At 67.1% G+C, this 57,671-nt stretch carries 50 protein-coding genes (2 of these 50 only partly in view); 25 read left to right on the plus strand and 25 right to left on the minus strand.

Going from position 1 to position 57,671, the window contains the following annotated elements; genetic code table 11:
* The 4 genes from rsmG to ACFWU2_RS01175 form a co-directional block, all read left to right on the plus strand.
* Nucleotides 1-193, plus strand: the 3' portion of a protein-coding gene (gene rsmG, locus ACFWU2_RS01160; RefSeq protein WP_378599025.1) for a 16S rRNA (guanine(527)-N(7))-methyltransferase RsmG. The gene continues 488 nt to the left of window position 1, outside the view; 193 of the gene's 681 nt are visible here — the last part of the coding sequence; the start codon falls outside the window, past its left edge; its stop codon occupies nucleotides 191-193.
* 692 nt (nucleotides 194-885) lie between these two features.
* Nucleotides 886-1,857 carry a ParA family protein gene (locus ACFWU2_RS01165; protein ID WP_378599028.1) on the plus strand — a complete coding sequence of 324 codons (972 nt, stop codon included), beginning with the start codon at nucleotides 886-888 and terminating at the stop codon, nucleotides 1,855-1,857.
* A complete protein-coding gene (locus ACFWU2_RS01170) occupies nucleotides 1,854-3,050 on the plus strand; it encodes a ParB/RepB/Spo0J family partition protein (RefSeq protein WP_378599031.1) in 1,197 nt (398 codons plus the stop codon). Before ACFWU2_RS01165 ends, ACFWU2_RS01170 begins: the two co-directional genes overlap by 4 nt.
* Nucleotides 3,051-3,109: 59 nt before the next feature.
* A complete protein-coding gene (locus ACFWU2_RS01175) occupies nucleotides 3,110-3,814 on the plus strand; it encodes a GNAT family N-acetyltransferase (RefSeq protein ID WP_378599034.1) in 705 nt (234 codons plus the stop codon).
* Nucleotides 3,815-3,888: 74 nt separating this feature from the next.
* Here the strand turns inward: ACFWU2_RS01175 and ACFWU2_RS01180 are convergent, their stop codons facing one another.
* The 4 genes from ACFWU2_RS01180 to ACFWU2_RS01195 all read right to left on the minus strand — a co-directional run bounded on the left by ACFWU2_RS01180 (nucleotide 3,889) and on the right by ACFWU2_RS01195 (nucleotide 7,911).
* Entirely contained in the window at nucleotides 3,889-5,067 is a 1,179-nt protein-coding gene (locus ACFWU2_RS01180) for an N-acetylmuramoyl-L-alanine amidase (RefSeq protein WP_378599037.1), read from the minus strand.
* A gap of 131 nt (nucleotides 5,068-5,198) precedes the next feature.
* The gene (gene trxA / locus ACFWU2_RS01185) at nucleotides 5,199-5,534 is read right to left on the minus strand and encodes a thioredoxin (RefSeq protein WP_169620910.1); all 336 of its coding nucleotides are present in this window, start codon (nucleotides 5,532-5,534) and stop codon (nucleotides 5,199-5,201) included.
* A gap of 44 nt (nucleotides 5,535-5,578) precedes the next feature.
* A complete protein-coding gene (gene trxB / locus ACFWU2_RS01190; protein WP_378599040.1) occupies nucleotides 5,579-6,547 on the minus strand; it encodes a thioredoxin-disulfide reductase in 969 nt (322 codons plus the stop codon).
* A 164-nt stretch (nucleotides 6,548-6,711) separates the two neighbouring features.
* Nucleotides 6,712-7,911, minus strand: coding sequence for an NADH:flavin oxidoreductase (locus ACFWU2_RS01195; protein ID WP_378599043.1), 1,200 nt, complete (start codon nucleotides 7,909-7,911; stop codon nucleotides 6,712-6,714).
* 93 nt (nucleotides 7,912-8,004) lie between these two features.
* On the opposite strand from ACFWU2_RS01195, the gene ACFWU2_RS01200 reads away from it, so the two are divergent.
* Nucleotides 8,005-8,559 carry a TetR family transcriptional regulator gene (locus tag ACFWU2_RS01200; RefSeq protein ID WP_378599046.1) on the plus strand — a complete coding sequence of 185 codons (555 nt, stop codon included), beginning with the start codon at nucleotides 8,005-8,007 and terminating at the stop codon, nucleotides 8,557-8,559.
* Between the two features lie 18 nt (nucleotides 8,560-8,577).
* On the opposite strand, the gene ACFWU2_RS01205 is transcribed toward ACFWU2_RS01200, so the two are convergent.
* The 5 genes from ACFWU2_RS01205 to ACFWU2_RS01225 form a co-directional block, all read right to left on the minus strand.
* The gene (locus ACFWU2_RS01205) at nucleotides 8,578-9,246 is read right to left on the minus strand and encodes a hypothetical protein (protein ID WP_378599049.1); all 669 of its coding nucleotides are present in this window, start codon (nucleotides 9,244-9,246) and stop codon (nucleotides 8,578-8,580) included.
* Nucleotides 9,247-9,313: 67 nt separating this feature from the next.
* Nucleotides 9,314-9,847 (minus strand): RNA polymerase sigma factor SigM, encoded by a 534-nt coding sequence (gene sigM, locus ACFWU2_RS01210; RefSeq protein WP_378600186.1) that lies wholly within the window; start codon nucleotides 9,845-9,847, stop codon nucleotides 9,314-9,316.
* 133 nt (nucleotides 9,848-9,980) lie between these two features.
* On the minus strand, nucleotides 9,981-13,787 hold the full coding sequence (gene murJ, locus ACFWU2_RS01215; RefSeq protein WP_378599052.1) for a murein biosynthesis integral membrane protein MurJ: 3,807 nt from the start codon (nucleotides 13,785-13,787) through the stop codon (nucleotides 9,981-9,983).
* The gene (locus tag ACFWU2_RS01220; protein ID WP_378599055.1) at nucleotides 13,784-16,204 is read right to left on the minus strand and encodes a glycoprotein; all 2,421 of its coding nucleotides are present in this window, start codon (nucleotides 16,202-16,204) and stop codon (nucleotides 13,784-13,786) included. Before ACFWU2_RS01220 ends, murJ begins: the two co-directional genes overlap by 4 nt.
* A complete protein-coding gene (locus tag ACFWU2_RS01225; RefSeq protein ID WP_378599058.1) occupies nucleotides 16,201-16,806 on the minus strand; it encodes an NUDIX hydrolase in 606 nt (201 codons plus the stop codon). The genes ACFWU2_RS01220 and ACFWU2_RS01225 overlap by 4 nt, the downstream gene beginning before the upstream one ends.
* Before the next feature lie 75 nt (nucleotides 16,807-16,881).
* Here ACFWU2_RS01225 and ACFWU2_RS01230 point away from each other — a divergent pair, with 75 nt between their 5' ends.
* The 6 genes from ACFWU2_RS01230 to ACFWU2_RS01255 all read left to right on the plus strand — a co-directional run bounded on the left by ACFWU2_RS01230 (nucleotide 16,882) and on the right by ACFWU2_RS01255 (nucleotide 25,704).
* Nucleotides 16,882-18,336, plus strand: a complete 1,455-nt coding sequence (locus tag ACFWU2_RS01230) for a CCA tRNA nucleotidyltransferase (protein ID WP_378599061.1) — start codon at nucleotides 16,882-16,884, stop codon at nucleotides 18,334-18,336.
* Between the two features lie 181 nt (nucleotides 18,337-18,517).
* Nucleotides 18,518-22,588 (plus strand): molybdopterin-dependent oxidoreductase, encoded by a 4,071-nt coding sequence (locus ACFWU2_RS01235; protein ID WP_378599064.1) that lies wholly within the window; start codon nucleotides 18,518-18,520, stop codon nucleotides 22,586-22,588.
* Nucleotides 22,589-22,653: 65 nt separating this feature from the next.
* Nucleotides 22,654-23,058 carry a molybdopterin-binding protein gene (locus ACFWU2_RS01240; protein WP_378599067.1) on the plus strand — a complete coding sequence of 135 codons (405 nt, stop codon included), beginning with the start codon at nucleotides 22,654-22,656 and terminating at the stop codon, nucleotides 23,056-23,058.
* A gap of 26 nt (nucleotides 23,059-23,084) precedes the next feature.
* Nucleotides 23,085-23,834 carry a molybdate ABC transporter substrate-binding protein gene (gene modA, locus ACFWU2_RS01245; RefSeq protein WP_378599070.1) on the plus strand — a complete coding sequence of 250 codons (750 nt, stop codon included), beginning with the start codon at nucleotides 23,085-23,087 and terminating at the stop codon, nucleotides 23,832-23,834.
* Nucleotides 23,831-24,628, plus strand: a complete 798-nt coding sequence (locus tag ACFWU2_RS01250; RefSeq protein ID WP_378599073.1) for an ABC transporter permease — start codon at nucleotides 23,831-23,833, stop codon at nucleotides 24,626-24,628. Before modA ends, ACFWU2_RS01250 begins: the two co-directional genes overlap by 4 nt.
* Nucleotides 24,625-25,704, plus strand: a complete 1,080-nt coding sequence (locus ACFWU2_RS01255; protein WP_378599076.1) for a sulfate/molybdate ABC transporter ATP-binding protein — start codon at nucleotides 24,625-24,627, stop codon at nucleotides 25,702-25,704. The genes ACFWU2_RS01250 and ACFWU2_RS01255 overlap by 4 nt, the downstream gene beginning before the upstream one ends.
* Here the strand turns inward: ACFWU2_RS01255 and ACFWU2_RS01260 are convergent, their stop codons facing one another.
* A complete protein-coding gene (locus ACFWU2_RS01260; protein WP_378599079.1) occupies nucleotides 25,705-26,985 on the minus strand; it encodes an MFS transporter in 1,281 nt (426 codons plus the stop codon).
* Between the two features lie 143 nt (nucleotides 26,986-27,128).
* Here ACFWU2_RS01260 and ACFWU2_RS01265 point away from each other — a divergent pair, with 143 nt between their 5' ends.
* Together ACFWU2_RS01265 and ACFWU2_RS01270 are read left to right on the plus strand one after the other, a co-directional pair.
* Nucleotides 27,129-27,797, plus strand: coding sequence for a TetR/AcrR family transcriptional regulator (locus tag ACFWU2_RS01265; protein ID WP_378600191.1), 669 nt, complete (start codon nucleotides 27,129-27,131; stop codon nucleotides 27,795-27,797).
* A gap of 13 nt (nucleotides 27,798-27,810) precedes the next feature.
* On the plus strand, nucleotides 27,811-28,428 hold the full coding sequence (locus ACFWU2_RS01270) for a YqgE/AlgH family protein (RefSeq protein WP_378599082.1): 618 nt from the start codon (nucleotides 27,811-27,813) through the stop codon (nucleotides 28,426-28,428).
* An 11-nt stretch (nucleotides 28,429-28,439) separates the two neighbouring features.
* Here the strand turns inward: ACFWU2_RS01270 and ACFWU2_RS01275 are convergent, their stop codons facing one another.
* Together ACFWU2_RS01275 and ACFWU2_RS01280 are read right to left on the minus strand one after the other, a co-directional pair.
* A complete protein-coding gene (locus ACFWU2_RS01275) occupies nucleotides 28,440-29,444 on the minus strand; it encodes a DUF1648 domain-containing protein (RefSeq protein ID WP_378600196.1) in 1,005 nt (334 codons plus the stop codon).
* 82 nt (nucleotides 29,445-29,526) lie between these two features.
* Nucleotides 29,527-29,931 (minus strand): SdpI family protein, encoded by a 405-nt coding sequence (locus ACFWU2_RS01280; RefSeq protein ID WP_378599085.1) that lies wholly within the window; start codon nucleotides 29,929-29,931, stop codon nucleotides 29,527-29,529.
* 104 nt (nucleotides 29,932-30,035) lie between these two features.
* Between ACFWU2_RS01280 and leuS the strand changes: the two genes are divergently transcribed.
* Nucleotides 30,036-32,918 (plus strand): leucine--tRNA ligase, encoded by a 2,883-nt coding sequence (gene leuS / locus ACFWU2_RS01285; protein ID WP_378599088.1) that lies wholly within the window; start codon nucleotides 30,036-30,038, stop codon nucleotides 32,916-32,918.
* A gap of 68 nt (nucleotides 32,919-32,986) precedes the next feature.
* On the opposite strand, the gene ACFWU2_RS01290 is transcribed toward leuS, so the two are convergent.
* The 3 genes from ACFWU2_RS01290 to ACFWU2_RS01300 form a co-directional block, all read right to left on the minus strand.
* Nucleotides 32,987-33,661 (minus strand): IF2 family translation initiation factor, encoded by a 675-nt coding sequence (locus ACFWU2_RS01290; RefSeq protein WP_378599093.1) that lies wholly within the window; start codon nucleotides 33,659-33,661, stop codon nucleotides 32,987-32,989.
* Nucleotides 33,662-33,752: 91 nt separating this feature from the next.
* Entirely contained in the window at nucleotides 33,753-34,316 is a 564-nt protein-coding gene (locus ACFWU2_RS01295) for a CsbD family protein (protein ID WP_378599095.1), read from the minus strand.
* Nucleotides 34,317-34,416: 100 nt separating this feature from the next.
* Nucleotides 34,417-35,241: an alpha/beta hydrolase gene (locus ACFWU2_RS01300; protein WP_378599098.1), complete on the minus strand. Its 825-nt coding sequence runs from the start codon at nucleotides 35,239-35,241 to the stop codon at nucleotides 34,417-34,419.
* A 152-nt stretch (nucleotides 35,242-35,393) separates the two neighbouring features.
* Here ACFWU2_RS01300 and ACFWU2_RS01305 point away from each other — a divergent pair, with 152 nt between their 5' ends.
* Genes ACFWU2_RS01305 through ACFWU2_RS01315 form a run of 3 tightly spaced genes read left to right on the plus strand, consistent with a single transcriptional unit; the run spans nucleotide 35,394 to nucleotide 37,867 of the window.
* The gene (locus tag ACFWU2_RS01305; protein ID WP_378599101.1) at nucleotides 35,394-35,777 is read left to right on the plus strand and encodes a nuclear transport factor 2 family protein; all 384 of its coding nucleotides are present in this window, start codon (nucleotides 35,394-35,396) and stop codon (nucleotides 35,775-35,777) included.
* Nucleotides 35,777-36,757 carry an alpha/beta fold hydrolase gene (locus ACFWU2_RS01310; RefSeq protein WP_378599104.1) on the plus strand — a complete coding sequence of 327 codons (981 nt, stop codon included), beginning with the start codon at nucleotides 35,777-35,779 and terminating at the stop codon, nucleotides 36,755-36,757. The genes ACFWU2_RS01305 and ACFWU2_RS01310 overlap by 1 nt, the downstream gene beginning before the upstream one ends.
* A gap of 36 nt (nucleotides 36,758-36,793) precedes the next feature.
* Nucleotides 36,794-37,867, plus strand: coding sequence for a DUF6777 domain-containing protein (locus ACFWU2_RS01315; protein WP_378599107.1), 1,074 nt, complete (start codon nucleotides 36,794-36,796; stop codon nucleotides 37,865-37,867).
* 11 nt (nucleotides 37,868-37,878) lie between these two features.
* Here the strand turns inward: ACFWU2_RS01315 and ACFWU2_RS01320 are convergent, their stop codons facing one another.
* Both ACFWU2_RS01320 and ACFWU2_RS01325 read right to left on the minus strand, forming a co-directional pair.
* A complete protein-coding gene (locus ACFWU2_RS01320; protein ID WP_378599110.1) occupies nucleotides 37,879-38,550 on the minus strand; it encodes an SDR family oxidoreductase in 672 nt (223 codons plus the stop codon).
* Nucleotides 38,551-38,606: 56 nt separating this feature from the next.
* Nucleotides 38,607-39,257 carry a vancomycin high temperature exclusion protein gene (locus ACFWU2_RS01325; protein ID WP_378599113.1) on the minus strand — a complete coding sequence of 217 codons (651 nt, stop codon included), beginning with the start codon at nucleotides 39,255-39,257 and terminating at the stop codon, nucleotides 38,607-38,609.
* Between the two features lie 39 nt (nucleotides 39,258-39,296).
* On the opposite strand from ACFWU2_RS01325, the gene ACFWU2_RS01330 reads away from it, so the two are divergent.
* Complete coding sequence (locus ACFWU2_RS01330; RefSeq protein WP_378599116.1) at nucleotides 39,297-40,307, plus strand: PHP domain-containing protein; 1,011 nt, start codon at nucleotides 39,297-39,299, stop codon at nucleotides 40,305-40,307.
* A gap of 7 nt (nucleotides 40,308-40,314) precedes the next feature.
* Entirely contained in the window at nucleotides 40,315-41,748 is a 1,434-nt protein-coding gene (locus ACFWU2_RS01335; RefSeq protein ID WP_378599119.1) for a flavin-containing monooxygenase, read from the plus strand.
* A gap of 16 nt (nucleotides 41,749-41,764) precedes the next feature.
* On the opposite strand, the gene ACFWU2_RS01340 is transcribed toward ACFWU2_RS01335, so the two are convergent.
* Nucleotides 41,765-42,790 (minus strand): pirin family protein, encoded by a 1,026-nt coding sequence (locus ACFWU2_RS01340; RefSeq protein ID WP_378599122.1) that lies wholly within the window; start codon nucleotides 42,788-42,790, stop codon nucleotides 41,765-41,767.
* On the minus strand, nucleotides 42,787-43,725 hold the full coding sequence (locus ACFWU2_RS01345; RefSeq protein ID WP_378599125.1) for a spermidine synthase: 939 nt from the start codon (nucleotides 43,723-43,725) through the stop codon (nucleotides 42,787-42,789). The genes ACFWU2_RS01340 and ACFWU2_RS01345 overlap by 4 nt, the downstream gene beginning before the upstream one ends.
* Nucleotides 43,726-43,811: 86 nt before the next feature.
* On the opposite strand from ACFWU2_RS01345, the gene ACFWU2_RS01350 reads away from it, so the two are divergent.
* A complete protein-coding gene (locus tag ACFWU2_RS01350) occupies nucleotides 43,812-45,149 on the plus strand; it encodes a glycogen debranching protein (protein WP_378599128.1) in 1,338 nt (445 codons plus the stop codon).
* A gap of 17 nt (nucleotides 45,150-45,166) precedes the next feature.
* On the opposite strand, the gene ACFWU2_RS01355 is transcribed toward ACFWU2_RS01350, so the two are convergent.
* The 4 genes from ACFWU2_RS01355 to ACFWU2_RS01370 form a co-directional block, all read right to left on the minus strand.
* On the minus strand, nucleotides 45,167-47,257 hold the full coding sequence (locus ACFWU2_RS01355) for a PhoX family protein (RefSeq protein ID WP_378599131.1): 2,091 nt from the start codon (nucleotides 47,255-47,257) through the stop codon (nucleotides 45,167-45,169).
* Between the two features lie 100 nt (nucleotides 47,258-47,357).
* Entirely contained in the window at nucleotides 47,358-48,542 is a 1,185-nt protein-coding gene (locus ACFWU2_RS01360) for an alpha/beta fold hydrolase (protein ID WP_378599134.1), read from the minus strand.
* 62 nt (nucleotides 48,543-48,604) lie between these two features.
* Nucleotides 48,605-49,384: an LLM class F420-dependent oxidoreductase gene (locus ACFWU2_RS01365; RefSeq protein ID WP_378599137.1), complete on the minus strand. Its 780-nt coding sequence runs from the start codon at nucleotides 49,382-49,384 to the stop codon at nucleotides 48,605-48,607.
* A gap of 49 nt (nucleotides 49,385-49,433) precedes the next feature.
* Entirely contained in the window at nucleotides 49,434-50,078 is a 645-nt protein-coding gene (locus ACFWU2_RS01370; protein ID WP_378599141.1) for a TetR/AcrR family transcriptional regulator, read from the minus strand.
* 140 nt (nucleotides 50,079-50,218) lie between these two features.
* Here ACFWU2_RS01370 and ACFWU2_RS01375 point away from each other — a divergent pair, with 140 nt between their 5' ends.
* Nucleotides 50,219-51,388, plus strand: coding sequence for an acyl-CoA dehydrogenase family protein (locus ACFWU2_RS01375; protein WP_378599143.1), 1,170 nt, complete (start codon nucleotides 50,219-50,221; stop codon nucleotides 51,386-51,388).
* 10 nt (nucleotides 51,389-51,398) lie between these two features.
* Complete coding sequence (locus tag ACFWU2_RS01380) at nucleotides 51,399-52,535, plus strand: acyl-CoA dehydrogenase family protein (protein WP_378599146.1); 1,137 nt, start codon at nucleotides 51,399-51,401, stop codon at nucleotides 52,533-52,535.
* A gap of 44 nt (nucleotides 52,536-52,579) precedes the next feature.
* On the opposite strand, the gene ACFWU2_RS01385 is transcribed toward ACFWU2_RS01380, so the two are convergent.
* Together ACFWU2_RS01385 and ACFWU2_RS01390 are read right to left on the minus strand one after the other, a co-directional pair.
* On the minus strand, nucleotides 52,580-53,104 hold the full coding sequence (locus tag ACFWU2_RS01385) for a TIGR04338 family metallohydrolase (RefSeq protein WP_378599149.1): 525 nt from the start codon (nucleotides 53,102-53,104) through the stop codon (nucleotides 52,580-52,582).
* Nucleotides 53,101-53,910: a DUF2786 domain-containing protein gene (locus ACFWU2_RS01390; RefSeq protein ID WP_378599152.1), complete on the minus strand. Its 810-nt coding sequence runs from the start codon at nucleotides 53,908-53,910 to the stop codon at nucleotides 53,101-53,103. The genes ACFWU2_RS01385 and ACFWU2_RS01390 overlap by 4 nt, the downstream gene beginning before the upstream one ends.
* An 85-nt stretch (nucleotides 53,911-53,995) precedes the next feature.
* Here ACFWU2_RS01390 and ACFWU2_RS01395 point away from each other — a divergent pair, with 85 nt between their 5' ends.
* The 3 genes from ACFWU2_RS01395 to ACFWU2_RS01405 form a co-directional block, all read left to right on the plus strand.
* Nucleotides 53,996-55,450, plus strand: coding sequence for an alanine/glycine:cation symporter family protein (locus tag ACFWU2_RS01395; protein ID WP_378599155.1), 1,455 nt, complete (start codon nucleotides 53,996-53,998; stop codon nucleotides 55,448-55,450).
* A 46-nt stretch (nucleotides 55,451-55,496) separates the two neighbouring features.
* Nucleotides 55,497-56,570 carry an ABC transporter ATP-binding protein gene (locus ACFWU2_RS01400; RefSeq protein WP_378599158.1) on the plus strand — a complete coding sequence of 358 codons (1,074 nt, stop codon included), beginning with the start codon at nucleotides 55,497-55,499 and terminating at the stop codon, nucleotides 56,568-56,570.
* A 155-nt stretch (nucleotides 56,571-56,725) separates the two neighbouring features.
* A protein-coding gene (locus tag ACFWU2_RS01405; protein ID WP_378599160.1) for an ABC transporter substrate-binding protein crosses the window boundary here: on the plus strand, nucleotides 56,726-57,671 show its 5' portion. Its footprint extends 329 nt past the window's final position; 946 of the gene's 1,275 nt are visible here — the first part of the coding sequence; it begins with the start codon at nucleotides 56,726-56,728; its stop codon lies beyond the right edge, outside the window.

The following is a 57,671-nucleotide window of genomic DNA, read 5'->3' on the forward strand; positions in this document are numbered from 1 at the left end:
GGGCGGCCGCATGCTCGCGTTGAAAGGTTCCTCGGCGCACGAGGAGATCGAACGAGATCGAGACGAGCTTGCCCGTCTCGGTGCCGGCAATCTCGAGGTGCTCGAGTGCGGCCGCGATGCGCTTCCGGTTCCGACACTCGTGGTGAAGGCGGAGCGCATGCCACGTCCGTCTCGGCGGCGAAAGAACAAGTAACTGTTCCACGTGAAACGAACCCCTCACTTCCCTCGCGGAGGTGAGGGGTTCGTTTGTTCCGGGCCGGCGTCGGACATCTCGAGTATCGATCGCCCGGGACGGCTCTCGAGCTCGAGGCGTTCTCTCGAGTACCCAATGGCGTCCAGGAGAGCCTCGGATGGTGTCAGGGGCTGATTTTCTTCCCGTGTGAGCGGGTACCGGTGGCCCAACCCTATTTCGTCACTGTGACGCCAGATGTGTGCCTAAATCAGGAAAGGGTGATATCGGCAAGAAAAATACTGTGTCACAACATCTTACGATGGAGAGATTTGGAATCTGTTGTGCATCAATATGATCGAAGTTCCCACGACGAGCAGTTGTCCGTACGGGATCGGCACGGACGACACCTGTCGCAGTTTCACGTGAAACATTCCCCACTCCCCTCGGCCCGCAATGTTCCACGTGAAACAAAGGAGCGTTGTTTCACGTGGAACGTCCTGCGGTGTGATCGCGTGGCAGCCACATAGAATGCGGGTGGAATACTGAACCGACCGAGGAAGTGGACGTGAGTCGACGCGTCGAAGCCACGACCAATTCTTCGGACATGCCTCGCCTCCTCGTTGCTCGACCAGGCCGCGTCCCGTGCGCCGTGTCCCCGGAGCGAAGAGGAGTAGCGTGCGGACCGTGCGGATCAAACGTTTAAGGAGCGTTCTATGACGGGTGGATCTGAATCCGCTGTTTCACGTGAAACCGAGGCGATGAACGACGAGTTCTCACCCGTCCCCTTCGATGGGTTTTCCGCGATCGATACGCCGATCGGTGCTGCGGCACATCGCGCGAGTCAGGTGCTTCACCCGAGCGAGGCAATCGCCCTCCCGAAGCCGCACGAACGCCGCGTGCTCACCATCGCGAATCAGAAGGGCGGGGTCGGTAAAACCACGACCGCGGTCAACCTCGCCGCCGCGCTCGCGGTCCAGGGTCTGACGGTGCTCGTCGTCGACCTCGACCCTCAAGGCAACGCGAGTACCGCACTGGGAGTACCCCATCACTCCGGCGTTCCGTCGAGTTACGAAATCCTTCTGGGTGAGGTCCGCGCCGTCGACGCCGTCCAGCAGAGTCCCCACAGCGAGCGCCTCTTCTGCATCCCGGCGACCATCGATTTGGCAGGCGCCGAGATCGAACTCGTGTCGATGGTGGCTCGCGAAAACCGACTCCGGAACGCGCTCACGAAGGACGCGCTCGGGCCGCGCGAGTACGACTACGTCATCATCGACTGCCCGCCGTCACTGGGCCTGCTGACAGTGAACGCTCTTGTCGCAGCCAAGGAAGTGCTCATTCCGATCCAGTGTGAGTACTACGCCCTCGAAGGTGTCGGGCAGTTGCTGCGCAATATCGAACTCGTGCAGTCGCACCTCAACCCCGACCTCCACGTCTCGACCGTATTGCTCACGATGTACGACGGCCGCACCAAGCTTGCCGATCAGGTCGCCTCCGAGGTGCGAGCACACTTCGGGTCCGCGGTGCTGCGGTCCGTCATCCCCCGGAGCGTGAAGGTTTCCGAAGCTCCCGGCTACGGGATGACAGTTCTCGACTACGATCCGGGATCGCGCGGCGCGATGAGTTACCTCGATGCGGGGCGCGAGTTGGCGGCACGCGGGATACAGAAGAAGCAGGGGAACGAATGAGTGCGACACGTAAGGGCGGGCTCGGACGAGGCTTGGCCGCTCTCATCCCGACCGGTCCTCCGGTGACTGCGCCGGCCACGACCGCGCCTACCTCGACGACCACCACCTCGACGACCACCGAATCGGCGTCGGCACCGGCGGCTCCCGCATCGACCGTGAAGCCGGCCCCCGGTCGACGTGCCGGTGCGTCACCGGGAATGTCCTCGTCGCCGTCCGGGCTCGGATCCGCCGCGGCGGACCTCATCATCGGCGACGGAAAGCCTGCCTCTCCCGAATCCACGGCGCCGGACACGCAAGGCGACGACGGTGCGCCCGCCGAGGTCGATCACGACCTACTCCCCTCGCCCGCCGGGGCGGTGTACCTCGAGATCCCGATCGACCGGATCGCCCCGAACCCGAAGCAGCCTCGTCAGGTCTTCGACGAAGAGGCACTGACCGAACTCGTCCACTCGATCCGGGAGTTCGGCTTGATGCAGCCGATCGTGGTGCGGCGAGCGGACGATGATCGCTTCGAGATCATCATGGGCGAGCGGCGGTGGCGGGCCACCCAGGAAGCGGGGCTCGACACGATCGCCGCCATCGTCCGGGACACCGATGATCACGCGATGCTGCGAGATGCTCTCCTCGAGAACATTCACCGTGTGCAACTCAACCCCCTCGAAGAAGCAGCCGCGTATCAGCAGTTGCTCGAGGAGTTCGAGGTCACCCACGAGGAACTGGCGACACGCCTCGGACGCTCGCGCCCGGTCATCACGAACATGATCCGGTTGCTCAAGCTGCCCATTCCTGTCCAGCGGCGGGTCGCTGCGGGCGTGCTGAGCGCAGGCCACGCGCGCGCCTTGCTCGCGCTCGAAGCCGGCGCCGACGCACAGGAAGCACTCGCGATGCGGATCGTCGCCGAAGGGATGTCGGTACGGGCGACCGAGGAAGCGGTCATGCTGGCCAACCGCAGTGGTGCTCCCACACCGTCGCCCTCCTCGAAGCGGAAGCCCATCCAGATGCCGGGGCTGCAGGACGTCGCCGAGCGTCTGTCCAACTCGTTCGACACCCGCGTGACCGTGAGCCTGGGGAAGCGCAAAGGCAAGATCGTGGTCGAATTCGGGTCGGTGGACGATCTCGAACGTATTGTGACCATGATGCAGACCCAACGTGAGGTCGACGCGGATCCGACCGATCGGGCCCGCCAGTCTTGACTCCCCGACGGGGTCGGACAACAGTCTGTGAGAGAAAGACGTGGAGGCGAAGGTATCCCGTGTCGACGCGAGTCACACCGCTGTCCTTGAGTGCGATCGAGCAGTTGCCCACGCACCCGAGGCGGTGTGTGTTCTGGGAAATGGATCCGGCGCCCGCCGGTGATGCCCGCAACTTCTGCGACCCCGAGTTCGAAAAAGAAGCGTGGCTGTCCATGGTCATGCTCGAGTGGGGGTCGTGCGCACAGGTCGCCACGTTCGGGGACACCGACGACAAGGTGGCCGGGGTGGCGTTCTATGCGCCCCCCAACATGGTTCCCAGGGCGCGACTCTTCCCGACCTCGCCGGTCAGTGCCGACGCGATTCTGCTCACCACCATGCGCATCGAGCCCCACGCGTCCGACCTGGATGTGGGCGCCGATCTCATCCGCGCCGTCGTGACCGATCTGGTCCGCCGCAACGTCCGGGCCCTCGAAGCGTTCGGTGTGCGTCCGCAGGAGGACGACAGGCCGTCGGCGGGAGACGTGCCCAGCACCACCTCCGCGCGGGAATGCTCCCCTGCCGAATGCATGATCGGCGCCGACTTTCTCGAGGACATGGGCTTCGAGGTGATCGCCCCACATCCTCGCTTCCCCCGGTTGCGGCTCGAACTCGACCGTGACCACGGATGGAAGGAAGAGGTGGAAGCGGCTCTCGAGCGCCTGATCGAAGCGGCCTCACTGACGGTGGAGGATGTCACCGGGCGCACCGCGGTGGGCGTGCAGTAAAGGTGCCCGCGGCGCTCCGGTGCCGAGTCCCCGCAGCGAGTCAGCGGGTCCGGTGAGTCAGCGGGTCCGGTGAGTCAGCGAGTTTCGGTGATGGAGAGTTCCTCGGCCAGCAGTTCGGCGAACGTATAGGTGCCGGTGGGCTGATCGTCCTGCCCGAGCAGATACAGACGCTTCACTGCGACGAGGATTGCCTCGGCGATCACGTCGCGGGTGCGCGGATCGGCGAGCAGTGATGCGTCGTGCTCGTTGGTGAGGTAGCCGAGATCGATCTGCACGGTGGGCATGTTCGTCAGGCGCAGCAGGTCCCAGGTACGCCCGTGGCTGCGGCAGTCCTGCAGTGAGGTTCGTGCGACGATCTCGCGCTGGATGAACCCGGTCAGTACCTGACCGATCATGGATTCGGAGCCGTGCGAATTGCCGTAGTGGAAGCTTGCGATACCACTCGCGTGCGGGTTCGAACTCGAATCGCAGCGCAGCGAGATCATGAGATCGGCACCGAACGCGTTGGAGGTGCCGGCGCGTTCGACGTCGGTCGGATCCGCGTGGTACGGGCGCGAGAGGAACGTCTCCATACCGGTCGCCGCCATGCGGCCCTCGAGGCGGCGCGCAAGATCCCACAAAATGTCGGCCTCCGAAATCGGGCCGTGCACGCTGGGCACGATGATGCCGTGGTGGGTGCCGCCCAGACCGGGATCGATGACGATCCGCTTACCGCTCAGCTGGGGGCCCGACCGTCGTACGATCTCCTCTTCGCTGATGGCGTGAGGCGATCCACCCGACACCCGGGTGCCGAGCAACTCGAGTGCCCGCAAGGTTTCGGGACCACAGATTCCGTCCGCGGCGAGACCGATCTCGCGCTGGAACGAACTGAGTCCTTCGTGAGTCTTCTGGCCGAAGTAGCCGTCTACCCGGTCCACGTAGAACCCCAGATCCTGCAACCGGGTCTGCAGCGCAGCCACGTCGTCGCCGTACAACGGCGCCGACAACTGGTACATCAAGGTTCGGGCGCCGAGTCGATACGACGCCTCCTTGAGGGAGCGGTACGTGGCCGGGCCGACGATCCCGTCGACGAGCAGACCGCGCTGCTGCTGGAAGGCGCGCACGGCGCCGTCGAGTTCGCGGTCGAAGACGACGTCGGACCCCATCCAGCCGTCGGAGGAGTCGGGACGGGCGTGCAGGAAACCCAGACCGGCCAGAGTGCTCCGAATCTCGGCGACTGCCGGGCCGTGGTCGCCGTGACGAAGAGGGCGCATGCGTTGGGCCTTTCCGTGCTGACCGGATTGCGCCCGGCACGGGGCAGGGCAGCATCGAACGGAATTATCTCAGATGCGCCGGGGGCCGGGGCCCAGGGCGGCGCATCCGAGAATCGATCCTCGGGACCGTACTACAGGACGTCCGCGAGGTCCCGAAGCAACGCCGCCTTACCCTTCGCGCCCACGATCGTCTTCACAGGCTTGCCGCCGGAGAACAGGATCATGGTGGGGATGGACATGACCTGGTAGTCGCGGGCCGCCGACGGGTTCGCGTCGATGTCGAGCTTGGCGATCGTCAGCTTGTCGCCGTGCTCGCCCGCGATCTCCTCGAGCACCGGAGCAACCATCTTGCACGGACCGCACCACGTGGCCCAGAAATCGACGAGCACGGGCTTGTCGGCCTGCAGCACATCCTCGACGAACGAGGAATCGGTGATGGTGACGGTGTTGGTGTCCTTGACGGCCACGGCTATCTCCTGGTGTCGCGTGTTATCGGGGGGTGGGGGGACGGTCAGACCTGGGCGGGCACGATCGAGGGCGGAACCTCGTGGCGTGCGACAAGCCAGCGCTCGGCGTCGATCGCCGCGGAACAACCGCTGCCGGCCGCGGTGATGGCCTGACGATAGGTGTGGTCGACGAGGTCTCCGGCCGCGAAAACACCCGGCAGGGACGTCGCAGTGGTGCGACCGACGACCTTCACGTAGCCCTCGTCGTCGAGTTCGACCTGTCCCGCGACGAGTGCGCTGCGCGGGTCGTGGCCCACGGCGACGAAGAGGCCGGTGACGGCGAGATCGCTGCGCTCGCCCGTGACGGTGTCTTCGACGGTCAGCGACGAGACGCTGTTTTCTCCCAGGACCTCGAGGACCCTCGTGTTGGTGAGGAAGCGAATCTTCTCGTTCGCCTCGGCGCGCTCGAGCATGATCTTCGAGGCACGGAACTCTTCGCGGCGGTGGATGATCGTCACGCTGCGCGCGAACCGCGTCAGGAACGTGGCTTCCTCCATCGCCGAGTCGCCGCCGCCCACCACTGCGATGTCCTGATCCCGGAAGAAGAAGCCGTCACACGTGGCGCAAGCGGAGACGCCGCGGCCGAGGAGTCGCTCCTCCCCCGGCACACCGAGGTAACGGGGTTCGGCGCCCATGGCGAGCACGACCGCGTGACTGCTGTAGGTTTCGCCGTTTGCGACCACGGTCTTGACCGGGCCGGCGAGATCGACTGCCTCGACATCTTCGGTGCGGATGTCCGCGCCGAACCGGAGCGCCTGCTCGCGCATCTGGTCCATCAACTCCGGACCCATGATGCCGTCCTTGAAGCCCGGGAAGTTCTCGACCTCGGTTGTCGTCATCAGCTCGCCGCCGAACTGGGTTCCCTCGAAGACGATGGGCGAGAGTTCCGCGCGGGCGGCGTAGATCGCTGCGGTGTATCCCGCGGGTCCCGAACCGATGATGATGAGGTCGTGAATGGTGGGCGAGGTCGTCATTCGGCGGAGGCCTTCCGGTCGGCGGTCGGGGCTGTCGTAGATGCCACGTGCCGAGAGAGACCGGCGCGGCAGCATACACAGATGTCAACACCAGGGTAAACGGTGTTGTTCCCCTCGCAGCGTGCGTCATGCCACAGCGCGTGCGCACGCGCCGGACGGAGGTGTCAGACCGCGCCCGGAACATCCCGGAGGGTCTCCCGGATCACACATTTGGTTCCGGTGTAGATGGTCGGCATGCACTTGTTGCAGTGGATGCACAACCCTTCGTCCGCGGTGTGGTTGCGGAACTTGTCGACCAGATACGGGTCACGGAGCAGCGCCCGGCCCATAGCCACGAACTCGAAGCCTTCGTGCAGGGCGTTGTCGATGGTGTCGATGCGGTTGATGCCGCCGAGCAGGATCAGCGGCAGCGACAGTTCGGACCGGAACTGCCGGGCCATCGGGAGGAAGAACGCTTCCTCGAACGGCAGTTTCGGGAAGAGCTTGGGTCCGTACACCTTCAGGCCCCAGCCGATGACCTTCGGCTGTGACTGCACGAACTCCTTCATCGGGACGTCGCCACGGAAGAAGTACATGCCGTTGAGCAGCGAGCTGCCACCGGTCAGCTGCATGGCGTCGATGGTGCCGTCGGACTCGATCAGCTTGGCCATGGGCAGCGACTCGTCGAGCCACAGTCCTTTCGGGACGCCGTCGGTCATATTGAACTTGGCGATGACCGCGACCGAATCACCCGCCGCAGCGCGCACGGCGGCGAGTACCCGCCGGGGAAAAGCGGTGCGGTTGGCGATGCTTCCGCCGTAGCGGTCGGTCCGCTTGTTGAGGTTGGGGCTCATGAAGGAGCTGAGAAGGTAGTTGTGTCCCAGGTGTACTTCCAGCGCATCGAATCCGGATTCGACGGCATAACGGGCGGCCGACGCATACTCCTCCACGATGGCGTCGAGGTGCTCGAGCGTCGCGCCGCGGACGAGGCCCATCGCGGGGGCGCTGATCCGGGTGGAAGGGGCGGTGGTGCTCATTCCGTTCGACAGCTGATTGGCGACGAGTCCGGCGTGCCCGATCTGTGCGGACGCGAGTGCGCCCTCCCGGTGGACGGCCTCGGTCAGCCGGGTCAGCCCGGGAACGGCGTCGCGGTCGAGAACGAGGGTGTCGCGGTGGACGCGACCCGCGGGTGAGACGGAGCAGTACGCCACCGTCGTCAACGCGGTACCGCCGCGTGCGACTTCGGCGTGGAAGTCGATGAGTTTGTCGGTGACCGCACCCTTGGGCATGACACCCTCGAACGTCGCGGCCTTGATGATGCGGTTGCGGAGCGTGAGAGGCCCGAGGCGGGCGGGTTCGAAGACGGTGGATCGCGGCGAAGTCATGACCCTACTTTCGATGCCAGTGGTATCGTAATAGGCCGACTATAACTCCGATCACACGCCAGGCACTGTCTGGTCCCACTCACACGAGAGCCCATGTCAGCTGTACCTGCGGGACGTCCGAGAGATCCTCGAATCGACAGTGAAGTGCTCGCCGTCACCCGCGAGATGCTCGTCCGCGACGGGTGGGACGGCCTCAGCATGCGGGCGATCGCGGCGCGCGCGGGAGTCGGGCGAGCCGCACTGACTCGCAGGTGGCCGAGCAAGGCGCACTTGGTGCTCGATGCGCTGCTCGGCTCGGCACCCGATCTGTCGCCGTACGACGGGATCGATCGCAAGGGCTGGATCGAATGGGTCGTCGCGGGGAGCAACGAACTCTTCTCGAGACCCGAGGTTCGCGCCGCCCTACCCGGACTACTCGCGGCGCTGCGTGACCACGAGGACCTTCGCCGCGCACTGTGGCGAACCTTCAGCGGTCCGAGTACCGCGCTGTTCACCGAGAACGGTGACGGGGACGCGGAACTCGATGCCCGCGCGGCGCTCGTGATGGCGGCCGGAACCGCACTGTTCACCGGGCTGATCGCCGCGGAGGACGACACCCCGGCGCTGCGCGCGCGGATACTTCATCTGCTGCTGACCATCGCCGAGTGACGACGCACCACCGAACGCCTATCCGATGGTATGAACCGCCAGAGTAGCGGGAGTGTCTGCGTCACAGTCTGTTCCGACCATCACCGCGGTCAGTTGCGGGGGTTGCGGTCCACCGAGGAGCAGCAGGACCGCTTCACGTTCGCGGAATTCCGTCTGTCGCGATCCCAGTAGAGGAGAATTCGCGAAACCGTTGGCTTCCAAGCACTCCCGGAGTCGAACCGTATCCGAGAGGGGACCGAGCGAAGTCGTGCCGACGATCGAGCGTAGCTCGGCGGGCTCGAACACGGAGTCGCTCTCCTGGGCGGCGTAGGCGTCGCTACCCGCGTCGTCGTCTCCCCCGGGCGCCGAGTGGAGCAGGACGAGTGCGAACACCCCGGCGAATACCGCTGCCGCGGCAACCCCGGCGCCCGCCAGCCATGTTCGGGCGGGTCGTCGCTGAGCAGTAGCCAGAGTGGCATCGATCCGGGCAGCCACCGCCGGAGGAATCGGTTCCGACGGATCGCTGTCGCGGAGCCTGCCGAGACGCGACTGCACCGCGTCGAGTCGTGCGACGACGGCCGCGGCCTCCGGGTCGGCGCGCACGAGAGGCCAGAGCTTGTCGGCCGAGGTGTCGTCCAGCACGCCCGCGTGCAGGTCGGCGAGCAGGTCGTGCGAGTACGGCGGACGTGGTATCTCGTCCTCGTTCATGCGCGTTCTCCTCGCGGATGGGTTGTCCTCACCAGAGTAAGACGATCCGGACCCGTGTTCGGTTCCCTCACTCCCGTAGGTCGCCGAGAAGGACCGCGAGTTTGCGACGTGCCCGCGCACACCGGCTCTTGACCGTCCCCTCCGGTACTCCGAGCCGGCGGGCCGCTTCTCGCACCGAATATCCCTCGACGTCGACCGCCACGATCGCGGCGCGCTGATCCGGTGGAAGGGTGAACAATGCGGTCTTCACATCGAGGGCAAGCTCCGTGTCGTGGATGGAATCCCGCCCCGCACGCGGAGTTTCGGAATCGTCGGGGAAGAGAGGAACCGTGGGCCGAACCTTGTTGCGCCGGATGCGATCCAGGCACGCGTTCACGACGATGGTGTGCATCCAGCTACGGACCGCGGCGTCCTCACGGAAGTTCGCAGCCATACGATGCGCGGACAGGAGAGCTTCCTGCAATGAGTCGGCCGCGTCCTCCGGCGAGTAACTGGTACGTCGCGCGACCTGCCACAAATGGTCGTAATGGCGCGACAGCAGTGTCGCGAACGCTTCCCGATCGCCGGCCGCGTGTGCCGACAACAAGTCTGCGTCGGACACGAACGTGCCCGGCACCTCTGTGAGCACAGAGTCGTCGGGCACGGCGATTTTTGCGATCCCCCCGAAAATTCGCACGCGCGGATGGTAGCCGATCGCACGGCGATTGCCCCGGCTTGCGCTCGGGGCGATCCGGTTATTCCGAGCCGATGAACTCGATCTCGGAGATCGAACTCTTGTTGCTGCCACCGTCGGAGCTGAGCCCGGTGATCCACAGCAACACGTGCGTGGTGCGGCCGTCGGCGTCGAGAGGAATCTCGGTCTCACCGGATCCCAGTGTCGCCTGGCCGATCACCTGTGTCTGGTCCAGGGACGTCGAATCCGAGGGCGCGCTGCGGATTTCGAGCACGGTACCGGGCGACTCGGACGTGACCTTCGCCGACGAGAGGGTCGCTGCGTCCTCCAGCGTCACCAGCAGGCCCACCCCGCTCTTCAACGACGGGAAGGGATCGAAGTACGCGTCGGTGCTCCACGCCGTGGCAGGGTCGCCGTCGATCGCCAGCGACGCGGACGCCGGAGAATCGGGGGTGCCCTGCGGCGAGAACACCGTCACCGCGGATGCCGGCACCGGTCCCCCGGCTGCGGCCGGAGCCGCCTCCTCCGATGCGGACTCGGGTGCGGCAGGTGCCTCGGCGGTCGGCGTGAGACCGAATTCCTGGCTGGTGAGCGGCTCATCGCTCGTGTCGCCGGCGAGCAGATTCGTGATCCACCACCCGATCAGCGAGAGCAGCACGACCGTCGTGATACCGAGGCCGATCAGCGCAACGAGCATGCGCTGGGAATGCTTCTTCTTCTGTTCGAGCGCCTCGGGGTCGGCCAAGGCATGGGTTTCGGTCATGCTCGCGCGCTGGCCGATGCGGAGCGCGGGAATCAGGTCGGTCTTCTGGTCCACCACCGACGCCTGGTCGAGTATGTGCTGCACCGTTGCCGCGGTGCGGATGCCACCGTCGGTGTTCAGAGCGCGCACGGCGACTGCCGAGATCTCGAACGGAACGTCGGGGCGGAGCACCTTGGGTTCGACCGGTTTGCCGTCGGCGCCGCGGTCGGCTTCCGGCATGCCACCGATGGTCGCGCCGCTGTGATGCGGGGCCGGGGGCCGTCCCGGAGCGGTCGGTTCATCGAGTGGCCACCGACCGGTGATCAATCCGTACAGGCTGGCTCCGAGACCGTGCACATCGGAGACGGCATCCGCGTCGGAGAAGGTTGCCGGGAACGCCATGACCGCGTCGCCGGAGACACTGATCCGGATGCGGTCGGGGTGATCGATCGACAACGCGCTGCCCGCACGGTGCGAGGCCTCGGCCGCCGCCGCGAGGGCGCGAACGGCCCGGGCAGCGCCCAGCGGGGACGGCTGCGTGGTGGACATCTCGCGCAGCGAACGACCGGGCGTCCACTCGGCGACGACGATGCCGCCCGAACTACCCCGGACCACGTCCAGGACACGTGCCAGTCCGGGCGAATTGATCCGGCCGAGCCGCAGCGTCCGGGACAGGATGGCCTGCGGAGAGTCCGGACCGGTGCCGTCGGCAGCGCTCTGATCGGCGTCGACGAAGGTCAGTGCCACCTCGCGGTCGAGTTTGACGTCGAGTGCCTGCCAGAACCGCAGCCCGCGTGCGCCACCGTGGGGTGAGAGCAGCCGGTACCGGCCACCGGCCACGGACGCGCCGGCGATGAGTTCCGGTCCGCGCATGGTGCGGCGGGGGGCCGAACCAGGGACCCGGACAGGCGGAAGCTGAGGAGACCCGATGGGTATGACCCCGGTGTCGTGATGGGTGTCGCGAGGCGCACTCGGCGGCGTGGGCCGTTGTTCGTTGCCGACCGGCGTCGATCCTGCCTGCTGTGACGCGTCGATTGTGGACCTGCCGGCGGCGTGGTCGTCGCTCACCCTCACTCCTTCGTTGTCGACTCGTCCACTTCCGGTGCGGAGACGAGGATCGCCCGTGGGGGCCGCGAAGTAGCGCGGACCACGGCGCCCGTGTCGAATCTGCTGTTGACCAGGGTACGGGAGTTGTTGTTGCGCCTCGACGGGACGGGGCACGTCTCTGATCGCGGGCATGACTTCGGTGATCGCGTCGTACGGTCCGACCCCGTAGTCGCCGTAGTCGATGCGCGGCAGTACGACGGTCTTCTCGAAGTCGGACTCCGGGTAGGCGTCGTAGCCGAAGCGACGGCGGGCCGGGAAGGCACCGGTATCGGCCGGCGACGTGGCCGTGGATTCGCCGAGTTCGGCTTCGGGCTCTTCCGCACCGCCACCGCGCACCGCGGCGATCTTGCGGCGTACGGCGGCCTCGATCGCCATGATTTCGGGAACCTTGAGCAGATACATGCCGACGAGTGCGACGAGCAGCATCAGCACGCCGCTGATCGCGACACGCACCATCGAGCCGAGGCCGCCGAAGCGGTCCGCAAGGGCGTCCAATTGCAGGAGTTTGTCGGCGACGAGCACGACGACCGCCCCAGCCGCCGACGCGAGCACCACGTGCCAGATCGTGCGCCCCACGTTGGCCATCCGCAGGTCGCCGAGGGTGCGGTGCAGCAGAAACCCACCGATGAACGCGCCGCAGGTGAACGCGAGACCGGTCGCGACACCGAGCAGGACGACGACCTGCTGGTCGCTGCTCGCCACGGCCGGAGCGAGCGCCGACAAGCCGATCTTGACGGCGGTGATGCCGAGAATGATCCAGGTGGGGGTCCACGCCTGTTCCCGCGCGTAGAAGACCCGCAGGTGGATGAGCACGAGCGAGTAGGGAATCAGGGTGAAGGCGGACCAGCTCACCGCCTGGCCGAGCAGGGACGCGTTGCCCGCACCGAAATTGCCGTAGCCGTACAGCGCGGTCCCGACGTGCGTGCCCGCGATCGTGAGGAACGTGACGATCGGAATCAGCGCGATCATCGTCATTCGGGTCGCGACCGACAGGTCGTCGACGACCGCGGGAGTGTCGCCCTCGGCGGCGTTGCGGCTCAGTCGCGGCATGATCGCGGTGAGCACGGTGACGCCGAGAACGCCGTACGGCAACTGCAGCAGCAGCCACGCGTTGTTGTAGATCGCGGGGCCTGCGGCATCGGCGCCCGACGAGATATTGGTTGCGAAGATCATGCCGATCTGGCTGATCAGCACGTACAGCACGATTGCCGCGGCCATACCGCCGAACTGGCGCAGGCGGTCGTCGAGGCCCCACAGCGGCTTCAGATTGATGCCTTCGCGGCGGAGCGCGGGGATCAGGCACATCGCCTGGGTGATCACGCCGAGGAGCACACCGAGGCCGAGGACCAGCAGCTTCGGGTCGCTCATGCGCACCGGATCGAGGGTGATCTCCCCCGGCATCAGGTAATAGACGACCAGCACGACGAGTACGACGACGTTGTTCGCCACGGGTGCCCACGCGCCGGGCTTGAAGACCTGCCGCGTGTTGAGAATGCCCGTGAACAGGCCCGACAGCCCGTAGAACACGATGGCCGGCAGCAGCAGGTACGACAGGGCTGTTGTCAGTGACGTCGACACCTTGCCGGAGTCGTCGAGGAAGACGTGCGTCGTGAGCAGCGGCGCGGCGGCGACCGCGAGGATCGTCGCGCCGCCGAGCAGCACCACGGCTGCGGTGAACAGACGACGGACGAACGCCTCGCCGCCGTCCGGGTCCTCGCGTTCGGCCCGCACGAGCACCGGCACCACGATCGAGGTGAGGACGGCGCCGAGGACCAGCTCGGAGATCATGTTGGGGATCTGGTGGGCCACGGTGAACGACGACGCGACACTCGCACCCAGCAGCGTGAGGATCAGCAGCTGCTTGAGGAACCCGGTGATCCGGCTGACCAGGGTGGCGACGGCGATGGAGCCGGTGGCCGCGAGCAGGCTCGGAACCTTCCGGCCGGTGGGACCGGCACCGGTGACGTCCGGTGAAGTCGTCGGTGACTTCACGTCGTCGCGGGTCGCGTTCCCCGTCATTCTCGTTCGTACCCTTCGTCGGCTGGATCCGGTTCCCCGCGGAATCGGTGCAGAAGCCGCCTGCCCGCCAGGAACAGCAGGAGTGCTCCCGCACAGCCCGTGACGATGGCGAGAATCCGGCCATACGCATTGGAACGTACCGTCACGTTCGTCGGACTGCCGAGAGACAGGCCGGATTCCGTGGTGAGCGAGAACTCCAGTTCGAGCTTCCGCGAGTCGCTGATCTGAGCGGGCACCGTCAGGGTGCGGCTACCGCGCGGAGGGAGCTGTGTCGGCCCGATATCGGTGATCTCCATCGCCGACGGCGCGTCCACGTGCAACCGCACTGTGATGCCCACGGGCAGATCGTTGCGCGCCACCAACAGTAGGGGACTCTGTTCGGAGGTCAGGGTGTACACACCGCCCGGTGAGAGCACTGTCACTCCCGCGAACATCCCGTCCACGGCCTCCTCGACTTCCACCGCGCGCAGAGTCGCGGCGTCCGCTGCCTGCTCGGGATCGTCGCCCCGCAGCCCCGCCGACGCCATCGCGCGCAGCAGGTCCTCCCGCAGCGGTGTGAGGAACTCCTGCGGTGTGAGCTGGGCCTGCGGGTCCTCGATCAATGCCGCCTGCAGGGCATCGAGCCGGGGTGTCTGCTCGGCGGCGATCCGGACCACCTCTGCCGGAACACCGTCGGTGACGGCCTGCTCCGGGTAGTCGAGCACGGAGGTATTCGGGTCGTCTGCGGTGGCTGCGGCGGCCGCCACGAACTCGGTGAAGGGACGAGCGGTCGCCGTTCCGGAACGGATGAGTGACGAGATCATGGACAGCGTGGCCGAGGCCTCGTCCGGGGAAGGCGACCAGACCTGCGGCGGAGCGAACAGCACCGACCGGCCGGGCGCGGGCAGCGGCAGTCCCGATGCCGCGTCCACCGACGGGGCCAGCGCCGGCCACGCCAGCGCGCCGAGCGCGTCCTGGAACCGGGCGGTCGCGGAATCGTCGGCGAGGTCGTAGCGCGCGGCCTTGGTCACGAACGAGGGGGTCGACGGCGCGTCGCCCATGCCGGCGAGTGCCGCCGAGGCCGCAGCGTCGAACAGGCCGGCCGTCAGTCCGTCGACTCCGGACACCCGGACATTGTTGCGCGGAGATGCGCCGCTCATGGCGGCGCGGCCGTCGTCCACCGCGGTGTCGGCGAGTACCGCCGTGACCGGGCCGTCCGCGGCGACGAGAAGCCCGGCGTCCTCGGTGAGGACACCGGAATCGGGCCACACGACACCGGGGAGCGATGTGGTCCCGAGGATCGTATCGACGAGGGTGCTCGGGGACCGCAAGGCGGGGACGGTCAGGGAGGGATCGTCCAGTTCGGCGAGCGCCGTCAGGTCCGCCTGGGCGAACGGCACCGCCACCGTGCACATCGAGGTCGCGAGTGCCCGGATGCGGCCGAGCCACGCGATCGCCGCCTCGGTACCCGTTCCGGGACTCGCGGCCCCCATCGGATCGGCCGGGTCGTCCACCACGAGATAGTCCCGGGTCATGTTCGCCACCGTGACCAGTAGGTCGGGGTCGATCGCCAGGCACATGCCTTCGGTGACGCGCGGATCGGTCTCCAGGGATTGTTCGGCCGCGCGCAGCAACCCGTCGAGCCGTCCTCCTTCGGCCAGCGACGTGGCGAGCACGTCGTCGACGAGCCGGGCGGGTTCCGTCACGGATCCGGGGACACCGGAGGCGAGCCGTGGCGTGTCGGCCAAGGGCCACAGCATCGAGACAGCGACGGGGCGCGACACCTCGGGTGGAACGGCAGGAAAGGTCTCGGTCTCGCGCTCGAGCGCAGTTCCGGCGGTTCCGCCCGATGGGGTGGACGCCGATGTTCGCGGGCCGGAGGGTTCCTCGCCTGCCGGCACTCCCAGCACGGGCAGCAGGAAACGGGCATCGTCCAGACGGGCCTGGCCGCCGTATTCGGGCGAGCCGTTCACGTTGACGAGCAGCGGGTAGACACCGGGGGTGTCGATGCCGAGCGACGGTTCGAGTTCGGAACGCAGGGGCAGCTCGATCGTGAACTCGGCGCGGTCGCCGCGGCCGAGTCGGTCGGTGACCTGTTCGAATTCGCCCGCGGTGTCGAAACCCGACTGGTCGAGGGAGAGCGAGGTGCGCAGGGCAGCAGGGTCGGAAATGACGGGTGCGCGCTGAAGCCGCACCCAGACGTCCTCGACGTCCCGGTCGCCGACATTGGTGACGGTGCCCGTGACCTCGACTACCGATTCACTCGTGAGCGACACCACCGACGGGGTGACCTCGTCGATGCTCAGATCGAGAAACCGGGTGCCTTCGGAGTCCGGCTGCGCCGCCGCGGGTGCGGGGATCGCCACACCGATCGTTGTGAGAACGAGCGTGAGCACGGCCAGAACCGCGGCACCCGTTCGGGAAACCACCGCCGTCATCCGAGATGGGCCCCCGGTTCGTCGGTGCGGGGACGCGATTCGGGATGCATCTCCGCAATGAGCTGGTCTGCGACGTCGGCGAGCTTACGTTCGTCGGCGTAGGCGAGCCGAGACCGGAGTTCACGGAGCGGAACCCACGCGACTTCGGTGACCTCGACATCCGCGTCGGACAGTTCGCCGCCGAGGTAACGCAGAAGATAGTGATGCACCGTTTTGTGGACACGACGGCCTTCGGTGACGAACCAGTAGTCGATGCTGCCGAGTTCGGCGAGCACCGTGCTGCGGACACCGGTCTCTTCGTGCACCTCGCGCATCGCGGTCATTTCGGCGGTCTCGCCGCGCTCGATGTGCCCCTTCGGCAGCGACCACAGCAGGCGGCCGCGACGGTCGGTACGCCCGATCAAGGCGGCGCACAACTTGTCGGGTGGACCGCCGAGTCCGTCGACGACCAGCCCTCCGGCCGATGTCTCGCGGACGGTGCGCAGTCGAGGGCCGGGCGCACCGGGTGCACCGGGTGCTCCGCCCTGAGCAGCCTTTTTCGCGCTCGTGCCACGACGCCGCGAGCTGCGGCGGTTGCGATTGGCACGTTCGGCGGGCGACACCTAATAGATAGTAGATGTACCGCCGTCGGTCCCGGCTCAACCACACGAACGCCCTGCTCGGTAAGGTGCAAAGACGTGAACTCCCCCACCGCAGACCTCGACCGCCGAACCCGGTTGCTCGCCGGAGCCGACGTCACTCTGCGCTCGTTGTCCGATGTCCTGGCCCCACTCGGTGCGCGGTTCACCGAGGCGGGCCATGAGCTGTATCTCGTCGGCGGGAGCGTCCGCGACGCGCTTCTCGGCCGGTTGGGCACCGACCTCGACTTCACGACGGACGCGCGCCCCGAGAAGGTCCAGGAACTGCTGCGCGGGTTGGTGGACCATCAGTGGGACACCGGTATCGACTTCGGCACGGTCAGCGCGGCAAAGGGATCCGAGCAACTCGAGATCACCACGTTCCGCAGCGACGCCTACGACCGCGTCACCCGCCATCCGGTCGTCGAATACGGGACGAGTCTCGAGGACGATCTCGTACGCCGTGACTTCACCGTCAATGCGATGGCAGTTCGGATCGGTCCGGACGGCGCCGGTGAGTTCGTCGACCCACTCGGTGGGCTCGACGCGTTGCTCGCAGGTGTTCTCGATACTCCGGCTCGGCCGGAGGACTCGTTCGAGGACGACCCGCTGCGCATGTTGCGAGCGGCACGATTCGTCTCTCAGCTCGGCTTTTCGCTCACCGATCGGGTCCGGACGGCGATCCGGGAGATGGCGGACGAGATCCTGCGCATCAGCGCCGAGCGGGTGCGGGCCGAACTCGACAAGCTGATTCTGGGGGACCATCCGGTCGACGGCATCGAGTGCATGGTGGAGACCGGCCTGGCGGAGCGCGTGATCCCCGAGATTCCCGCGATGAAGCTCGAGATCGACGAGCATCACCAGCACAAGGACGTGTACTGGCATTCGCTCACCGTGCTCACCCAGGCGATCGATCTCGAGGACGGCGACCCGGACCTGGTGCTGCGCTGGGCGGCGCTGCTCCACGACATCGGCAAGCCCGGCACCAAGCGCAACGAGGCCGGCGGCGGCGTCAGCTTCCATCACCACGAGGTGGTCGGGGCGAAGCTGGTGCGCAAGCGGATGCGAGCGCTGAAGTACCCGAAGCAGATGATCGAGGACGTCGGCCAGTTGGTGTTCCTGCACTTGCGCTTCCACGGGTACGGCAAGGGTCAATGGACGGACTCGGCGGTGCGGCGGTACGTGCACGACGCCGGGGATCTCCTCCCCCGGCTCCACAAGCTGGTTCGGGCCGACTGCACCACCCGCAACAAGCGGCGCGCCGCGGCACTGCAGGCCACCTACGACGATCTCGAGGTTCGCATCGCGCGGCTGGCGGAGGAAGAGGGCGTCGCGAAGGTCCGTCCGGATCTCGACGGCAACGCGATCATGGAAGTTCTCGGCATTCCACCGGGCCCCGAGGTGGGCCGGGCGTGGAAGTTCCTCAAGGAGTTGCGCCTCGATCGCGGTCCACTCGATCGAGACGAAGCCGAGGCCGAGCTCCTGAAATGGTGGGAGCAGCAACCGAAGTCCTGAGCGTGTTGCCGGCACCTCACACCACCTCGCGGCACCCGTGAGCCAGATGTCACAGCGCGCTCATCCCATGTGACGCGTCCGAAACACCGAGTCCGCAGCATGGAAGTCGTCGTATCGGCGACGGCAACGGCGTGGCCCTCGGTTCACTGCCGGCGGACGCGGTGCCGGGTAGGAGATTCGGATGCGGGATGACATCACGACGGTGAAGACCGCGTGCTCCTACTGCGGTGTCGGGTGCGGCATGGTGCTCGACGTCGCCACCGATCCCGATACCGGTGCCCGCAGGGTGGTCAAGGCGTACGGCGACAAGGAGCACCCCACCAATCGTGGTCGCCTGTGTACCAAGGGTTCGACGAGTGCGGAGATGCTGGCCGCGGGGGGCCGTCTCGACACCGCGTACGTGCGTGACCGCCGCGGCGGCGCTCCTTCGCCGGTGCCGGTGGACGCGGCCGTCACCGAAACCGCGCGCCGTCTGACGGAGATCATCGGAACCCATGGACCCGATGCGGTGGCGTTCTACGTCTCCGGACAGATGTCGCTCGAGGCGCAATACCTCGCGACCAAGCTCGCCAAGGGATTCGTGCGCACCAGCAGGATCGAATCGAATTCGCGGTTGTGCATGGCCTCTGCGGGCACCGGCTACAAGCAGTCGCTCGGTTCGGACGGGCCACCCGGCTCGTACGAGGACTTCGAGCACGCCGATCTGTTCTTCGTCTCGGGTTCGAACATGGCCGACTGTCATCCCATCCTCTTCCTGCGGATGATGGAACGCGTCAGAGCCGGGGCCAAGCTCGTCGTCGTCGATCCTCGCCGCACCGCCACCGCGGACAAGGCGGATCTGTTCCTGCAGGTCGCACCGGGTACCGACCTCGCGCTGCTCAACGGTCTGCTCCACCTGATCGTCGAGAACGGGCACGTCGATCGCGACTTCGTCGAGGAGTACACCGAGGGCTGGGAGGCGATGGAGGAGTTCCTCGCCGGGTACCCGCCCGCTCTCGTCGCCGGGATCACCGGCCTCGAGGAAGACGACATCCGGACGGCTGCACGATGGATCGGCGAGGCCGGCGAGTGGATGAGTTGCTGGACGATGGGGCTCAACCAGAGCACCCACGGCACGTGGAACACCAACGCGATCTGCAACCTCCATCTCGCCACGGGTGCGATCTGCCGCACCGGAAGCGGCCCGTTCTCGCTCACCGGTCAGCCCAACGCGATGGGCGGCCGCGAAATGGGTTACATGGGTCCGGGCCTGCCGGGCCAGCGCAGCGTGCTGTCCGGTGACGACCGGGTGTTCGTCGAAGAGCAGTGGGCGCTGCCCCCCGGCACACTGCGCGCCGAAGCAGGCACCGGCACCGTCGACATGTTCCGGGAGATGGCGCAGGGAAACATCAAGGCGTGCTGGATCATCTGCACCAACCCGGTGGCGTCGGTCGCGAACCGGGCGACCGTTCTCGAGGGTCTCGAGAACGCGGATCTCGTCATAGCCCAGGACGTGTTTCTCGAGACCGAAACGAATGCGTACGCCGACATCCTCCTCCCGGGTGCGCTGTGGGCGGAGTCCGACTACGTGACGGTCGGATCCGATCGCACGCTGAACCTGTTGCAGCAGGCCGTCGAACCGGTCGGAGAGGCGCTGCCCGACTGGCAGATCATCGCGCGCGTCGCCTGTGAGATGGGGTTCGGCGATGCCTTCACCTACTCGTGCGCGGAGGAGGTCTTCGACGAGGTCACCCAGTTCTGGAATCCGCAGACGGGGTACGACCTGCGTGGCGTGACATACGACAGGCTGCGGCACGGTCCGGTGCAATGGCCGTGTGGCCCCGGCCGCATCGACGATCGCAGTCCGGTCCGGTATCTGAACGACGGAGGCAGCCGGACGCTGGTGGTCCGCGACGACGGATCCATACCGGAACTGGCCTTCGCGACACCGGACGGACGAGCCCGATTCTTCCCCCGGCCGCATCTGCCCACGGCCGAACTACCCGACGACGACTACCCGTTCGTTCTCAATACCGGCCGGCTGCAACATCAGTGGCACACGCTCACCAAGACGGGCAAGATCGCGAAGCTCGGCAAACTCGACCCCGGTCCGTTCGTGGAGATCAATCCCGAGGACGCAGAGCGATTTTCGATCTTCGACGGTGAAGCGGTGGACATCACCTCGCGGCGGGGCCGCGCTGTCCTCCCGGCGGTGGTGACCGACCGGGTGATGCCGGGCAACTGTTTCGCCCCGTTCCACTGGAACGACCTGTTCGGGGACGATCGCGCGATCAACGCCGTGACCAACGACGCCGTCGATCCCGCGTCGCTGCAGCCCGAATTCAAGTTCTGTGCGGTCGCCGTGGCGAAAGTCGCGGCAGCACCTGTAGCCGCGTCCCCGCCCGCAGACGATTCGGTCGTCGGACGGCTCGCGGAGGCACTCGGAGTCGGCGGTATCCCCGCTCCCCGATTCGACGACGACGAGAAACGCTATCTCGCAGGGCTGCTCACCGGTCTGCGGTCGTCCGATGTGACCGCCGCGCCCTCGTTGCCGGCGTCGGCGCCGTTTCCCCCGGCGACGCGGGCGTGGCTCGACGGACTGCTCGCGGGGATGTACTCACAGGGCGCCGCGGTCGACGCCGACCCCGCGACCGAGCCGGTCGAGGATCGGAACCCGGAACCGCCGGTCGTGGTCGCGTGGGCGTCGCAGACGGGGAACGCCGAAGGGTTCGCGCAGACCTGCGCCGAGCGTCTTCGTGCCGCGGGACGTGAGGCCACCGTGGTCGGGATGGGTGCGCTGACCGTCGCGGATCTTACAGAGATACCGGAATTACTGGTGGTGACAAGTACTTTCGGTGACGGCGACGCACCGGACAACGCATCCACCTTCTGGAAGGACTTGAGCGGTGCCGACGCACCGTCGCTCGCCGGCACCCGCTACGCGGTCCTGGCTTTCGGCGACTCCAGTTACGACGACTTCTGCGGGTACGGACGCAAGGTGGACGAGCGGCTGGCCGATCTCGGAGCGACCCGGATTGCGCCGCGCGTGGACTGTGAACCGGACTACGAGGACCGCGCGAACGAGTGGGTGTGCTCGGTCCAGAAGTTGGTGGCCTGCGGTGACGCGCCCGCACAACCTGGCCCGTCGCGGGCATCCTTGTATACCCGCAAGTCCCCGCTCGTCACGCGCCTGACACGCAACATCGCGCTCAGCGGAGGCGGATCGTCGAAGGACGTGCGGCAGTTCGGATTCGAGCTGTTCGACCCGGAATTCGAATACTGTGCGGGAGATGCTCTCGGCGTGATGCCGACCAACGGCCCCGAGGCCGTCGAAGAATGGCTGCAGGTCACCGCCCTCGACGCGGAGGCGCCCGTCGAAATCGTCGATCGCCCCACCGTCCCGCTCCGGGAGGCCGCGGCTCGGTATCTCGACATCACCAGGGCCACTCCCGAATTGCTGCGCTTCGTGCAGCGGCAGAGCGAGAGTCCGGAACTCGCCAAGCTGCTGCGACCCGGAAACAAGATGGAACTGCAGCGGTGGCTGTGGGGGCGGCAGGCGATGGATGTCATCGCCGAATACCCGTTCAAGGCACCGCTCGGCGAGTGGCTCGGTGTGCTCACGCGACTTCGGCCACGCATGTACTCGATCTCGTCGAGCCCGAAGTCGAACCCGCGGGAGGTGCAGCTCACCGTGTCGGTGGTGCGGTACGGATTCGAGGGCCGCGAGCGGGCCGGCGTGTGCTCCGGTTTCCTCGCCGACCACAGCAAAGGTGTCGACATCCCGATCTTCGTGCAGCCGAATCCGCACTTCCGGCCGCCGTCCGGTGATACTCCGATGATCATGGTCGGGCCGGGCACGGGGATCGCGCCGTTTCGGGCCTACCTCCACGACCGCCGCGAATCCGGGCACACCGGTCGCAACTGGCTCTTCTTCGGCGACCAGCGGTCGGACACCGACTACCTGTACCGCGACGAGATCGAGGAGATGCATGCGGACGGGTTCCTCACCAAGCTGGACCTCGCGTTCTCGCGCGACCAGCGACAGAAGGTCTACGTGCAGGACCGCATGCGTGAGCAGGGCGCCCAGCTCTGGAGATGGTTGCAGGACGGCGCCCATTTCGCCGTCTGCGGGGACGCCGGGCGGATGGCCAAAGATGTCGACGCGATGCTCCGCGAGGTGGTGCAGACCCACGGCCGGCTCGACCAGGAGGCGGCGGCGGCATACGTCGATCGACTGAGTGCGGAGAAGCGGTACGTGCGCGACGTCTACTGAGAAGCTTGATGCAACCGCATCTGCGGACGTATCGTCCAGTTCGTGACTAGTGTGCGGAACATATCGTGACGGCTTTCCGTATCCGCGACGCCGCACGCCTGCTCGGTGTCAGCGACGACACCGTCCGACGCTGGATCGACCAGGGCGCCCTTCGTGCGACCAAGGACGACACCGGCCGCAAAGTGGTCGACGGCGGCGAACTCGCGGCGTTCTCGCGGGCACAGGCCGACGCGGCACCGGATCTGCTCGGGGTTGGGAGTTCTGCCCGCAACAAATTCGTCGGTCTCGTCACCCGGGTGGTCTCGGATCCGGTGATGTCGCAGGTCGAGATGCAGTGCGGGCAGCACCGGGTCGTGTCGCTCATGAGCACCGAGGCAGTGCAGGAACTCGGCCTCGAACCGGGCAGCGTCGGTGTCGCGGTCGTCAAAGCGACAACCGTCATCATCGAAACACCCGGGGGGTCCTCGTGAGGCGCGTGCGTGCAGGATGGATTCTTGTGGCGTCCGTGGCCCTGGCTTCGGTCGCCTGCGGTTCGGAGCAGGGTGATCCGAATCCGTCGGGTGAGGGTGTGGCGGGCACTGTCACGGTGTTCGCGGCGGCGTCGCTGAGGGACACGTTCACCGAGATCGGCGCCGCGTTCGAGCAAGCGCACGACGACGCCGCTGTGGTGTTCAATTTCGCAGGTTCGTCGGACCTCGCCGGCCAGCTGGCGCAGGGCGCACCCGCCGACGTGTTCGCCTCCGCCGATCCCGTCACGATGTCCCGCGTCGTGGACGAGGGTCTCGTCGCGGGTGAGCCGGTGCTCTTCGCGGCCAACACGCTCACGATCGTCACCGAGCCGGGGAATCCGAAGGGCATCACCTCGTTCGCCGACCTCGGCCGTGACGGCGTGTCGGCGGTCGTCTGCGCTCCCCGGGTGCCGTGTGGCGCCGCCACCGTGCGCGCCGAAGAGGCGACCGGAACCGAACTGTCGCCGGTCAGCGAGGAATCCTCCGTCGCCGACGTGCTCGCCAAGGTCACCTCGGGACAGGCCGACGCCGGACTGGTCTACGTCACCGATGCGCGCGCCGCGGGCGATGCCGTCACCGTCGTGGCCTTTCCCGAGTCCGGGGACTCCGTCAACACCTATCCGATTGCCGTACTGGAAGATTCCCGGAATCCGGACGCCGCCCGCGCGTTCGTCGATTTCGTCGCCGGACCCGAAGGACTGGAGATTCTCGGGGAATCCGGGTTCGCCGGTCCATGACGGCGGTCCGCACCCCGACCGGTCTGCCGGCGTGGATCTATCTCCCGGCGATCGCCGGCGGGCTGTTCGTGGTGCTGCCGTTGGTCTCGATCGTGCTCTCCGTCGACTGGCACCGATTCCCTGAACTGGTCACGTCCGAGGCGTCGATGCAAGCGCTCGCGCTGAGTTTGCGGACCGCGTTCACCAGCACCGTGCTGTGCATCGTGTTCGGTGTGCCCATGGCTGCCGTGCTCGCACGCAGCACGGCCCGCGTGATGCCGGTGCTCCGTTCACTGGTCCTGCTGCCGCTCGTTCTGCCGCCCGTGGTGGGTGGGATCGCGTTGCTGTACACCTTCGGCAGACGCGGCCTCATCGGTGAACACCTCGAGGCGTTCGGGATCCGGATCGCCTTCTCCACCACCGCTGTCGTGCTGGCACAGACCTTCGTGGCGTTGCCGTTCCTCGTGATGAGTCTCGAGGGAGCGTTGCGTACCGCGGGCCGGCGGTACGAGGCGGTGGCGTCGACGCTGGGCGCCCGGCCCACCACCGTCTTCCGCAGAGTCACCCTGCCGTTGGTGCTGCCGGGACTCGTCTCCGGTGCGATCCTGGCGTTCGCGCGGGCACTCGGGGAATTCGGCGCGACCCTCACTTTCGCGGGCAGCCTCCAGGGCGTCACCCGGACCCTCCCTCTCGAGATCTATCTGCAGCGGGAAACCGATCCCGATGCCGCCGTGGCGTTGTCGCTGCTCCTGGTCGTCGTCGCAGTGCTCATCGTGGTGGCCACACGCGGCCGCCGGGCAGGCGGCGACTGGTGAGCGGACTGCACGTGCGCGCACGTGTCGACGCACGGTCCGTCGACTTCGACCTGGACGTGGCATCCGGCAGCGTGGTCGCGATCCTCGGTCCCAACGGTGCCGGGAAATCGACGCTGCTGAACCTGATTGCAGGACTGGTTCTTCCGGACGAAGGGCGGATCGAGCTCGGTGGCCGGATCCTCACCGACACGTCGGCGGGTGTCGCGGTGCCGCCCCATCGCCGGTCGGTTGTCCTGCTGGCACAGCAGGCCCTGCTGTTCCCGCACCTGACCGCTGCGGGCAACGTGGCCTTCGCGCCGCGCAGTGCCGGAACGAGGCGCCGTGCCGCGCACACGGAGGCGATGCGCTGGCTCGACGCCGTCGACGCTGTGGAGTTCGCCGACCGCAAACCTCACCGCTTGTCGGGCGGGCAGGCTCAGCGGGTCGCGATCGCCCGGGCTCTCGCTGCCGACCCGCAGTTGCTGCTGCTGGACGAACCCATGGCAGCGCTGGATGTCGCTGCGGCACCGGCGATCAGGTCACTGCTGCGCCGAATACTGCGTGAGGACCGGCGGACGGCACTCGTGGTGACACACGACCCCCTCGACGCCCTGGCCCTCGCCGACCGCGTCGTGGTGGTCGAATCGGGACGCGTCGTGGAACACGGCGCGGTGCGGGACGTCCTCACCCGCCCACGGAGCGCCTTCGCCGCACAGATCGCCGGGATGAACCTGATCGCCGGCACGGTGACAGGGGACGGCGTGGATACGGAGGTCGGTGCCGTGCACGGCGTCGTCGGCGAGGAGTGCGCACCGGGAGATGTGGCCGCAGCCGTCTTCTCCCCCGCCGCGGTCGCGGTGTACGTGGACGAGCCACACGGGAGTCCCCGCAATGCGTTCGAGGTGACCGTCACCGAAGTCGAAGCCCGGGGCTCGACGGTGCTGGTACGCACCGGAGTCGCTGGTCTGGCGGCGGAAGTGACGCCCGCCGCGGTTGCGGATCTCGGTCTCGAGCCGGGCTCGGCCGTATGGTTCGTCGTCAAGGCGACGGAGATTCGCGTTCATCGCGCCGCGCTCCCGGTCCTGCGGGGGTCGTGACTAGGTTCGCGACCGCCCGAGTGCGAGAACGCCGGCCAGGGCAAGCACGTAGAACAGCCCGCCGGCCACGGCAAGTCCCGGGCTGCGCCCGTCCGGCGCGATCAGGAAGGCCGACGCGGCGATCGCGGCCAGGAACGCCAGGTTGAACACGGTGTCCTGCAACGCGAATACCTGCCCGCGACGCGCGTCGTCGATCTCGATCTGCATGGCGGCGTCGCCCGTCAGCTTGATGGTCTGTCCCGCGACCCCGAGGAGGAAAGCGGCGATCAGCAACGATCCCGTCGTCAAGGAAGTGACGAACGCGAACTGCACGACTGCGGCGGCGAGCAACCCGGCGGTGACCGCACGAGGTCGTCCGAGACGAGGGAGGAGGAACGGTGTGAGGGCAGCCGCGAGGAGCATCCCCGCTGCGGTGCAGGCCACCGCGGCACCGAATCCCGCGAGCCCACCGGGGAGATCCGACGGGTTGTCGGCGTTTCGCAGGACGAGCAGCGTGATGAGTGTGTTCAGGCCGAACACGATGCGGTGCGCCCCGATACCGAGCAGCGCGGCAGCGACCCCGAGATTCTCGGCGACCGCGCCCGCGCCGGTCCGCAGGCCGGCGAGTACCGCGCTCACCGGCGAGCGGAGTCGTGCACCGTCGGGCCCGAGTGCGTTGCGGGGGAACCCCGCCGCTGCGGCGGCGCCGACGACCGACCCGGTCACGCCGACCGCCACCGCGATGCCGGAACCCGTGTCCCCCGCACCGACGACACCGATCGTCGCGACCGCGACGGCGGCACCTGCTGCCGCGACAACCGAACCCGCGGTTGCCAGAACGGAATTCACCGGAACGAGCCACGACTGCCTCGTCACGTGGGGCAATGATGCCGAGACTCCGGCGAGAACGAATCTGCTCACCCCCACGGCGGCAAGTGCCAGCAGCATCAGGGGTAGTTGCGGTCCGCCGACGAGGAGCACCCCGGCCGCGGACGCGACGAGAACCCCGCGTACCGCGTTGGCCCACACCAGGACGAGCCGGCGATCCCAGCGGTCGAGCAAGGCCCCGGCGAACGGTCCGATCACCGAATAGGGCAGCAGGAGCACCGCGAACCCTACGGCGATGTCCACCGGATTCGTGTGACGTTCGGGGTTGAAGAGAATCGCTCCACCGAGGGCGGCCTGGAACAGACCGTCCCCGAACTGCCCGGCGAACCGGACCGCTGTCAGTCGCGCGAGTCCCGGGGAGTGCCGTAGCGCCGTCGCCGTCGATCGCCACGCCTGTTTCTGGGAGTCCCGCACACACGCGACCCTATCGATCGCCACTCTGCGCGGATGTCCCGCCCGGGGCGGCAGGGAGCAGCGCTCACATTTGTTTGCGGTGCTTCCGGTAGGGCAGGCTGGGCGGCGTGACAACACCCCGCGCCCGGGCTCGTGCCCGCACGATGGCGGACATCGTGGCCATCGGCCGCGAGCATCTCGCCGCCGGTGGCGCCGAGGCCTTGTCGTTGCGGGCGGTCGCCCGCGATCTCGGGGTGGTCTCCTCGGCCGTCTACCGGTACGTCGCAAGCCGCGACGAACTTCTGACCCTGCTGGTGATCGATGCCTACGACGAACTCGGCGATGCCGTCGATGCAGCAGTCGATGCTATGGACGCCGCCGACCACCGGGCACGCTTCTTCGCGTTGGGCCGGGCGGTGCGAGCCTGGGCGCGTGCCGAGCCCGCCCGGTACGGCCTGATCTTCGGTACCCCTGTGCCGGGCTATCACGCACCCGCCGACCGGACCACCCAACCGGGAACCCGCGTCGTTCTGAGTCTGGTGCGCATCCTGGTCGAGGCCCACCGGGACGGGGTGCTGGAGGAGACGACCGAGGTCCGGACGACTGCCGGGCTCGCCGGTGATCTCGATCGCATCCGCGCCGAGATCTCCGCAGACCTGCCCGACGACGTTCTGGCGCGGGGTCTGTTCGTGTGGCCGGCGCTGTTCGGGGCGGTGAGTTTCGAAGTGTTCGGTCAGTACGGCACGGGCACCTTCACGGACCCGGAGTCGTTGTTCGACCACCACCTCGCGCTGCTCGCCCGGACAGCCGGGTTCCGCCCGACATCGCGGTGACGCCGGTGACAGAATGTCTCTCGTGGCGCAGCACCAGGAGGAACCCGAGGACCGCACCGCACCTGTGACTCCGAAGGTGCGGCCGGGAAGTCTCCTCGTCTCCGCCACCGACCTCACCGAACCGACGTTCCGCCGCAGCGTCGTCTACGTCGTGGAGCACACCGCCGCGGGCAGTTTCGGCGTTGTCCTCAACCGGATCAGCAATACCTCGGTCGACGCGATGCTGCCGCGGTGGACACGGCTCGCGGCGGCGCCGAAGGCGTTGTTCGTCGGTGGCCCGGTTCACCGCAGTTCGGCATTGTGTCTGGGCACGGTCCGCGTCGGAACGGCCGTCGACGGTGTACCCGGTATCCGCCGGGTCGACGGCCGCGTCGTGATGATCGATCTCGATTCGGATCCGGCTGTCATCGCCCGGCACGTCGAAGCCGTGCGGATCTTTGCCGGGTACGCGGGATGGAGCGGGGGTCAACTCGACGGAGAACTGCGCAACGACGACTGGATGGTTGTCTCCGCGCTTCCCTACGACATCTTCACTCCCGCACACGTCGACCTCTGGGCGCGGGTCCTGCGCCGCCAGCCGCTCCCGCTGGCACTGCTGGCGACGCATCCGATCGAGATCGAACGGAACTGACCGACCGTCGGTCAGGAGGACGGTTCCGTCAGCCCGGTGGAGTCGGTGGATGCGCCGGCGCTGCGTCGATCCGCGAGGGTGTTGAGTGCCCCGGCCAGCTCATCGGCTCGTGCCGAGGTGACCGTGAAGACGTGGCCCGACGCCGTCGTCACCGCCACAGCCGGTCCGGTGGTGGTGACGAGGCCGTATCTGCCGCGTCCCTTCACCCGCAGACCCCAGCCGCCCCAGTCCTGGAAGGGTCGGGTCTCGGTGATCTCGGCGCCGACGATCTCGTCGAGGTCGTAGACCACCGCATCCGTCGCGAGGTTGCGCACCCGGATGCCCTTCTCGTCCACGATCACGGTGAAGCGCAGCAGGCTCACGGCGAGGACGGCGACCGGAACGACGACCGCCGTAGGCCACCAGCTGTCCGTGGCCGCGCACACGAGCACCGTGGGCACGAGGATCGAGCCAAGCAGGGCGACGGTGGCACCGGTGCCGATACCGACTCGGTCCACCAGGGGTGATTCGAACGGTCCGCGGGGCAGATCGGGTGCGGGCGGCTGTGATGCAGGTGTGCGCTCGCGTCCGTCGCGGAGCAGGGCCGCGCCGAGCCATCCGACGGCGACACCCGCGACCGTGCCGACGGCGATCGACCAGGTGGGAAATGCTGTCTGTGTCACATCCGCGACGTCGAGCTGGGCGCCGAGCACGGCGACGAACGTCGCGACCATCAACCCGGTGACCCCGAGACCGATGACGAGCATGTAGCGCCGCATCAGCAGCAACGACCGGGCGAGCGCCGCGATCGCACAGCAACCGCCACCGACCATCACGACGAGCAGGGCCATCGTCCACGCCGACGATCCGACCGGGCCGAAGCCATCCGGGCGCGATCCGGTCCAGTGCGTCGCCACCTCGGCCGGCAGCCGTGGCTCCCAGAGGCGAGAGAGGACGACGATCGAGGCGGCGGCGAGTACCGGAACGATGATGCCGAAGACAACGCCGACAGGATCGATCACGCGGGTCTGCGACACGGCCTCACTCTCCAACACGGCCTCACAGTAGAGGCTCGGAGCCGTTCTGCGTTGCCGGCGAGGCCGGCGGTGAGATCCCGGGTCAGGCGCTCGGCTCGCACGCCCCACGCAGGCTGCACGCACCGCAGGACGAGCCGCATCCTTCGGACTCCTCGGGCTTCGTCGCCGCCGCGACCCGCGCACCGACCGCACCACCGGCACCGGCGGTGACGAGCGCCGCCCCGACGGTGACGACGATCGCGATGATCGCCGCGACGGTCGGCAGGGTCAGGCAGGCGATACCGCCCACGGCGAGAAGGACGCCGGCCCCGAGCATGCTCGGGGCGGCAACCTTGTTGGCCAGCGCGAACGTGGTGTCGTCGCGAAGAGAGTCGGGGGTGCGCACTCCGGCCCAGCGGTTACGCGGCAGCTTCCCGGCCAGTGCCGCGACACCGACCGCTCCGACGACGAGAGCGAGCAGGAAGAGCAGAAGGGCGACGATCAGCACTCGGTCAGGATACGCGTCGGCCGAAGGCGCCGGTGAGGTCGGGTTCGGGCACGTTCTACCCTGGTAGGAGCCCACAAACGCCGGCCGAGTAGATAGCGATCACCGTGACCCGTCCCGATCAGACCTCCGCACAGCCGCACGCTGCCGCCCAGCAGCAGTCGTCCGACGCCACCCCGAAGCATCGGTATACCGCCGAACTCGCGGGGCAGATCGAGCAGCGCTGGCAGGAGCTGTGGCGCGAGCGCGGCACCTTCCACGCCGCCAATCCGGTCGGCGCGCTCGCCGGCGATGTGCCGGCCGACAAGCTGTTCGTGCAGGACATGTTCCCCTACCCGTCGGGTGCGGGCCTGCACGTCGGCCACCCGCTCGGCTACATCGCGACGGACGTCTACGCGCGTTATCACCGCATGCAGGGCCGCAACGTGCTGCACACACTCGGTTACGACGCCTTCGGGCTGCCGGCGGAGCAGTACGCCGTCCAGACGGGGACCCATCCCCGCACGACCACCCAGGCGAACATCGCCAACATGCAGCGTCAGCTCGGGCGCCTCGGACTCGGGCACGACGAGCGTCGCTCCGTCGCGACCACGGATGTGGAGTTCTACCACTGGACGCAGTGGATCTTCCTCACCATCTACAACGCGTGGTACGACCGCTCGGCAGGGAAGGCCCGCCGGATCTCGGAACTCGAGGCGGAACTGGACTCGGGTGTCCGCACGCTCGAGGACGGCCGTGACTGGTCGAGCCTGTCGGATGCCGAGAAGCAGTCCGCTCTCGACGGCTACCGCCTCGTGTACCGCTCGGATTCGCTGGTCAACTGGTGCCCCGGCCTGGGTACGGTGCTCGCCAACGAGGAGGTCACCGCGGACGGCCGTTCCGAACGCGGGAACTTCCCGGTGTTCCGGAAGAATCTTCAGCAGTGGATGATGCGCATCACGGCGTACTCCGACCGGCTCATCGACGATCTCGAATACCTGGACTGGCCCGAGAAGGTCAAGTCGATGCAGCGCAACTGGATCGGGCGCAGCAACGGCGCGCAGGTGAAGTTCGGTGTGGCCGGACATGATTCGGATATCGAGGTCTTCACGACCCGGCCCGACACGCTGTTCGGTGCCACCTATGTCACTCTCGCACCCGAGCACCCGCTGGTCGACGAGATCGTCGCCGCGTCCTGGCCGGAGGGTGTCGATGCCCGCTGGACCGGTGGCGCCGCGTCCCCCGTCGACGCGGTCGCCGCGTACCGGGCATCGATTGCGGCCAAGTCCGATCTCGAGCGGCAGGAGAGCAAGGAGAAGACGGGCGTCTTCGTCGGCGCCTACGCGGTCAACCCCGTGAACGGGGAGAAGCTGCCGGTCTTCATCGCGGACTATGTCCTCACCGGGTACGGCACCGGAGCGATCATGGCGGTGCCGGGCCACGACCAGCGTGACTGGGAGTTCGCAACCGCGTTCGGGCTGCCGATCCGCGAGGTCATCGCCGGTGGCGACATCTCGGAGGCGGCGTATACCGGCGACGGTGTGCTCGTGAACTCCGACTACCTCGACGGTCTGACGGTGCCGGACGCGAAGAAGACGATCATCGCCAAGCTCGAGGAGTCCGGGGCGGGAGTCGGAACCGTCCAGTACAAGCTGCGTGACTGGCTCTTCGCGCGCCAGCGCTACTGGGGCGAACCGTTCCCGATCGTCTACGACGCACAGGGCGAGGCTCACGCGATCCCCGAATCCATGCTGCCCGTGGAGCTTCCGGAGGTCGAGGATTACGCTCCCGTCTCGTTCGATCCCGACGACGCCGATTCCGCACCCTCCCCTCCGCTCGCGAAGGCCACGGACTGGGTGAACGTCGAACTCGACCTGGGCGACGGCCTGCAGCGCTACACCCGCGACACCAACGTGATGCCGCAGTGGGCCGGCAGCTCGTGGTACCAGCTGCGCTACATCGACCCGCTCAACAACGAGGAGTTCTGCGCCAAGGAGAACGAGCAGTACTGGACCGGGCCGCGCCCGGACCTGTACGGGCCGAACGATCCCGGCGGCGTCGACCTGTACGTGGGCGGCGTCGAGCACGCGGTGCTGCACCTGCTGTACGCGCGTTTCTGGCACAAGGTGCTGTTCGACCTCGGATACGTGACCTCGTCCGAGCCGTACCGGCGCTTGTTCAACCAGGGTTACATCCAGGCGTACGCCTACACCGACGCGCGCGGTGTCTACGTCCCGGCCGAGGAGGTCGTCGAACGCGACGGCAAGTTCTTCTGGACGGGTCCCGACGGTGAGCAGGAAGTTGCCCGCGAATACGGAAAGATGGGCAAGTCGCTCAAGAACTCCGTTGCGCCCGACCAGATCTGCCACGAATACGGTGCCGACACCCTCCGCGTGTACGAGATGTCGATGGGCCCGCTCGACCAGTCGCGTCCGTGGGCGACCAAGGACGTCGTGGGTGCGTCCCGCTTCCTGCAGCGTGCCTGGCGACTGGTGGTCGACGAGGAGACCGGCGACGTGCGGGTCACGGACGAGACGCCCGGCGACGAGACCCTGCGCGCGCTCAACAAGGCCGTTGCCGGGGTGTCGGACGACTACGCGCACCTGCGTGACAACACCGCGATCGCCAAGCTGATCGAGTACACCAACCACCTGACCAAGCAGTATCCGGCGGGTGCGCCGCGCAGCGCGGTCGAACCCCTCGTGCTCATGCTCGCTCCGGTGGCGCCGCACCTCGCCGAGGAACTGTGGTCACGGCTCGGGAACACGGAATCGCTTGCGCACGGGCCTTTCCCGACCGCAGACGAGAAGTGGCTCGTCGAGGACTCCGTCGAGTACCCGATCCAGGTCAACGGGAAGGTGCGCAGCCGCATCACGGTGCCCGCCGATGCGAAGCCGGATGCGATCGAAGCCGCCGCGCTGGCGGACGAGAAGATCGTCGAGATGCTCGGCGGCGCCGCGCCCCGGAAGGTGATCGTCGTACCGGGCAAGATGGTCAACGTCGTGAAGTAGACGTGGTCACGTAGGCGACGAACATGTGCCCGGCAGCTCGCACGAGCTGCCGGGCACTGTCGGTTCTGCTACTTCGACTGCCTCGAAGCCGAACGCCGCGAGGACTTCTCCGCGTCGGCGAGGTTCCCCACCTTCTTGGCGTCCTGCTCGGCCTTCTTCGACTCCAGTTTCTTGGCGACGGCATCCTCGAGCGCGATCTTGGCCGGTTCGGATGCCTTCTTCTCGGCCTCCCGAACGGCCGCCTGCTGCCTCCGCTTCGCTGCTTCGGCGGTCTGCTGCTGCCTCTCGGCCTGCTTCGTGGCCTGCGCGGTCTGCGCTGCTTTCTTCTGCGCGGCCTCCCGTGCGGCCTGCTTCTCGCGCTCGTCGCGCTGGGCCCGCGCCTGCTCCACGTCGCGTTCGCGTTTCCGTCGCGCCTCCTCACGCTCGTCCGCCGCGCGTTCGTGGGCGCGCCTGAGTTCCTCGTCTGCAGCCCGCTTTTCGTCGGCCGCCTGCCGGTCGAGTTCTTCGGCGCGGATCACGGCCTGCGCGCGTTCGTTGGCGAGCGCCCCGCGTGTGGCGATGTCCTCGTCTCCCACCACACTGCCGACGATGCCGTCGAGCATGCCGAGGCCGCGCTCGTACATCAGGCGCGGTGCCGCGTCGGACGGGAGGAACCGCAACTGCTGCTCGATCACGCCCAGGGGGAATCGGGCGATGCGATATTGCAGTCGCAGAACGGTTTTGGGTAAGGCGGTCAAATTCATGGGCACATCTCCAGTCTCCGGTTCTGTGGTCCGTATGAAGTCGGGGTCTCGCCGAACACGGGTCGCCGGGTGGCCGGGTCGCCGTTCTGCGTCAGCGGTCGTGCTCGTCCAGCGCTTGCTCGAGAGCCTCGGCCCGGCGGCGTTCCTGTTCGGCCTCGAGGCGTGCGCGCTCGGCGTCGGTGACGGCTGCTCCGTGTTCCGCATGGGCGTCGCCCACGTCTGCGGAAACCTCGGCCGCTTCTACGTTCTCCCGCACCCGGGCACGCTGTTCGGCGAGCGCCGCGTCGCGCGTCGCCTGGGCTTGCTCGCGCGCCACATGCTCCTGCCGCTCGCGTTCGGCCTCCTGCTTCCGCATCTCGGCTTCCTGTTGCGCACGGGTCTCGGTGGCGTCGGCTTGTCGTTCCGCCGCCGCACGTTCCTGGCGACCGGCCTCGTGCACAGCCTCGAGGTGCTCGGTGGCCTGCTTTGCGTCGGCTTCGGCTATTCGTGCGGACGTGTCCGCTTCTTTCAGTTTGTTGGCCTCCTCTTGCTCGAGGCGACCTTCCGTTGTCAGGGAATTGTTGCGCGTGAGCGCACCGGTGAATTCCTTGAACTTGCCGACGACGGATTTCCTCAACCCGGCACGGGCTCTGTGTGATGCATCCTCTTCGGCCACGGGGACTCCCTTCCGATGGATCCACGAGAAAGTGGTTCTCGACGGGATATCCGCAGAAGGTGCGCTTCAATCCTTAACCGGCGGGAAATTAACCCGGCCGTCACGCGGATGTGTGAGCGTCCCCGAGGTTGGCGTGTACGAAATCGAGCACGTCGCCCAGAACTTCGTCCCGGTTGGTCTCGTTGAAGATCTCGTGTCGCGCGCCGGGGTACACCCTCGACGACGAAGCGCTGCCGGCGAAGGTGGACCACCCGGTCGCGGTTCCGTCGATCGGCACGAGACGGTCGCATTCTCCGTGCAGCCACAGCACGGGCACGGTCTCGACCGGGCCGGCCGTCGTGACGAGGTCCAGACACGCCTTCAGGGCTTCCACGGTGGCCCGCTGGAACGGTCCGTGCCACACGAGGGGATCGTCGACGTACGCTCGTCCCACCTCGGGATCGCGTGAGAGTGTCTCGGGATCGATGGGGGTATCAGGGATTTCGTCGGCTGCCAGCAACGTATCGACGACGGGCCACGTGCCGAGGACCGGGCCGGAGAGAACGACGGCGGCGAGTTCGTCTCCGAAGCGCTGCGCGTACCGTGCGGCGATCATGCCACCCATCGAGTGTCCGATCAGGGCGACGGGAAGCCCCGGGTGATCGCGCCGCGCGGTGAGATCGAGGCGGCGGAAATCGTCCACCACGAGTTCGAAATCGGGCACGAAGACGCGCTCGCCGTCGCTGAGTCCGTGACCGGCATGGTCGACGGCGTACACCGCGGCGCCGTCGTCGACGAGTCGCGCGGCCACATGGTCGTAGCGACCGGCGTGTTCTCCGTAGCCGTGGCACAACAGCGCGATGTATCGGGGCGTCGCCGTCTCCCATTGCCTGGCCGCGAGCGTGCCGGTGTGTCCGTCGAGGGTGAAGGCGAGGGTCTCGGGCATCGTTCTCCTGGCGTCGCGGGTCGAACCGTCGGTGGTGGGGTAAGCATGGCACGACTGCGGCCCAGGGCTGTGTGATCACAGCCTGGTCGGAATGCGCGTCGTGCTCTAGCCTCCAACGTGGAACACGTTCTAGAAATTGAGAGGGCTCACCTATGGCACCCACCCGTGACGCGATCCGCGCCACCGTCGAGAACTACGTCCGGTCGGTCGCGAAGGGAACCGTGGACGACGTGCTCGCGCTCTACGCACCCGGCGCCACGGTCGAAGACCCGGTCGGTACGCCGGTGCGCACCACCGAGGCCGAACTCCGCGAGTTCTACGGTGTGATCGAGCCGATGACGCAGACGGGCGAAGTGCTCGAACTCAAGATCGCCGAGAACAACGCGGCGTTCCTCTTCCGGCTCGTCACCCACCTCGGCGAGCAGGATCTGGTCATGGAGGTCGTCGACGTCATGACGTTCGACGACGAGGCACGAATCTCCAGCATGAAGGCCTACTGGAGCCAGGAGGACATGAAGACCGTTCCGGCGTCCTGATGGCTTCCCGCACCGTCGACGTCGACGGTTTCACGTGGAACATCGACGACACCGGCGACGGCCCCGCCGTCGTCCTGTGTCACGGGTTCCCCGGTCTCGGCTACAGCTTCCGGCATCAGAGTGCCGCGCTTGCCGGAGCCGGATATCGGGCGATAGCGCCCGATATGCCGGGGTACGGCGGCACCGATCGTCCGGCCACCGTCGAGGAGTACACAGCCGTCGCGACCTCCGACCGACTCGTAGGACTGCTCGACGCTCTCGGGATCGCCCGTGCGGTGTTCGTCGGCCACGACTTCGGTGCGCCCGCCGCGTGGACCACGGCGCTGCGTCATCCTTCCCGCGTCGCCGGTCTGGTCCTGCTGGCCGTGCCGTACGCGCCGGACAGGCTCCGTGCACGTCCGACGGAGTTGTACCGGAAGATGGCACGACAGCATTTTCTGCACCTGCACTATTTCCAGGAGCCCGGCGTCGCCGAAGCGGAACTCGATCCGCGGGCGCGCGAATTTCTGCAGCGGCTCTTCTTCGCGCTCTCCGGTGAGTACCGGTACCTCGACGTGTGGAACCACCCGTCCGAGGGGAACGGCTATCTCGACGTGCTCCCGCAGGCACCTGCCCTTCCGTGGGCGTGGCTCTCGGAGGAGGAACTCGACACGTACGCCGCGGTGTTCGACCGCACCGGCTTCGGCGGCGGGTTGTGCTGGTACCGGGCGTACGACGCGAACTGGCTCGCCTCGGCTCCTTACGAGGGCGCCGACATCACGGTGCCGACGATCTTCGTCGCGGGCGACCGGGATCCGGTCATCACGATGTCCGGTCCCGGAGCGCTCGAGCGGATGAGCGCCGCGGTGCCCGATCTGCGGGGCGTCCATCTTCTCCCCGGAGCCGGACATTTCGTGCAGATGGAACGGAGTGCGGAGGTGGACGCTCTGCTCCTCCGTTTCGTGTCCGACGTCGTCTCGCCCGCGGGAAGTGCCGAATAGCCATATCTCCGTACGCCATCGCCCTAACATGACGACGTGGCCACCGACACAGTGCGTGGATTCGGGCTGGTGCTCGCGCTCACCGCGACACTTGTGGCGGGCGCGTGCACATCGGGCGGTTCGCAGGAACCGCCGACCGTGCGGCTACAGGTGGCGACGTCGCAGGGCGAGTACCCGTGGACGGGCCCGCTGCTTCCACCCCAGGCGCCGGTCGCCGTGCCGCCGCTCGCACTCGACGTCGTCGAGGAGACCGGAGATCCGGTGGCGGCGGACGGTTCGTCCCCTTCGGTACCGGGCGACCGGGCGGCTCTCTACGGCGGAAGCCTCGAAAGGGCCCTCTGCGACCGGAACGCACTGGTCGACACCCTCGAGGGTGACCGCTCGAAGGCAGATGCGTGGCGGAGCGTGCTCGAGGTCCCCGACATCCGGGGCTACATCTCGAAGCTCAGTCCGGTGCTGCTCCGCGCCGACACCCGCGTCACTCTCCACGAATACCGCGACAACACGGCGAGTCCCGTGCAAGCGGTGCTCGAGACGGGGACGATCGTTCTCGTCGACAACCGTGGACTTCCCAGGGTGCGATGTGCGCGCGGGAACCCGCTGTCGCCGCCCGTCCTGACAGCCGACGCCGAACTCGAGGGCCGGACCTGGCCGGGCCTGAATCCGGAGCGGCTGTTCGTCGTCCAGCCGGCCGAGAAACCTGTCGAGGAGTTGCGGGTCGTCGACATCATGACCGGTGGCATGCTCCCCGTTCGGGTCGGCGAGGGCAAGCAGGCGCCCGCGCCCCCTCCGGAGCCGGAAATCGAGCCGTCGACCGAAAACGCACCGTCTCGATCGCCGGAGCAGCGTGCCCAAGTGCAGGAACCTGCACCCGCACCTGAACCTGCTCCGGAACCGCCCCCCGCCCCGGCTCCGGCACCCGCACCCGCACCCGCCCCGGCACCGGCACCGGAACCGGAACCCGCTCCGGCACCCGCCCCGGCACCTGCCCCCGCACCGGCACCCGCGCCCGCTCCGGCGCCCCCTCCGCCGCCTCCGCCGCCACCCCCGCCGCAGATCCAGATCCCGATACCCGGCGCACCGCCGGTCATCATTCCCCTACCGTTCTGAGGCATTCCCGCTCACCACGGGCGGAGCACTATCTCGGTGGGCTGCGCATCGCGCGGTGTCTCGACCGCCTGACGCACTGCCCTGGCCACCGTGCTCGGCTTCAGGAAGCGATCCGGGTCGTACTCGCCACCCTCCGTGGCGACGATCGCGCGTTGCATGTCGGTGTCGATCCGGCCGGGATGCACCGAGGTGACCCGCAGCGACGGCTCCTCGAGTCGGAGCGCGTCGGCGAACGCCCGCAGCGCGAACTTGCTCGCCGCGTACGCACCCCATCCTGCATTCGCACGCAACCCGGCTCCCGAATTGATGAGCACCACATGCCCGTTCGTTGCCCGTAGCGCGGGAAGCAGCAGGCGAGTGAGTTCGACGACCGCGATGACGTTGCTTTCGAACGTATCGCGCCACTGTGCGGCGTTCCCGTCGGCGATCGTTCCCAGTTCCGCGATCCCCGCGTTGTGTACGAGGACGTCGAGGCGGTCGATACCCGCCGTCGACGCTCCCACGGCGTCGTGGTCGAGAAGGTCGACGGGCCACGGGGTGGCGCCGGGAAGTTCGGCGAGCACGGCGTCGAGAGAACTACGGCTCCGTCCGCCGAGAAGAAGATCGTGGGTGGGTGAGAGTTCACGGGCGATCGCGGCACCGAGGCCGCGGCCTCCGCCGGTGATGAGAGCTGTTGGGCGCATGTGTCCACACTATGAGCCGCGCGGGGGCATGGCGATCGCGGCAGGAGACGGCCTGTTCAGCGCACCGCCAGGATTTCGGCGAGCCGGCCGTCGGGCGGCGTCGACACCACGGGGTCACGGGGGAACCGCAACTCCAGGAACGCTTTCGGTCGTGAGAGCAGGTGCTCGCGGAGAAGATTCCGGATGCGGGTGCTTGTGCGGACGTCTCCCCTCGCCCGAACGCCCGTGATATCGATACCGGCCCGGCGGCACAGGGCGACGGCGCGAGGAAGGTGGAACGACTGCGTCACGATCAGCGCCTCCCGGACCCCGTAGGTTTCCACCGCGCGTCGCGCGGTGTCGTAGGTGTCGAGCCCGTACGGATCGGTGACGATTCGATCGCGCTCGACGCCGTGGGCGACGAGGTATCGCACCATCACCGCGATCTCGTCCCCGGATCTGCCCGCCGCGTCGCCCGACACCAGCACGGCCCGCACCCGTCCGCCCCGGACCAGTTCGATCGCCGCGTCGAGCCGTCCTTTCAGGTACGTCATCGGCGCACCCGCGCGCACCCGCGCCCCCGGCACGATCACCACGGGTGCGACCGGAGCATCGGCGAGATCCACCATCCCGCCCTCGGCCTGCGCGGCTACCTGAGACGACACCCAGGCGAGCGCGGACATGCCGCCGGCGGCGGTGACGGCGAGGACAAGCGGACATTTCGGCATGATCTCCACGGTACGGACCGTCGTAGCCACAATGGAGTGATGGATCCGGTCACAGCTCTCCGTGAGGTCGCGTTCTATCTCGAACGCGACCATGCCGCCACCTACCGCGTCCAGGCGTTCCGGCACGCGGCCGATGTGGTCGCGGGCCTCGACGACGTGGCGCGTGCGTCACGGCGGCGACGCGACAACTGGACGGAACTACCCGGCATCGGACCGAAGACAGCGGCGGTGATCCGGGAGTCGTTCGACGGTGTTCCCGAGTATCTCGCCCGGCTGCGCGACGAAGCCGAACCGATAGGCCGGGGCGGGCAGGAGTTGCTGGCGGCGCTGCGGGGGGATCTGCACACCCACTCGGATTGGTCGGACGGCGGCAGTTCCATCGAGGAGATGCACCGCACCGTGTCGTCGATGATCGGGCACGAGTATTACGCGCTCACCGACCACTCCCCCCGGCTCACGGTCGCGAACGGACTGAGCGCCGAACGCCTCGTCACTCAGCTCGAGCTGGTCGCGGAGATCAACGAGAAGGGCGAGGGCGCACGGATACTCACGGGAATCGAGGTCGACATCCTCGACGACGGAACGCTCGACCAGGACGAGGGCCTGCTCGCGGAACTCGATGTGGTGGTAGCCAGCGTGCATTCGCACCTGCGTGCCGACCGTGACGTGATGACGAAACGGATGCTCCGTGCCGTCGAAAACCCGCACGTCGACGTGCTGGGGCACTGCACGGGCAGGCTCGTCACGGGAGGTCGCGGGCAGCGTCCCGAATCGAAATTCGACGCGGAGAAGGTGTTTGCGGCGTGCCGCGACCACGGCACCGCGGTGGAGATCAACTCCCGGCCGGAGCGCCGCGATCCCCCGTCACGCCTGATCGATCTCGCGCTGGCGACGGAGTGCCTGTTCTCCATCGACACCGACGCCCACGCTCCCGGGCAACTCGCGTGGCTGGGCTACGGTTGTGAGCGCGCTGCCGAGCGGGGCGTCGAACCGGATCGGGTGATCAACACGTGGCCCGTCGACGACCTCCTCGCCTGGACCGAAGGGTAGGAACCCGGTGGAACACGTCGATGTGCTGGTCGTCGGTGCCGGTCTTTCCGGAATCGGTGCCGGATACCGCCTGCAGACGCGGTGCCCGGACCTCCGATACGCGATTCTCGAGAGCCGCGACTCGATCGGCGGAACCTGGGACCTGTTCCGGTACCCCGGAATCCGATCCGACAGCGATATGTACACGCTGGGCTACCCGTTCCGGCCGTGGCGAGGTGAGAAGTCGATCGCCGACGGAGCGGACATTCTGCAGTACGTGCGGGAGACTGCCGCCGAAAACGGAATCGATACGCGAATACGCTTCGGGCACAAGGTAACCGAGGCATCCTGGTCGTCGGAGCAGGCGCGGTGGACGGTGCGCTCCCGGGTCGGGGACCGGACGGTCGAGATGTCGTGCTCGTTCCTGTACCTGTGCAGCGGCTACTACAGCTACGAGTCCGGGTACCTGCCCGAGATTCCCGGGCTGGACGACTTCGCCGGGACGGTCGTCCACCCCCAGTTCTGGCCGGAGGATCTCGACTGGCACGGCAAGCGGATCGTGGTGATCGGTAGTGGCGCGACAGCGATGACCCTGGTGCCCGCGCTCGCGGAGCGGGCCGCACACGTGACGATGTTGCAGCGCTCGCCGTCGTACGTCATGTCTCTTCCGGCGCAGGACGGGTGGGCACGCCGCCTGCACCGCTACCTGCCGGGCGCCGTCGCCCACCGTGCGGTGCGCGCGAAGAACGTGGTGACCAATCTCGGTTTCTACCAGTTCTGCCGGCGGGCACCACGTCTCGCGAAGCGCGTGCTCCGCACGCTGACCGCGCGTCAACTCCGTGGCAAGACACAGGTCGATCCTCATTTCACGCCGTCGTACGATCCGTGGGACCAGCGCCTGTGCGTGGTGCCGGACTCCGATCTGTTCGAGGCGTTGGGAACGGGCACGGCCGAGGTCCTCACCGACCACATCGACACGGTCACCGAGGAGGGTGTCCGATTGCGTTCGGGAACCGAACTCGACGCCGACATCCTGATCCCTGCCACCGGCCTTCGTCTGGTACCGGCCGGCGGGATCGCGATAGCCGTCGACGGCGAACCGGTCGATCTTTCGTCCACGGTCATCTATCGCGGCACCATGCTCGACGGCATCCCGAACGCGGCGTTGTGCATCGGTTATACGAATGCCTCCTGGACCCTCCGTGCGGACCTCACATCCTTGTACGTCTGCCGGGTGCTCGGATACATGCGTCGCAAGGGATACCGGATCGCCGTACCCTCGTACACCGGCGACGGCCAACGCAGACCTCTGCTCGGATTGAACTCGGGATATATCCACCGCGCGGAAAAAACGCTGCCCGAACAGGGTTCCCGCAGCCCATGGCTCATGCGCCAGAACTACCTGCTCGATCTGCCCACCATGAGATGGGGCCGGGTCGACACGTCCATGCAGTTCAGGTGATCCGGATTCTGCCCGGTCAGGGCGTCTCGATCCTGCCACCGGGGTAGCGTGCGAAACGCCCGGATTCCGCGGGATGTACCGGGCCGTCGGAATCCCACGGCCAGCCACCGAATCCGGTGCGCCGGTAGTCGTCGAAAGCCTTCCGGACGCCGTCTTCGTCGTTGAGGACGAAAGGCCCGTACGACACGACGGGCTCACCGATCGGGCGACCCTGCATCATCAGGACCTGCGTCCCGTCCCGTCCACCCCGCACCACCACCGGTGTCGTGGCATCGACCATCGCACCGTGACCGGATTCCACTGCGGTGCCACCGATCTCGACCGGGGAACCGCTGTAGACGTACAGGACCCTGCGGGTGTCGGGGCCCGCGGCGGGCGGAAGGGTCCACTCCGATCCGGCAGAAAGGTCGATGTTCCAGATCGCGACGTCGGACTCCGGCCGGGAAGCCCAGGAAGCCGGCGGTGGCGGTGGCGGCGTCGCGTCACCGAGCGCGCCCGCAAGGACACGGACGTGCGTGATTCGGCCCGATGCGTCGGTCGCGACGACTGTGGGCGTGACCTCGTTCCACAGCATCGCGAAGTGCGGTTCCGCGGTTTTCGACTCGCGGGGAAGATTGAGCCAGATCTGGAACAACTCGAGGGGGTTCGGGCGGTCACGGTGCAGCAGTGGGAACATCTCGCTGTGCACCACGCCGTTGCCTGCCGTGAGCCACTGCGTATCGCCCTCACCGAAGCGCGCCGTGGCCCCGACGGAGTCGGAATGATCGATGATGCCGGTCCGGACGAACGTCACGGTCTCGAACCCGCGATGCGGGTGCTGCGGGAACCCCGGGACGGTCGTGCCGTGGTACATGTTCCAGCCCTGCGGGTTTCCGAAGTCCTGGCCTAGCGGGCGTCCCGTGAGGGGAGCATCAGGACCGAGTTCCGCGTTACCGGCGGGGTAGGCATCCACGTGGTGCGCGACGAACAGGAACGGATCGATGGTCTGCCAGGGTGAACCCAAGGCGAAAACCTGTAGTACGGGTGAGTCCTCGGAAGTCATAGTTCTTGCAACCCCTCATGCTGCGCATTTGTTCCGTCGCCGGCCGGCGTGCCGGGCGCCCGGACCGGGGCCTCGCTGTCGTCGATCACTCGCGAGCCGGCTGCGAACCGCCGTACCTGGGTGTCGTCCCACAAGTGGGCAGGCACCGCACCGCCGAGCAATTCCCTTGCCAGCGAAGGGGTATCGGACAGTGGCGTGTCGCTTCCCGCGATGATGATGTTGCCGTACCGCCGGCCCTTGAGCATCGCGGGATCGGCAATGACGGCCAGGTGTTCGAACACGGACCCGATCGTGGCGGCTTCTCGCCGCGCCGTGGTCAGGTCGCGGGTGTCCCCGCAGTTGACGACGTAGATGCCGCCGGGCGAGAGCACCCGCCGCGCGTGACGCGTGAATTCGACCGTCGTCAGAGCAACAGGCGTCCGGTCGAAGGCGAACACGTCCCGCACCACGAGGTCCCTGCTGTCGTCCGAGAGGCCGGTGAGGACCGCACGGGCCTCCCCCACGCGGATCCGGAGCAGCGGTGCGCGCGGAAGATCGAACCACTCGCGTACCAACTCGGCGAGCCGGCCGTCGATCTCCACGACCACCTGGCGCGCGTCGGGATACACGGCTGCGAAGTACCTCGCCATCGTGCACGCGCCGCCACCGAGATGCAGCGCGCGCAGCCGGGTGTCGGTGGCGAACCTGCTCTCCACGAGCAGCGCGATCCAGCGCATGTACTCGAACTCGAGCAGGGTGGGATCGCTCAGGTCGATATGAGAACTCGGTACCCCGTTGACCTCGAGCACCCAGCCGTCGGGCAGATACCGGTCCTTGACCAGCTCACATGTACCGGTGTCGATGTCGTACAGACCCTCCACGGGTCCCTTCGCCACATCTGTCGTTTTCACCCGGCGCGGCGTCGATGCAGCCCGGCCACCTCGCTGCCTGCCCATACTTCGAGCCTAGTCCCGCATGTATCGCGCGTGTTACACAGGCGGGCCCGGCGTGCGGATCGGCGCGGAAGCCGGAGAATGAGACGATGCCGGACCGAGGATTCACCCCGACTCAGCTCGCCGCGCGCGCCGCCTACCTGCTGCGCGGCAACGACCTGGGATCCATGACCAGTGCCGCCCCCAGGCTGTATCCGCACATGTGGAGCTGGGACGCCGCGTTCGTCGCGGTCGGGCTCGCGCCGCTCAGCGTCGAGCGCGCCGTCGTGGAACTCGACACCCTGCTGTCGGCGCAGTGGAAGAACGGCATGATCCCGCACATCGTGTTCGCGAACGGTGTCGACGGGTACTTCCCCGGGCCGGCGCGATGGGCGGTGTCCGAACTCGCTGAAAACGCCCCGGTGGGAGTGGAGACGTCGGGCATCACGCAACCGCCCGTACACGCGATCGCCGTGCAACGCATCCTCGAGAACTCGCGGCGGCACGGCCGCAGCACACGAGCGGTCGCGGAGGAGTTCCTGGACCGCCGGTGGGCCGATCTGATGCGATGGCACCGCTGGCTCGCCCACGCCCGCGACCTGGACGGTAACGGCCGCATCGCGCTCTACCACGGGTGGGAATCGGGGATGGACAATTCGCCGCGGTGGGATCTCGCCTACTCGAACGTCACCGCCGGCAACGTCCCGCTCTTCCGGCGCGAGGACCTCAACCACGTCGCCGATCCTGCCGAGCGTCCCAGTGACGGCGAGTACGCCCGCTACCTGTGGCTGCTCGAGGAGATGAAGGCGGCGCGGTACGAGGACGACGTGCTCGCCAAGACGATGAGCTTCGCGGTGGAGGACGTGTTCGTCAGCGCGATCTTCTCCCTGGCGTGTGAAGTTCTGGCCAATATCGGCGAGGAACACTCGCGGCCCAACGCGGATGTCCGCGAACTGTACGGCTGGGCCGAACGGTTCCGGCACGGCGTCGTCGCGACCACCGATCCCCGCAGCGGCGTGGCGAAGGACTTCGACCTGCGTAGTGGAAAATGGGTCGCCACAGACACTCTCGCGATGTTTTCCCCTCTTCTGTGCGGTGGTCTCGACCGGCAGGCGGAACGGGCGTTGATCAGGACGTTCGAAGGCCCGAAATTCTGTGGTCACCCCGATCTCCGCTATGCGGTGCCGCCGTCGACTTCGCCCGTCTCCGGCGCTTTCCGGTCCCGCGAGTACTGGCGCGGGCCTGTGTGGCCGGTGATGACGTGGTTGTTCTCGTGGGCCTTCGCGCGGCGCGGCTGGGCGGAGCGATCGAACATGTTGCGGGCAGAGGGATTACGTCAGGCGAGCGACGGTTCGTTCGCGGAGTACTACGAACCGTTCACCGGTGAGCCGCTGGGCAGCATGCAGCAGTCCTGGACCGCCGCTGCCGTCCTGGACTGGCTGGGGTAGCGCGCCGCGAGACGTGCTCAGGTGCCGATGCGTCCCCCGTCCGACTTCCATGCCGCGACGACTGCCGGTCGGGGTGCGGTGTCACCGCCGTCGGGCCAGCGTGATGCGGGGCTGTCCCACGACGCGTCGTCGGTCTCCCCCGGATGCTGAACACACACGACCACCCTGTCCGCGTCCACGATCGGACCGCATGTCTCGGCGCCGATCGGTACGGTGAGGAATTGCTTCGTCTCACCGCGGCGCGGACCGTCGAGTACGACGGCGAAGAGGCCGTCGTTGGAACCGAGGGCGTTGCCGTCGGTGGAGATCCACAGGTTGCCGTGGGGGTCGAAGGCGAGATTGTCGGGGCACGAAATCGGGCTGACCTGCTTCGGGTCGAATCCGCCGAAGTAGGTGTCCGCCTCGTTCGGGTCACCGCACACGAGCAGCAGATTCCACGTGAACGACGTGCCGGCGTGGTCGTCGTCGATCTCGAGAACCTGGCCGTTCTTGTTGTTGACGCGCGGATTCGCTTCGTCGGCGGGCACCGCACCGTCTGTGCCGCGCTTGGTGTTGTTGGTCAGCGCGACGTAGACCTTGCCGGTCACCGGGTTGGGCTCGAAGTCCTCCGGCCGATCCATCTTGGTCGCGCCGACCTTGTCGCCGGCGAGCCGGGTGAAGACGGCGACTTCCTCAGCGCTCATGCCGTCCACGAGTGAGACTCCGCGCCCGTCTTCCTCGGTGCGGAGCAGGGGAATCCACCGGCCCGTACCGGTGAAACTGCCGCCCTCGGGAGGTGTGCCCGACCCGTCGATCGCCTCGGGGTGATCGCCGGTGAGTTCGGCGACGTACAACGTTCCGGCATCGAGCAGAGTGATGTTGTGCCGCAGCGCGGCCCGCGAGTTTCCGGGCTGCATCGTGCGGGACGAGACGAATTTGTACATGTAGTCGAAACGTTCGTCGTCGCCGCTGTAGGCGACCACTGTGCCATCGCCGGTCACATACACGGTGGCTGCTTCGTGCTTGAAACGTCCGAGCGCGGTGTGCTTGACGGGGACGGATTGCGGATCCCAGGGGTCGATCTCGACGATCCACCCGAATCGATTCACCTCGTTGGGCTCGGAGGCGATGTCGAACCTCGCGTCGAAGCGCTCCCACTTCCGTTCGGTCTCGGCACCTTCCAGCCCGTACCGCGCCAGCCGTTCGGCGCCGGCAGGATCGGTGATCTGTTCCGCGTTCGCGAAGTACTGGTTGAAGTTCTCCTCGCCGGACAGCACTGTGCCCCAGGGGGTCAGGCCGCCCGAACAGTTGTTGAGGGTGCCGGCGACACGCGTCCCCGTCGGGTCGGCGGTGGTCTTCAGCAAGTCGCTTCCGGCGGCGGGCCCGGTGAGGAGGAACTCGGTGGTTCCGGTGATGCGCCGGTTGCACGGTCCGAATGTCGGTGTGAGACGACCGGTCCCCGGCTCGCCCTGGACCTGGACGACGGACAGTCCGTGGTTGGCCCAGCCGATACGCACCTGTTCCTCGGTGGGGTTCTCCGCGTCGTAGCCCGCGAACATGGAGGGCTCGGTGGTGTACTCGTGGTTGACGACGAGCAGGTAGGTATTCGGCACACCGTCCATCGGAAGCAACCCGGCGAAGTCGTTGTTGAACCCGAATTGTTTCTCCTGCGCCGCCGCGCTCTGGTCGTCGATGTCGAACGTGGGAGCGTCGGGCAGGACGGCATCGCCCCAGCGGATGACCACCGCGGATTCGTACCCGGCGGGTACCGTCACGGAATCGTCGGTGTTGGGGGCCACCGCGGCGAAATTCGTTCCGGTGGCTGCGGGTCCGAAATCGACCGCACCTGTGCCGGTGGCGGGTTCTCCACCGGTGATCGCTGCCGCGGAGTCATCCGAACAGCCGGCGAGCACACTTCCTGCGCCCACCGCGAGAACCGCCATCGCGCCGCCGCGCATCACCCCGCGGCGTGAGAGCGCGGTGCGTACGACGTCACCGAAATAGGCACCGCCGGAGGTGTTCGGCACACTCTGCGAGCATGCGTCGCCGCATTTGTACCGGCAGGTGATGTTCGCGCGGGACGAACTGCCGTCGTGCGTCGGGAAGAGGGGCAGGTGCGTGCGGGCCACGGTCGTATCTCCTCGGTTCGGGGGCGCTCCGAGCACCGTAGGAGTCGTACGCGATCGGGAGGGAACGAGAAGATGAACGTGTGATGAGAGTTGTGCGCCATCAGGATCCGTCCGGCGCGACCGTACCGGTCGCCCCGTCTCCGTTTGTCTCGATCGCGCCCGGGCGCGAGTCCAGGAACGGAAGTATCCGGCGCGTGATCGCCTCGTTGTACGCCGCGGGCGCCTGGATCGGGTTGGCGTGCCCGATGTAATCGAGCTTCGAGACGAGCAGCGTTCCGTCGGGTCCGCCCACCTGGTCGAGGAGAATCCGTTGTGTGTAGTCGACGTCCACGACCGGATCGTCCTGCGCGGGCCGGGGCCGCAGGAAGACGATGGCGGGCCGGACCTTGTCGTCGCGGGGGTCGGCGAGCGCCTGCAGATTGTCGGTGGCGCCCGACGCGACGATCGCACGGAACTGTGCCTCGATCAGTCCGTTGCTCGCGGCATCGTCCGACAGGATCTTGTCGCGCAGCACTTCGTCGACCACGTTCCGCAGTTCGGTGGTGTCGATCCGCCGATACCAGCGGTCGGAGGGCACGACGAAACGATCCTGCCGCGCGGCGACCTCGACCGTCATCCGCATGAGCCGGCTTTCGCGTGCGCCGGGGAGCCAGCCGATCCAGCGGAGCAGGTCTTCGCCCGCATTGCGGCTTTCCGCCCGTACCGCGTGGAGGTCCACCGGAGTGCAATCCAGGATCACGCCCGTCACCTCGAGTGGTGTTTCCTCGTACAGGTGCTGCGCGACTTCCAGCGCGATGATGCCGCCCATGCTGTGCCCGACGAGGACGACGTTCTCCACACCCGACCACCCGGCACGCTCGAGGATCAGGTCGCTGACGACAGCGGTGTCGAGACCGCTGTTGTCGTATTGGACCGACCACACCTGGCCGATTTCGCTCAATGCCGGTAACGCCTCGGCGGTGGGGGTCGCATCGAGGTTGCCCAGGCCCACCAGGTCGACGACGGCGGTATCGAGATCATCTCGCTCCGCCGCGTCGTAGACCTGATGGATCTGTGGCTGCGTCAGGGCGAGCTGTTCACGAACGGGTGCGACGTCCCGCGTCCAGTACAGGGTGGCCAGCACGATCAGTGGTACGAGCACGTACACGAGCTGGGCCAGAGTGATGCGCGCGCGGCCGAAGCGGGTCCCGCTGTGGCCGAGGCGGGTATCGCGCATGCGCCGACGCCGGCGGTCGTCGTCCCAGTCGTCGGAGGTGCACGGTGGAAGATTCGGTAGATACGGCATGCGCCATCCATGGTAGGTGCTGAGGCGTGTACGTCACGTAACAGCACCTACCCGTGGGTTTTTCAGGCGAGACCGGAGCTCGCGTCGCGCCAGGCGATCGCCTCGACCAGAGGTGCGAGATCGTAGTCCGGCCCTCCGATACCGACGGTGAACTGGGTGATGCCCTGCTCGACGTAGAGTGCGGCCTTGTCGACGCCGGGCCAGTCCGTGGATCGTTCGATCTCGTCGGGGCTACGACCCAGATCGGCGCATCGCTGCGCGAGGATGTCGGACTTCTCGACGTGGGTACCGAACTCGCCGAAGCTGTGCCAGATGTCCGCATACTTCGCGACGAGCGGAAGGGTCTTCTTCGGTCCGCCACCACCGATGAGGATCGGGATGTGCCGCGTGGGCGGTGGGTTCAGTTTCTCGAAGCGCGACGTGATGCGGGGCAGGTATTCGGCCAGGAGGTCCAGGCGGGAGCCTTTCGTGCCGAAGTCGTAGCCGTACTCGTCGTAGTCCTTTTCGAACCAGCCGGAGCCGATACCGAGGATGAGACGACCGCCGCTGATGTGGTCGACCGTGCGGGCCATGTCGGCGAGCAGGTCGGGATTGCGGTAGCCGCCGCCGGTGACCAGTGCGCCGATCTCGACGCGTTCTGTCTGCTCGGCCCAGGCACCGAGCATCGTCCAGCATTCGAAGTGGGCGCCGTCGGGATCGCCGTAGAGCGGAAAGAAGTGGTCCCAGTTGAAGACGATGTCCACGCCGGCGTCCTCGGCGCGGAGCACGGTGTCGCGAATGACCCTGTAGTCGGGTTGTTGCTGGGGCTGCAGTTGAAGTCCGATACGAATGGTGCGCGTCATCGTTCCACCGTAGGACGGCATCGCCGACTCTGCATTGCCAACAGCGTGCTCAACCGTGCGCCGGGATCTCCGGCATCCCCGGGTATTCGTCTTCGAGTCCGCGGAGAAACGCTTCCAGGAGGAGTTCGAAGCTGTCCACATCGATCTCGGCCGCGTACTCGCGCAGCCGGTGCGCCTGCGAGAGATGCGGATATCGGGTGCTGTAGGTCTCGACGTGATGGTCGAAGCTGCCCGCGAACGACGTGATCGCCGAGCCGATGACGATGTACTTGATCGACGCTCCGATGAGCGTCGCCGCTCGCGGGGGCCAGCCCGCGCGGGTCAGGCCCCCGTGGACTGCGTCCGCATGATGCAGGGCGGTCGGACGCTGGCGTGGACTCGATGCCAGGAAGGGGACGAGGTTGGGATGGACGGCGAGCGCCGCCCGATACGAGCGCGCCCAGATCCGCAGTCCTTCCTGCCAGTCCTCGCCCTCGAATCCGCTTACATCCACCGTCTCGGCGATGCCGTCGGCGATGTCGTCGAACAGCTCGTCCTTGTTCGCGTAGTGGCTGTAGAGCGAGGGTGCGCGCACGCCGAGTTCGGCAGCGATCCTGCGCATGGACACGGCAGCGAGGCCGTACTCGTCGACGAGCGAGAGCGTGGTGTCGCGAATGAGCGACCGGTTGAGCAGGGGCGTGCGGGGTCGTGCCATGGAGGTCCTTTTCGGCGCCGATCTGGACGAACTAACGATGTAAGGTTAGTTTTGCATTGTGTTGGGCGCCACAGTTCCGCGAATGTGCGGAATTCCGGGCGCTCATGAGCCATTGCCACCACCCGTGACGGAAGGCCCCCATGAACCTGAAGCTCACCGAGGAGGAGCGCGCATTCCGTGACGAGCTGCGCACCTTCTTCACCACCGAGATCCCCGCCGATGTGCGCGCGAAGGTCGCTGCCGGCAAACCTCTCGGCAAGGACGACTACATCGCGACTCAGCGCATCCTCCACGCTCGGGGCCTGGCCGTCCCGAATTGGCCCGTCGAGTGGGGTGGTCAGGACTGGACCCCCATGCAGCGCAACATCTGGCTCAGCGAGATGCAACTCGCGTCGGTGCCCGAACCGCTGCCGTTCAATGCGTCGATGATCGGCCCTGTTATTGCGCAGTTCGGCTCGCAGGACATGAAAGAGCGCTTCCTCCCCGCCACCGCCAACCTCGACATCTGGTGGTGCCAGGGATTCTCCGAGCCCGAAGCCGGGTCGGATCTCGCCTCGCTCAAGACCCGCGCGGTGCGTGACGGTGACGATTACATCGTCAACGGACAGAAGACCTGGACCACCCTCGCGCAGCACGCCGACTGGATCTTCTGCCTCGTCCGCACCAATCCGGACGTGAAGAAGCAGGCCGGTATCTCGATGCTGCTCATCGACATGAATACACCCGGGGTCACCCGGCGGCCGATCAAGCTGATCGACGGTGGCTACGAGGTCAACGAAGTGTTCTTCGAAGACGTGCGTGTACCCGCCGAAAACCTGGTCGGAGAAGAGAACACAGGCTGGACACAGGCCAAGTTCCTGCTCGGCAACGAACGCACCGGGATCGCCCGTGTCGGCGCGACCAAGGTCAAGCTCGCTCGCGCCAAGAGCCTCGCGGCCGACATCGCGGTCGGAGACGGCACTCTGCTGTCGGATCCGCTCTTCGCTTCGCGTCTCGCCGAGCTCGAGAACGAGCTCCTCGCTCTCGAACTGACACAGCTGCGGGTGGTCGCCGGGTCTGCGGACGGTAAGCCCAATCCGGCATCGTCGCTGCTGAAGATCCGCGGCTCCGAATTGCAGCAGGCGGCGACCGAGCTTCTCGTCGACGTTGCGGGACCCGACTCTCTGCCGTCCGGCGCCTCGGACATCGACTCGCCGGAGTGGGCGCAAGTCACCACCCCCGCCTACCTCAATACCCGCAAGGTGACCATCTACGGCGGTTCGAGCGAGGTACAGCGTTCGATCATCGCTTCTTCGATTCTCGGACTGTGAGGCCCAGGACATGAATTTCGAACTCGACACCGAGCAGGACCTGCTCCGTAAGACCGTCCGCGACATGCTTACTGCGGCATACGATGTGGAAGCCCGCAACCGGGTCTCCGACAGCGACCTGGGGTGGAGCCCCGAGGTGTGGAAGCAACTCGCCGAACTGGGAGTGCTCGGACTGCCTTTCGCGGAGGAATACGGAGGCATGGGTGCCGGCCCGGTGGAGGTCATGGCGGTCATGACCGAAATCGGCCGCACGCTCGCACCCGAACCGGTACTCGCCGCGGTGTACCTGCCGGGCGGTCTCGTCGCCGAACTCGGCAATGAGGCACAGCGTTCCGAACTCGTGCCGCGGTTGTCCGAAGGCGATCTTCGGCTCGCGTTCGCGCACGACGAGCCCGGTAGCCGGTGGCCCACGGTCGACGTCGCCACCACCGCGACGCGCGACGCCGACCGGTGGTTGCTCTCCGGTCGTAAGAACCCTGTGCTGCACGGCGATTGCGCCGACATCTTCATCGTGTCCGCGAAGCTTCCCGACGGCGGCGTGGGCCTGTTCCTGGTCGACGCCGGAGCGGACGGCCTCGCGCGCACCGTCTACCGCACGAACGACGAGCGACGCGGTGCGCAGATCGTGCTGGACGGCGTGGCGGCGCAACCCCTCGGTGACGCCGTCGACGCGTCCGCCGCGATCACCGCTGCCGTCGTCCGCGCGCAAGCCGCGCTGTGCGCCGAAGCGGTCGGGGCGATCGATGCGTCGGTTCAGCTGACGACGGGTTATCTGAAGCAGCGCAAGCAGTTCGGCGTGCCGCTGTCGATGTTCCAGGCGCTGACACACCGCGCCGCCGACATGTACGTCCTGTACGAACTGGCGGCGAGCATGAGCCTGTACGCAACGATGGCACTGGCCGACGGCATCGTCGATCCCATCATCGCCTCGAGGGCGAAGTTGCAGGTGGGCCGGACCGCACGCAAGGTCGGGCAGGAGGCGGTGCAGATGCACGGAGGGATCGGTGTCACCGCCGAACATTCGATCGGCCACTACCTGAGCCGACTCACCGCGATCGAGCACACGCTCGGCACCATGGACGACCACCTTCGGGTACTCGCCGGCGGCGTGACGGACTACGACCGGGTGGAGATCGCCGGGGTGTGACAGCACTTCCGAGGCGGACAGCGCACGTGACGGACCTCGTCCGGTCAGGTGCGCTGTTCGCCTCCGGTGATTCCTGTGGCGCGCAGCACGAATGCTGCTTCCGGCCCGATGATCTCCCCGACCAGCGTGAGGAAGCGATCGACGAAGCCGGCGCCGTGGGCTGGTTCGGTGGGATCGTCGGGGTCCTGGGGATCGAGGTGGTGAGCGAGTTCGTGCAGAACCACGAGTTCGCGGAACGCCCACGCGCGGTTCGCGTGATGCTCGGGCAATGCGATCGTGGCGCAATCGTTTTCGTAGTGCGCTGCGGTATTCCCCGATCGGGCCCGCACGTGGACGGGTACCGCGGCGCGGGGCCAGCGATCGCGCACCCATCCGAGTGCCAGTACCGCGTCGACATACCGCTGCACGGAGTCGAGAGACGCGAACCGTCGCTCGACGGGCAACGTCACGCTCGACCCGGCGACGTCGACGGTGCGCAGGCCGCGCTCGTCCGCGAGGTCGAACATGCGGCGCACCATCGCCTCCGACTCGTACACCGCCGACTTGCGGATATCACGAACCCGGGTCATCCCTCGAGCCTCCTCGGCGACGACGGAAGTTCGGGTGCCGTACCCAGGCGAGCCGCGCGGCCCGCCCTGTCGCCGGCACGCTGTGCGTCGGTCGAGCGTGCCGACGGAGCACGATTACCGCGCCAGCTTCCCCGGGCCTGCGACGTGCTGCGGTAGAAGTCGCGCAATTCCACGGCTTTGCCGCGCAGCACGAGCCCGGTCCCTGGAGACGACGACTCGGCGTCCCTCTCGATTTCTTGTTTGGTTTCGGCCAGTCGTGCACCGATACGGGCCGCGAACGCCGACTGGAAGTTCAGCCTCGCGGTGACGGGGGCGATCGGCTTGCGCACCCGCGTTCTGACCTCGCGCCCGCCGCGCCGCTCGACCACGGTGCGGACCGTCGACTCGCTGCGGTAGGTGCCGGACCGCAGATACGCGTCGGACGCACGGACCATCTGCACGAGCAGCGACGAGTACAGCGCCTCGCAGACGTCGATATCGTCGGCGAAGCCGTAGGCGAAGACCACCGTCGACGTCGCGGTGATGTCGCACTGCACGTCGTTGGCCGCGGCGATGGCCAGGAACAACTGCGCGTAGGTGCGCAGACCCTTCTTGCCGACCTCGCCGATGGTCACCAGTCGCTGCACCGGGGTGGCGCGGCGCTCCTTGGCGCCGGCGTGCGCGCGTGCCACCGCGAGGTCGACGGAGGCGGCGGTCGCGAGTCGCTGGGCCGCCGCCAGGAAGGCGTCGGCTTCGTGGGCGTTGTCCGTCGACTCGGCCTGTCTCAGCAGGCCACCGATCCGGGTCAACATCTTGTCCGAGCTCACCAGAGAAGGGTAGGCCGTCCCACCGACGCGGTGTGCCGACCTCAAAGCGCTGCGGGATCTCCGCGAACAGCTCAAGATCGGCAGGATGGACGTCGCAGTCGATTTTGTCACCGCGGTCAACGACCGGTTCTGGTATGCCGTGATCGCGTTGCTCATCGGGTCCGGTCTGTATTACACGATCCGGTCCCGGTTCATCCAGATCAGGCTGATTCCGGACATGCTGCGCTCGATCGTGGAGAAGCCCGAGCGACTCCCCGACGGGGAAGTGGGCATCTCCGCATTCCGGGCCTTTTCGATCTCGGCTGCCTCCCGCGTCGGTACCGGCAACGTCGCCGGGGTGGCCATCGCGATCAGCCTCGGTGGCCCGGGTGCGGTGTTCTGGATGTGGGCCATGGCGTTCATCGGAGCGTCGACGGCATTCCTGGAATCGACCCTCGCGCAGTTGTACAAAGTGCGTGACAAAGGCGCCTACCGCGGCGGACCCGCGTACTACATGCAGTACGGGCTCGGTAAGCGCTGGATGGGAATGATCTTCGCGGTGATCATCACGATCACCTACGGGTTCGTGTTCAACGCGGTGCAGACCAACTCGATCGTCGATGCGGTCGCCGGTTCGGTCGGTGAGAAGACCTTCGGCCTGCAGGTCGTCGTGGGGATAGGGGTCGGGTTGTGCGTGGCCGCCGTGATCTTCGGTGGGGTCCGGCGGATCTCGTCGGTGTCGCAGATCGTGGTGCCGGTCATGGCGACCGCGTATCTGGTGATCGGTGTCGTGGTCGTGATCCTCAATGTCGGCGAGGTACCCGGGATGTTCCGGTTGATCTTCGAGAACGCGTTCGGGATTCGTGAGATCGTCGGCGGCGGATTCGGTGCCGCATTCATGAACGGGATCCGCCGCGGCTTGTTCTCGAACGAAGCCGGTATGGGGTCGGCACCCAACGCCGGCGCCACCGCGTCCGTCTCGCACCCGGTGAAACAGGGACTCGTGCAGAGCCTCGGCGTGTACTTCGACACCTGGCTCGTCTGCTCGATCACCGCGTTCATCATCCTGCTGTCGGAGCCCGAGTTCGGCGGCGGTATCGAGGGTGCCGCGATGACCCAGAACGCACTGTCGCTGCAACTGGGCGACTGGACGGTGCATTTCCTCACCGTCATGATCTTCTTTCTCGCGTTCACCTCCGTCATCGGCAACTACTACTACAGCGAATCGAACATCGAATTTCTCACCGGGACGCGCAGGGCACTGCCGTACCTGCGCAGCGCAGTGGTGCTCTGCGTGTTTCTCGGTGCGATCGGTTCGGTGCCCCTCGTGTGGGCGGTCGCCGACCTCTCGATGGGCGTGATGGCGATCGTCAACCTGATAGCGCTGATCCCGCTGTCCGGCATCGCCTACGCGCTGTTCCACAACTACACCGCACAGCGCAAGCAAGGGCGCGATCCGGTGTTCCGTCGCGGGGATGTTCCCGGCCTCCGCGGGATCCAGGTCTGGGGTGAGGACGACGAGTTCAAGCCGAGTAGCGGAAATACGCCACGGACGCGGTAGATTCCCCTACCGCACAGACTGTGTTCCGCTTCGGAAAGGATCTGCGATGGCCTCGGTGACCTTCGACAAGGCGGTCTGCCTGTTCCCGGGCTCGACGACCCCCGCGGTCGATTCGCTGGATCTCGAGATCGAGGACGGGGAATTCCTTGTCCTGGTCGGCCCCTCGGGCTGTGGGAAGTCCACGTCGCTGCGCCTGCTCGCCGGTCTCGAGGAAGTGCACAGCGGCCGCATCCTCATCGGCGACCGTGATGTCACCGCGCAGGATCCGAAGGAACGCGACATCGCGATGGTCTTCCAGAACTACGCGCTGTATCCCCACATGTCGGTCGCCGAGAACATGGGATTCGCGCTCAAGCTCGCGAAGCACCCCAAGAGCGACATCCGGGAACGGGTCGTCGAAGTCGCCAAGATGCTCGACCTCGAGCCGTTTCTCGACCGCAAGCCCAAGGCGCTGTCGGGTGGTCAGCGGCAGCGCGTCGCGATGGGCCGCGCGATCGTCCGCCAGCCGCAGGTGTTCCTGATGGACGAACCCCTCTCCAACCTCGACGCCAAACTCCGCGTCCAGACCCGCACGCAGATCGCGCAGTTGCAGCGCCGGCTCAACACCACGACCGTCTACGTCACTCACGATCAGGTGGAGGCGATGACGATGGGTGACCGTGTCGCGGTCCTCGACAAGGGTGTCCTGCAGCAGTGCGCGTCGCCGCGAGTGCTCTACAACAAGCCCGTCAACGTCTTCGTCGCCGGATTCATGGGGTCGCCCGCGATGAACCTGTTCCGGCTGCCGGTGATCGATCGGGGCGTCCAACTGGGCGAGAACTACGTGCCGGTACCGCGCGATGTCGTCGGTCAGGTCACCGAGTCGGAAGTCACCCTCGGCATTCGTCCCGAACATCTCGAGATTTCGAACGACGGCCTGCCCATGGATGTCGACGTCGTCGAAGAACTCGGTTCCGAGGCGTACGTCTACGGGCGCGCGGTGGTCGGTGGCCGAGACCAGCAGATCGTCGCACGCAGCGACTGGCGGAGTCCGCCGCAGAAGGGCGAACGCGTGCACCTGCGATTCGACCCCGATCAGGTTCACATTTTCAGGGCGTCGGACGGAACGCGGATCGGCTGACCTCCGGAGGTCAGCACCGGCGAACCACGACACTCGGCCGTCCAGGATGGGCGGAATGCCGACTTTTCCAGGTGGCGCGTGCCACAGTAGTGGCCGGTGTCGGTTACCTCCGCGTTACCGGCGATATTTTCCGACCTCGAATGGGGAGATAGTTGATGAATCTCAACACGAAGGCGATGCGTAGAGCCGCGATCGCCGCGACGGCGGCCACCGCGCTCGTCCTCGCAGGTTGCTCGTCCGACGACAACGCCGGCAGCGACGACGACAGCAGTGCTGCACCGGCAGGCGGCCGCGGCCCGATCACGATCGTCGAGGGTCAGGACCCCCTGAACACGGCGCTCGAAAGCATCATCGCCGACTGGAATGCCGATCATCCGGACGAGCAGGTGACGTTCAAGCCGCTCGCGACCGAGGCCAACGACCAGTACGACGACATCGCCCAGCGCATGCAGGCGCGCAGCGACGAGTACGACCTCATCGCCGTCGACGTCACCAACACCGCGGAGTTCGCGGCCAACGGATGGCTGCGCCCCCTCGAGGGCGACTTCGCGATCGACACCGAGGGCCTGCTGCCCGCGACGGTCGAATCGGGCACCTACAACGGCACCCTGTACGCCGCTCCCAAGAACACGAACGGTGCGTTCCTCTACTACCGCACCGATCTCGTCGACCAGGCGCCCGCCACGTGGGACGACCTCAAGGCCGAGTGCCCGAAGGCCGAAGAAGCCGGCATCGCGTGCTACATCGGACAGTTCAAGAACTACGAGGGCCTGACGGTCAACGTCACCGAGATCGTCAACGGCTTCGGTGGCTCCTTCGTCGGAGAAGACGGTCTCGCACCGGCGATCGACGAGCAGACCGCCGAAGGCCTGCAGTTCATCGTCGACGCGTTCGAGGACAACATCATCCCGGCTGCGGCGCAAACCTACACCGAGGGCGAGTCGCAGACCGCGTTCGGCAACGGTGAGGCGATGTTCCTGCGCACGTGGCCCGGCTTCTACACCGACGGTGAGAGCTCCTCGATCGCCGGCAAGTACGGCATCGCCGTCCTCCCGGGTGTCGACGGACCGGGCGCGTCCACGCTCGGTGGTTACAACGTCG

Origin of the sequence: Rhodococcus sp. NPDC058639, from assembly GCF_042717545.1 — a bacterium.
Taxonomy (GTDB): Bacteria; Actinomycetota; Actinomycetes; order Mycobacteriales; family Mycobacteriaceae; genus Rhodococcus.

Bases quoted from the DNA above. Each gene is read 5' to 3' on its own strand.
- ACFWU2_RS01330 (WP_378599116.1), top strand. From the start codon at position 39,297: ATGGATCCGGTCACAGCTCTCCGTGAGGTCGCGTTCTATCTCGAACGC.
- ACFWU2_RS01305 (WP_378599101.1), top strand. From the start codon at position 35,394: ATGGCACCCACCCGTGACGCGATCCGCGCCACCGTCGAGAACTACGTC.
- ACFWU2_RS01365 (WP_378599137.1), bottom strand. From the start codon at position 49,384: ATGACGCGCACCATTCGTATCGGACTTCAACTGCAGCCCCAGCAACAA.
- ACFWU2_RS01395 (WP_378599155.1), top strand. From the start codon at position 53,996: ATGGACGTCGCAGTCGATTTTGTCACCGCGGTCAACGACCGGTTCTGG.
- ACFWU2_RS01325 (WP_378599113.1), bottom strand. From the start codon at position 39,257: ATGCCGAAATGTCCGCTTGTCCTCGCCGTCACCGCCGCCGGCGGCATG.
- ACFWU2_RS01300 (WP_378599098.1), bottom strand. From the start codon at position 35,241: ATGCCCGAGACCCTCGCCTTCACCCTCGACGGACACACCGGCACGCTC.
- ACFWU2_RS01375 (WP_378599143.1), top strand. From the start codon at position 50,219: ATGAACCTGAAGCTCACCGAGGAGGAGCGCGCATTCCGTGACGAGCTG.
- ACFWU2_RS01290 (WP_378599093.1), bottom strand. From the start codon at position 33,661: ATGAATTTGACCGCCTTACCCAAAACCGTTCTGCGACTGCAATATCGC.
- ACFWU2_RS01250 (WP_378599073.1), top strand. From the start codon at position 23,831: ATGACGGCGGTCCGCACCCCGACCGGTCTGCCGGCGTGGATCTATCTC.
- ACFWU2_RS01370 (WP_378599141.1), bottom strand. From the start codon at position 50,078: ATGGCACGACCCCGCACGCCCCTGCTCAACCGGTCGCTCATTCGCGAC.
- ACFWU2_RS01235 (WP_378599064.1), top strand. From the start codon at position 18,518: ATGCGGGATGACATCACGACGGTGAAGACCGCGTGCTCCTACTGCGGT.
- ACFWU2_RS01220 (WP_378599055.1), bottom strand. From the start codon at position 16,204: ATGACGGCGGTGGTTTCCCGAACGGGTGCCGCGGTTCTGGCCGTGCTC.
- ACFWU2_RS01270 (WP_378599082.1), top strand. From the start codon at position 27,811: ATGTCTCTCGTGGCGCAGCACCAGGAGGAACCCGAGGACCGCACCGCA.
- ACFWU2_RS01165 (WP_378599028.1), top strand. From the start codon at position 886: ATGACGGGTGGATCTGAATCCGCTGTTTCACGTGAAACCGAGGCGATG.
- ACFWU2_RS01350 (WP_378599128.1), top strand. From the start codon at position 43,812: ATGCCGGACCGAGGATTCACCCCGACTCAGCTCGCCGCGCGCGCCGCC.
- ACFWU2_RS01320 (WP_378599110.1), bottom strand. From the start codon at position 38,550: ATGCGCCCAACAGCTCTCATCACCGGCGGAGGCCGCGGCCTCGGTGCC.
- ACFWU2_RS01340 (WP_378599122.1), bottom strand. From the start codon at position 42,790: ATGACTTCCGAGGACTCACCCGTACTACAGGTTTTCGCCTTGGGTTCA.
- ACFWU2_RS01360 (WP_378599134.1), bottom strand. From the start codon at position 48,542: ATGCCGTATCTACCGAATCTTCCACCGTGCACCTCCGACGACTGGGAC.
- ACFWU2_RS01205 (WP_378599049.1), bottom strand. From the start codon at position 9,246: ATGAACGAGGACGAGATACCACGTCCGCCGTACTCGCACGACCTGCTC.
- ACFWU2_RS01310 (WP_378599104.1), top strand. From the start codon at position 35,777: ATGGCTTCCCGCACCGTCGACGTCGACGGTTTCACGTGGAACATCGAC.
- ACFWU2_RS01265 (WP_378600191.1), top strand. From the start codon at position 27,129: ATGGCGGACATCGTGGCCATCGGCCGCGAGCATCTCGCCGCCGGTGGC.
- ACFWU2_RS01345 (WP_378599125.1), bottom strand. From the start codon at position 43,725: ATGGGCAGGCAGCGAGGTGGCCGGGCTGCATCGACGCCGCGCCGGGTG.
- ACFWU2_RS01200 (WP_378599046.1), top strand. From the start codon at position 8,005: ATGTCAGCTGTACCTGCGGGACGTCCGAGAGATCCTCGAATCGACAGT.
- ACFWU2_RS01170 (WP_378599031.1), top strand. From the start codon at position 1,854: ATGAGTGCGACACGTAAGGGCGGGCTCGGACGAGGCTTGGCCGCTCTC.
- ACFWU2_RS01385 (WP_378599149.1), bottom strand. From the start codon at position 53,104: ATGACCCGGGTTCGTGATATCCGCAAGTCGGCGGTGTACGAGTCGGAG.
- murJ (WP_378599052.1), bottom strand. From the start codon at position 13,787: ATGACGGGGAACGCGACCCGCGACGACGTGAAGTCACCGACGACTTCA.
- ACFWU2_RS01180 (WP_378599037.1), bottom strand. From the start codon at position 5,067: ATGCGCCCTCTTCGTCACGGCGACCACGGCCCGGCAGTCGCCGAGATT.
- trxB (WP_378599040.1), bottom strand. From the start codon at position 6,547: ATGACGACCTCGCCCACCATTCACGACCTCATCATCATCGGTTCGGGA.
- ACFWU2_RS01195 (WP_378599043.1), bottom strand. From the start codon at position 7,911: ATGACTTCGCCGCGATCCACCGTCTTCGAACCCGCCCGCCTCGGGCCT.
- ACFWU2_RS01380 (WP_378599146.1), top strand. From the start codon at position 51,399: ATGAATTTCGAACTCGACACCGAGCAGGACCTGCTCCGTAAGACCGTC.
- ACFWU2_RS01400 (WP_378599158.1), top strand. From the start codon at position 55,497: ATGGCCTCGGTGACCTTCGACAAGGCGGTCTGCCTGTTCCCGGGCTCG.